We start from the raw sequence: 51,556 nt of genomic DNA on the forward strand, positions 1-51,556 counted from the left end.
ATGAAGCTCAAGGTTCACGACGAGCTCAAGAAGCACTTCCGCCCCGAGTTCCTCAACCGTATCGACGACATCATCGTCTTCCACCAGCTCTCGCAGAACGAGATCATCCAGATGGTGGACCTGATGATCGGTCGCGTCGAGGCGCAGCTGAAGAACAAGGACATGGACATCGAGCTGACCGAGCAGGCCAAGTCGCTGCTCGCGAAGCGCGGCTTCGATCCCGTCCTGGGTGCGCGACCGCTGCGTCGCACCATCCAGCGCGAGATCGAGGACCAGCTGTCGGAGAAGATCCTCTTCAACGAACTGGGCCCGGGCCAGATCGTCCTGGTCGACGTCGAGGGCTGGGACGGCGAGGGCGCCGGCGAGAACGCGAAGTTCACGTTCCACGGATCCCCGAAGCCGGTCAAGGTTCCGGACTCGCCTGCCGAGGCGCTGGCCGGGGCCGGTGACTCCACCCCCTCCGACGGCGGTTCGGCCGAGTAGGTTCACGTAAAGCGACGCCCCGCGAGCGAAAGCTCGCGGGGCGTCGTCGTGTCACGACGCCTGAGTCCGTATCTCGGTTCCGGTGTGGGCAGAGCTCGTCGACACCGTGACGTGGGCGGCGCGCCGGGTGCGGTCCGGTCCGAACAGCGCCGATTCCTGCCGCGCCCACCGGTCCCAGTGCGGGCGGAACATCTCGCCGTCCCGTTCCAGTGCCCGACGCATCCGCTCGTCCGGGTGGGCGTCGACGAAAACCCGGACCGCGAAGTACTCCCGGGCGACGCCGCACGTCGACCCGGCGCCCTCGACGACGAGGTACCGGTGACGGCGGACGGCACGCCACTCCACGTACTCGCCGCGGTGCCAGTCGTACCGGCGGTACCGCGGGATCCGGCCGTGCCGGGCCGGGGAGAGGACTTGTCGGACCAACCGCGGAACCGCGGCGGCGAGGCCGTCCCAGCCGGGGTACAGGTCGTCCATGCGAACTGTCGGGGCGTCGTCCAGCGCCGCGGCGACCCGCGCGGCCAGCGTCGACTTGCCGCCGCCGGAGGGTCCGTCGATGCCGATCAGGATCGGTCCTCGTCCGCGGTGCCGGAGATGGCGCCTGTGCGCGGCGTGCGCGAGCGCGACGATTCGGGCCGTGCTCTCGGCGAGCGCCGGGAGGTCGGTGTCGACGGTCATGGGCAGCACGCTATGCCAGATCCGGGGCTCGCCGGCGCAGCATCGGCATTTCGGGCCACGCACCGGTCGGGATGGTGTGGACTGGCCGGATGACATCCGCAGCGGCGGGGACTCGTCCCGCTCGGGCCCCACTCGTCCTGGCGGCGCTGATCCTCGTCGCCGCTGTGGCGAACCTGAACCTGGCGGTCGCGAATGTCGCGTTGCCGGACATCGGCAAGGCGTTCGACGCGAGCCAGACGCAGCTCAACCTGATTGCCGTCGGCTACTCGGTAGGACTTGCAGGTTCGGTGCTCTACCTCGGAGCACTCGGCGACCGGTACGGGCGCAAGATGATGCTGGTACTGGGGATGGCGCTGTCCGTGCCGGCATCCGTCATCGCCTCGACGGCGCCGACCGTCGAGGTGTTGATCGTCGCCCGACTGCTCGGTGGCGTCGCGGCCGGCATTGCCTTCCCGACCACTCTCGCGTTGATCACCGCGCTCTGGTCGGGGCCGGGACGGACGAAGGCGATCGCGTTGTGGTCCGCGATCGGTGGCGGTATCTCGTCGCTCGGCCCGCTCGTGTCCGGGGCCCTGCTGAAGTCGTTCGAGTGGGGCTCGGTGTTCCTGGTGACGGTCCCGTTGGCGCTGGTGGCGCTGGGCGCGGCGGTGGTGTTCGTGCCGAGCCACGTCAACGAGTCCTCCGACCCGGTCGATCATCTCGGCGGCATCGTCTCGGTGATCCTGGTGGCGGCGCTGGTGCTGGGAATCAACTTCGCCCCCGTCGCCGGAATGCGTACGACGGCACTGTCGATGTTGTCGGTGGCTCTGGCCGCCGGGGTGGCCTTCGCCGTCCGGCAGCTACGCGCGAGGTTCCCTCTCTTCGACCTGCGGGTGGCTCGCCGCCGCATCTTCTGGGTCGCGGCGGTCGCGGGCATAGTCGTCTTCGGAACGCTCATGGGGACCTTGTTCATCGGACAGCAGTTCATGCAGAACGTGCTCGGGTACTCGACATTGGCGGCAGGATCGGCCGGTCTGCCCGCCGCAGCCGTCATGGTGGTGGTCGCCCCGCAGTCCGCGAAGCTCGTCGAGTCGCACGGTGCCAGATTCACGTTGCTGCTGGGGTACGCGGCGATCGTCCTGGGACTGCTGGTGGCGCTGTTGTTGTGGAAGGAGGACGCGCAGTACTGGAAGATCGCGCTCGGCTACATGTTCCTCGGAGCGGGTGTGGGTCTGGCTGGTACGCCCGCCTCGCATTCGCTGACCGGGTCGGTGCCGGTGTGGCGGGCGGGAATGGCGTCGGGCACCGCGGACCTGCAGCGCGACCTGGGCGGAGCCATCGTGCAGTCGGTGCTCGGCGCGCTGCTCACCGCCGGGTACGCGGCGTCCTTCGCCGCCGCGATCGCCGCCGCCCCGCAGTCCGGTGACGTCGGTGACCAGACCCAGGCGGCGCTCGAGAAGTCCTTCGCCGGCGCCGAGAACGTGGCGGAGCGGTACCCGCAGTACGCGGACGCGATCACCGCTGCCGCCCGCGCAGCGTTCCTCGACGGGGACTCCCGGGCATACGTCGCGGCCATCGTGATCGTCCTGGTCGGCGCAGCGCTGGTCTTCTTCGCCTACCCGCGCCGCGACGGGGAGCGGGAACTGCTCGAGCGCTATCGCGAGATCGACCGGGCGGCAGCCGAGCGCGCCGAGTCGCGGTCCTGAGCTCCGTCAGTCCCCGGCGCCCGTCGCCACCCGGGGCGACGACGGCCGCATCAACAGTGCCGCGGCCAGGAAACACAGCGCCCCGATCAGCGTGCCGAGGTTCGCGGCCGTCGCGCTCTCCGGCCGATGCGTTCCGGGAACGAGCAGGGCGCCCGCCGCGGACACCCCGAAGGCGACCGAGCCGATCGCGCCGAGCCACGTGCTGCCCCAGTTCCGCGCGTGCGGATCCCACAGCCCGTCGACGTCCGTGGTGGCGACGACGGCGAGCGCTGAGGCCACGAGGAAACACAGCGAACCGAACACGTCCGGCTGCCAGACGAATTCGCGGTGCTCGGGCACGGTCAGGCTGTGTACGAGGGCGGCGCCGGTGCTGACGTTGAACAGCAGGGTGCCGACGAACTGCACGAAGGCCGACCACCAGTCGTACCGGTCCACCCGTGATGTCGAGGCGGTGGGAACCAGGCGTCCGCTCAGCCGGAGTTGGATGAAGGCGGCAACGGTGAAGAACAGAGAGCCCACGAAGTACGTGAGGTTGTCGGCCTCGCTGCCCACCCTCGTCGCGTAGCCCGGGAGCGCGCCCACTGCGAACAGGATCGAGCCGATCGCGAAGCCGAGCGATTCGCGGCGTAGCCCGACCTTCTCCAGCTGTCCCATGCAAGTACACGATAGGGGGTAGTTTGCGAGGAGGACGTGGACCTACCGACGAGAGGGGATCTGCACATGCCCACACGCACCGCACGTACCGCCTGGAACGGGACACTCGAAAAGGGTTCGGGTCAAGTGGAACTCACCAGTTCGGGAGTCGGCACGTTCGAAGTGTCGTTTCCGAAGCGGGCAGCGGACGATGCCGGGGGTACGACCAGTCCCGAGGAACTGATCGCGGCGGCGCACTCGTCCTGCTATGCGATGCAGTTGTCGGCGTTGATCGGGGAGGCGGGCGGTACCCCGCAGAGCCTGGACATCCGCGCCGACGTCTCGCTCGGGCCGGACGACCCCGGATTCAAACTGACCGGCATCGTACTCACGGTGCGCGCAGAGGTCGACGGCCTGGACGCTGCGGGGTTCGCCCGCGTCGCCCAGGCCGCCAAGGAGTCCTGCCCGGTGAGCAAGGCTCTGACCGGCGTCGCCATCACGCTGGACGCCGCGCTCGAGTAGCCCCCTGGTTGTGAGCGCTCGAACGTACTGGGGCGGAAAGGTTCCCGATTCTCAGGTGCGTTCGAGCCTCGCCCGGATCTGTTCCATCTTCGCGCGTAGTTCGTCCTGGCTGACGATGCCGCGATCGAGGAAGGTATGCGCGGTGGTGATGGCCGACCGCGAGTGCACCGGGAACTGGCTGTAGATGGTTTCGCCGAGTTCGTCCTCGGTGTGGCGGCGTTCGAGGTTGTCCCACGATCCGCGCCACGACAGGCACTCGCAGGTGGCCTGCATCGCCGACTCCCAGGGATCGGGCTTGCGGTCGGTGTCGTCGAGGTCGCCGGCTCGTTCGTTCCCCGGTTGCAGTGTTCGCAGAATGACCTCGTAGCCCTGTGTCGCGGTCATCGGCCGCCTCCTGCCGACGGTGCCTTCGATGCGTCCCAGTCCGCCGTGGGCAGTGCCACGCCGATCATCGTGTCGCGGGTGACGATCTTCTGGAGTTGTTCCTCCGTCCAGCCCTCCGTGCCCTCCGGTCGCATCGGCATCACCATGAACCGGGACTTCTGATTGGAGTCGTGCACGCGCACTTCGACATTCGACGGGAAGTGCAGGCCGAACTCGGCGAGTACCTCGCGGGGACGGCGGACCATGCGACGCCGGTAGTTCGGCGTCCGGTACCAGTCCGGCGACATGCCGAGCACGGGCCGCGGATAGCACGAGCACAGGGTGCACACGATCACGTTGTGCACCTCGGGGGTGTTCTCGAGAACGTAGAAGAACGTGTAGTCGCTCGGTGTGCCGCTGCCGGTCGGGTCACGCCAGTCGATACCCACCTCCTTGCACGTCTCGGTGCCGTTCTCGAGCAGTCGCTTCTTGAACTCGGGGTCGGTCCAGGCCTTGGCTACCAGCTTGGATCCGCCTGAAGGCCCGATGGATTCGGCCCACTCGGAGAATCGGCGGTGGTCCTCGGCCGAGAAGAGTCCCTTCTCGATGGCGAGCTCGCGCAGGGCGAGCTCGAGGACCTCGAACTCACTGATCTCCTCGGAGGCCTGGATGGGCTTGTGTGGATCGCTCACTTCTCCTCCTCACTCGTTCGTCCCGGCAGGCCGGAGCCAGCCTTCTGCGCACTCGGTCTCGAGTGTGTCGACGGGGAACCCGGTGTAGCGGGGCCACAGATCGGTCTGCTTGAAGCGGACGACGTAGAAGGGTTCCTTGCGTCCGGTCTCGAGCTTGTCGAACGCCTCGTCCTCCGGTATCACCCACTCGGGGCGGTGTTCGACGACGGTCCCTTCCTGATTGCGCACGAACGCCTGTGTGCGGGTGTGGAACAGGCTCGTCTGGTCCTTCACGACCACGCGGTCGCCCACCTTGAACTTGGGGGTCATTTCCGTTCCTCCTGAAGCCGGGCGCGCACTTGGTCGACGCGGTCGCAGAGTTCGTCGAGGGGGATGAGGCCCTTGTCGACCATCACCTTGGCCGCCACGGTGAGCCATCGGGCGTAGTACGGATAGCCGAAGTACTGCGTCTCGCCGAGATCGACCTCGGCCCGCCGACGCATCTCCGCATTCCACGAGCCCCGCCAGGCCAGGCACTCGCAGGTGACGTAGGTGTTCAACTCCCACGCCTCTTCGCCCTTCTCCAGGTACGGGACCGAGAGCGCGGGCTGCCCGCCGACGTCGTGGAGGACGTGCCGCAGGACGTCGTACCGTGCGTTGGAGATCGTGTACGGCGAATCCTGGACGTCGTGCTCCGCTGGTGCGATCTTGGCCAGACCATCGGTGAGCGTCTGGAATCGGGCTTGGTTTTCGGTGGTCATGGAGGTCTCCCTTCCATGTGGGTTCGGGGTGCTTGTGCGGTCGTTTTCGAAACCTCGCCAGTGCCCCTCCTACGGTCGCGCTGTGCCGGTCGTCGTCGCGTCGTACACGGCAGTGGGAACCGGCCCGTGAGTCGCCCTGCGCTGTGCGCGTTCGGTGAGGAATGCGAAGGTGAGGCCGAGGCACAGCCACAATGTCGCCTGGGTCGCCAGCGACGAGATTCGGAACTCCCACAGCAAAGTTGCGGGGAAGTCGTCTCCCACCTCGTTCACACTCGGCAGCAGGAGGTAGCCGACCGTCACGATCACCAGGAACGTGAGGATCGAGGCGCCGATCCGGATCGTCCAGTACCTCTGGGAGACAAGGATCTTCGCCGTGTACACCGCCGCGCTGACTGCGAGCAGTCCGAGCGCGAGCGCTGCCAACCACAGCCAGGTTCGCTGGTCGATCGTCTCCGGGTCGCCTACCGCGGGTGGGTTCGCCGGGTACTTGAAGAACGGCACCGCCTCGACCGCGAGCCAACCTCCTGCGGCCAGACCGAGTGCCAGCAGCGGACCCGCCACGGTGGTGAACCGTCTCGCGTAGTGGGCGACGACTCCGAAGATAGCGCCGATCGCGATACCGGCGAGAGTGGTCGCCAGGAACAATCCCGCGCGCTGGCCGTCCCGTGAGACGAGCGCTTCGTCACCGTGCGAGTGTGCCGCCGTCCCGGCTTCGTGGTCGTGTGATCCTGCGGCGTCGGCGGCGGGAACCGACTCCTCGATGGCGATCGCCGCGGCGACGTGTGGTTCGCCGAGTGCGAAGGCCACGGCACCGGTCAGCACGCCGGCGATCAGTCCCGCGAGCAGGCCGCGAAGCAGCAGACTTCGCAGCGATCCTGCTAGTGGCATGGGAGCCCCAGGAGGTGCCGGCCGTCGTGCATCAGTTCGTGCATGTACATTCCGCTGCGCGAGATCGCGCCCTGATCGAATCCGACCAGGTAGAGGGTGAGCAGGGCGAGGAGCACGACGCCGACCGCGACGAGCGCGATTCCGAGCGATTCGATTGCCCTGTCGGGACTGTGGACGAGAGTCATGTTTCCTCCTGGGGTGCGCCCCGGAGCGGGTGGGAGAGAGGGGCGGATCCGGCACCGAGGCCCAACCGTGCGAGCGGCCCGGCGGATCAGGATCCGAAGGCGGCGTGCAGTCTTGCCCGACGACGAGCCGACGGGGGTCGAGTGGCCTGCTCTTCGGCGTCGGATCGAGGGCAGTTCCGACGCTACACGCGACGGTTCCACGGCTGCACGCGGTTGTGCTGATCGCACAACCGCGGGGACGGACCGGACACCGTGAGAGTGGCGGGGCTCGGCGACCCCTCGACGCCGAACCCCGCCGAGCACGGGACCTGCCGACAACTACTGCAGCAGAATCGATTCACCGCCCGAGAAGACTGAATCGTGTACTTCGAGCACTGCGGGGACGGTTCCGGCGGGCACGTCGAACACGATCGTGGCGTCCACGGAGTTGCCGGGATTGATCTGTTCGAACGGCACACCCTGGTCGAGGGTGAAGGTCGCCATGTCGTCGACCGAATACTGCCGTCCCTGTGCGTCGACCATCTTCTGTGCCGAGGTGGTGAAGCTCTGCTCCCGATCGCCGATGTTGCGGACGGTCATCCGTACGAGGACGAACTGCCCCTGCGCCTTCTCGGTGAGGTACTCGTTCGTCCCGACCGTGGGAACTCCGGCTTCCACCCCGTGCACGACGAACTCGAACTTGCCGTCGCGGACAGGGGTTCCGATCCGGGCATCCGACGGTCGTTCGACGGCGGCGCCGGCCTCGCGGGCTTCCCGAGTGGGGCCGTCGCCCGATCCTCCGGTGGCCGCGACGATCGCGATGATCGCGACGACCGCGACGCCGAGCGAGGTCAGTACCTTGTGTCGGCCGAACCAGTTCTTCTTCGCGGGTGGGGGAGGCGTGTAGCCGGGCTGCTGCGGATGCGGGAACTGCTGCGGAGCGCTCACCGAGCTTCCTTTCGATGTTCGTGGCGCGCAGTCGGGTGGCGGCGCGCGTCGTGCTGTGACGAGCACATCGCAGTGGCGCCGTCGGCGTCTTCCTCCTCACGGACCGATCGTCTCCTCATTTCGTACTGTTCGCGCCTGCGACGATCCGACCTTCGTCGGATGCCGCGGTGTCGGTCGAATTGCGTACCGTCCTCCTCGTGAATCCCGAGAGAGCCGTGCGGATCCGGCGTCGAGTGTGGACCGTGCTCGCGGTGTCGTTCAGTGCGTTCTGCTCGCTCATGACCGTCGGGCTCGCGTCGATGTCGGCGAACACGCCGGCGTGGAACCACGGGGTGGGACTCGTCCTCAACCTCGTCGCCGCGGCGGCACTGGTGTGGCGGCACGAGCGTCCCTGGCTGGTGCTGGCGATCGCGCTGGTCGGCCCGATCGTGTTCGAGACCGATGCCACCGCCGCTCTCGTCGCGCTCTTCGCAGTAGCCGGGGTTGCACGCGGATACCGGTTGGCCGGTGCGGCGGTCGCGGTCTGGGTGGCGTGCGCGGTGTCCCTGCTGTACGACGCGCATCGCCTGCGTGAGTACTCGGTTCTCACGATGGCCTCGGAGAAGCCCGAGGACGGCAGCCCGATGCCCCAGTACGTCGTCGCGGCGTGGATCCCGCTGCTGGTCGCGGCGATCGTCGTCGCCCTGGTTCTGGCGTCGGCGACCGTGGTTCGTACGCGAAGCGCGCTGGTGGAGGCGGAACAGGTGCGAGACGCGGCGACCGAACGCAGCGACGTGATGCGCGACGAGATGATCCGGGCCGAGGAACGGACCCGGATCGCTCGGGACATGCACGACACGCTGGCCGCCGGTCTGAGCCGCATCTCGCTGTTCGCGGGAGCCCTGCAGGTCAATGCTGCCGACGATCCGGAGAAGGTCGTCAACTCGGCGGCACAGATCCGAGCCACCGCCCACGAGTCGCTCGACGATCTCAAGAGCATCGTGGGGGTCCTGCGCGGCACCGGTGGTCCCCAGCAGTCGGCCCGGCACCAGGGAATCGACGCGGTGCCCCAGTTGGTGCAGGCGGCCCGTGCCGCCGGCATGCACTGCACACTGGCCACCGACCTCGCACCGGGTGACGTGGGTGTGTTGTCGGGGCACGTCTGTTTCCGCGTGGTGCAGGAGTCGTTGACCAATGCCCAGAAGCACGCGTCCGACCAGATCGTCGCGATCTCCCTCGAAGGTGCACCCGAGCGCGGGATCCGGATCCTGGTCCGGAACGCGTTGAGCAACAGTGTCACCGAAGTCGGAGTCGGATCGAGGACCGGGTTGCGCGGGCTGGCGGAGCAGGCGCGGGAGATCGGGGGGTCCTTCGAGGCCGGGCGTATCGAATCGGAGTTCGTGGTGAGTTGCTGGGTTCCCTGGACTGCTTGATCGGCCGGAAATGTCGGTGTCGGCCGCTAATCTGTCCACACTATGGAAGACCTTGGGGGAATTACGGTTCTGATCGTCGACGACGATCCGTTCGTTCGACGGGGGGTAGCGGACATTCTCGAGCCTGCACAGGACATCGTGGTGGTGGGGTGTGTGAGTGACGGCGACGAGGTGCCTGCCGCGGTGGCGTCGCTGCAGCCGCACGTCGTGCTGATGGATCTGAAGATGCGCCGGACAGGCGGTCTCGAGGCGACGCGCAGCCTGATGGAGCTGGAGTCGCCGCCGAAGGTGATCGCGATGACCGCGATGGACGTGGACGACCTCGTCGTGCAGGCCGTCGCGGCCGGTGCGCACAGCTTCCTGAGCAAGGACGAGGCCCCGCTCACCTTCCATCAGTCGGTTCGTGTGGTGGCGTCGGGAAACACGCTTTTCAGCCCGGAGGCCCTGCGGCGCATAGTGTCCGAGAGCGAAGGGACGGCTGGTTCGACGCCGGTGGTACGCCCCGATCTGAGCAGGCTCACCGAGCGGGAGCGGGAAGTCCTGACCGTGCTCGCCGAAGGTGAATCGAACGCGGACATCGGCCGCCGGCTGTTCCTCGGCGAGACCACGGTGAAGTCGCACGTATCGGCGATCTTCGAGAAGCTCGGTGTGCGCAATCGTGTCGAGGCCGCCCTGCAGGCCTACCGAGCAGGCCTGGTCGTCTGACCTGGACACTTGCCCTACTTCGTGGGATTCGTCTGATTTCCGCAGGTCGTGCCCTATCCGATGGTCTGCGACTCGCGCAAGTAACCCGACCGTGATAAATCTAGTGACCTAGATCACACATCCAGTGGAGTGACGGCTGTCGGGGACGTCGGATCGCGAGACCAGGGAGGGCACATGGGGAGCCTGAAGATTCACCCTCAGATCCGCATCGACGAATACACCAAGTCCGGTGTCTGGACTCAGGACACCGTCCAGCAGTTACTGGCCGAAAGGGTGCGAGAGCGAGGCAGTCAGCTCGCGGTCGTCGACCCGGTGGACAAGTCCGAGTACGTGGACGGGGTCCCCGGCCGGGTCACCTGGGCCGAGTTGGACGCCGAGGTCGATCGGCTCGCGGCGATGCTGTTGCGCGCCGAGGTCCGTGCCGGTGAGGTCGTCGGTGTCCAGCTGCCCAACACCGTCGAGCAGATCGCCGTCGTGCTGGCCGTCTGGCGGATCGGGGCGATCGTCTCGCTGCTCGCCGTTCACTCGACCGAACCCGAGATCGTCGAGGTGTGCAACGAATCGTGTGTGAGCGCCTTCGTCACCGCGGCTCGGATCGGCTCCAATCACGTTGCCGAACGGGTGATCTCGGTGCGAACGCAGATCCCGACGCTGCGGACCGTTCTCTCGTACGGCGTCGGCGTGCCGGACGGTGTCGTCCGGATAGGCCACGGCGTCGCCACCGCCGCGGACATCGCAGAGGTTGCGGCGCACGTCGCGGCCGACAGTCCCGCGGCGGACGACTGCATCGCGATCTGCTGGACGTCCGGCACCGAGGGCCGGCCCAAGGGCGTTCCGCACGCGCACTGCGAGTCCCTCGCCCACGCGCGTGGTGTCGTCGAGGCGGCGGGCCTCACCGCCGACGACGTGATCCTCAACCCGTTCCCGATGATGACGTCGGCGGGAATCATCGGGACGATGCTGCCCTGGCTGTCCACGGGATGTGTTCTGGTGCAGCATCAGCCGTTCCGTTTGGACGTGTTCGTGCGGCAGATCGCCGAGGAGAAGGTCACGTACACGGCCGGACGCCCGTCGATGCTGGCCGCCGTCGACGTCATGGAGGGGCCGTCCGTAGACCTGTCTACCCTCACCCGGATCGGGGTGGGCGCGGGGCCGCTGGACCCGCAGACCGTGCAGCGCTGGCGGGAGCGGTACGGCGTGGAACTGGTGAACTTCTTCGGCACCATCGAAGGTGTCACGCTGCGGTCCGACCCCGACGCCCGCTCGGACGATCGGCCGCACGCGATGCTGTACCCGCGTTCCGGTCACGGGCGGGGCACCGTGCTCAAGCTGGTCGATCAGCAGACCGGTGCCGAGATCGTCGATCCCGGTGTGCTCGGCGAACTACGCGTCAAGGGGCCGACGGTGTTCTCCGGGTATCTCAACCCGGCGCGCGACCGCGACCCGTTCGATGCGGACGGTTTCCTGATGACCGGCGATCTGTTCGTGATCGACGGCCCCGACGACGCCTATCTGCGCTTCGTCGACCGGGCGTCGGACATCATCCGGCGGGGCGGCGTGCGGATCGGGTCGGTCGATCTCGAGACGATGATCGCCGAGCATCCGGCCGTGTCGGAGGCTGCGGTGATCGGCTGCCCCGACGGTCGGCTGGGTGAGCAGGTGGTCGCCGTCGTGGCGTGCCGGCCCGGCGCCGCCATCAGTCTCGAGGAGATCGGGCAGTTCCTGGTGGATCGCGGTATCGATCCCGGGGAGACGCCGCAGCGCCTGGTGATCGCAAAGGGGTCCGCGGGGTTGCCCCGCAGCAGCACCGGCAAGGTGCTCAAGCGCGTCCTGAGGGAGGAACTGGCGCGGCGCTGACCGGTCCGGCGGCGGGCGCGGAACAAGTCGCGTCCGCCGTGTGTTCGAATGCGTCGTGACCATCGAGAGCAATATCGGCGCCGAGCCCGCCGAGAACGAGCCCGCTGCGCCGACCGCCCTGATCGAGGTGTGGTCGGACGTCGCCTGCCCCTGGTGCTACATCGGTAAGCGCCGCTTCACGGCGGCCCTCGACCGGTTCGAGGATCGGGATCGGGTCTCGGTGGTGTGGAGGTCGTACCAACTCGCGCCGGACACCCCGGTCGGCGCGCGCCGCGGCGAACTCGAGGCGCTCGTCGAGCTCAAGGGGATGCCCGCCGACCAGGTGCGTCAGATGTTCCAGCACGTCGCCGCGACGGCGGCGGCCGACGGGCTGGTCATGGACTTCGACACCGTGATCGCCGCCAACACGTTCGACGCGCACCGCTTGCTGCATCTCGCGGGGGAGCGCCGGGATGCGCTGCTGGAGGCGCTGTTCCGGGCCCACTTCACCGACGGGAAGGTGATCGACGACCGGAACGTGCTGGCCGACCTCGCGGCGAGCGTCGGGATGGACGCCGCCGAGGCGGCGGCCGCACTCGCCGGCGACGCCGGCGCCGACCTGGTGCGGGCCGACCTCACGGCGGCCGGGCAACTCGGGGTCTCAGGGGTGCCGTTCTTCGTCGCGAACCGCCGACTCGCGGTGTCGGGGGCGCAGCCGCAGGACGTGTTCACGGAGTTGCTGCGGCGGGCCGTCGCGGACGCCGACGCCGAAGGTGCGGACAGCGGTGCAGCCCCCGGCGGGAATGCCGAGGGCTGCGCCGACGATTCGTGCGCGGTCTGAGCTAGCGGACCGCCCGCCGGGCCCCGCGTTCGGTGAGGAAAGCGAAAGCCAGGCCGAGTGCCAGCCACAGTGTGGCCTGGGTGGCGAGGGACGAGATGCGGAACTGCCACAGCAGGGTGGCGGGGAAGTCCTCGCCGACCTCGTTGATTCCGGGTAGGGCGAGGTAGCCGATCGTGACCACCGCGAGGAACGCGGCAACCTGTCCGATGACACGGGTCGTCACCAGGTCCTGATCCCGCAGCGCACGCCCCGCGTAGACGGCCGCCGCAACGGCGAGCAAGCCGAGGAGCACCGAGGCGAGCCACAGCAGGGTCCGCTCGTTGATGGTGTCCGGGTCGCCGACCGCCGGCGGGTTGGCGGGGTACTTGAAGAACGGCACGGCTTCGATTGCCAGCCAACCGAATCCAGCCACCGCGATGGCGAGGGGGGTGCCCGCCATCGCGGTGAACCGGCGTGCGTAGTGCACGACTACCGCGAAGATCGCGCCCAGCGCCAGGCCGGCGAGCGTCGTCGCGAGGAACAGGCCGAAACGTTGCCCGGTACGGCTGACGAGGGCGTCGTCGCCGTGGGAGTGTCCCTCCGGCTCAGCGGCTTCCGCACTGTGATCGTGCGGAGCGGTCTCGCCCACGTGGTGGTCCGGTTCGGCCGGTGCGGCGGATTCCTCGATCTCGATCGCGGCCTGCACGTGCGGCTCACCGAGCGCGAATGCGACGACACCGCCCAGCAGACCGGCGATCAGGCCGGCCAGTAGTCCGCGCAGAAGTAGGGTCCTGAGGCTTTCGGTGACGGGCGTCAGCGTGTTCAGTGGCACGGCAGGCCCAGCAGGTGTCGGCCGTCGTGCATCAATTCGTGCATGTACATGCCGCTGCGGGAGATTGCGCCCTGGTCGAACCCGACCAGGTAGAGCGCGAGCATGGCGAGCAGCACTACTGCCGCCGCGATGAGTGCGACAGCGGCCGAATCGGCCGACTTGTCGGGTGAATAGGCGATTGCCATCGGTGCCTCCTGGGGATTACGCGTCCCGCTAGGTCCATGCGATGGCCGGGGTGTCTGGCTTTCGAGGGCAGACCCTCGATCACAGTGGCGCGACCGCTCCGGAATGGCACCGGATTACCGTCGATCCATCGCTCTGTCGAGCGAACTCTGGCATCCCGAAGTCACGGTGTCAATCGGATGATCGACACCGTGACCGATTTGTCCGTTACCGGCTCGGTTCGTCGTCGAACCGGATGCGGTGGATCAGGATTCGGGCTTCGCCGCCACGTCGAGGACCACCTCGAACTCGAGCAGCGAGGCGCCGGTCGCGACGGGCTTCGCGCGCTCACCGGCGTGCGCCTCGCGGGCGGGCCCGCTCGCCCACGCCTGGAAGGCCTCGTCCGATTCCCACTGCGTCACCACGAAGTAGCGGCCCTCGCCCTTGACCGGACGCAGCAGCTGGAACCCGAGGAATCCGGGGGAGTTCTCCACGGCGTGCGCGCGGTTCGCGAACCGCTTCTCCAGTTCGGGTCCGGCACCCTCGGGTACCTCGATTGCATTGATCTTCACGACTGCCATGCTCGCGAGGGTACTCCGGGCCCACGCGGGTTCTCCCCGAGTCGCCGGCGGTTCGGCTACCGTCGGATCCGTGTTGCACGACGAGGGTGGGGCGGGGCGGCCCATACTGCTCCTGCACGGGCTCATGGGTAGTGCCAGGACGTGGTCGCGGCACGTGTCGTGGTTGCGCGAACACGGCCACGTCTACACGTTCGACGCGGCCGGGCACGGGCGGCCGATCAACGGGGAGCCGACGACGGAGCTGTTCGTGGCCGACCTCGCCGCTGCTGTCGCCGGACTGGACGAGCCGCTCACCGTGATCGGGCACTCGATGGGGGCGCTGCACGCGTGGTGCTTCGCCGCGGCGCACCCCGATCGCGTACGCGCGTTGGTGCTCGAGGACATGGCGCCGGACTTCCGCGGACGCACCGCACAGGACTGGGCCGCAATGGTTTCCGCGTGGCCACAGCCGTTCCCCACCGAGGACTCCGTGCTCGAGTACTTCGGCGAGGTTGCGGGCCGCTACTTCCTCGATTCGTTCGAGCGGCGCCCGGACGGCTGGTATCTGCACGGTGACGTCGAGACGTTCCGCGACATCTCGGAGGAGTGGGGCACCCGCGATTTCTGGGCGCAGTGGGACGCCGTCCGCGCGCCCGCGCTGCTCATCGAGGGCGAGTTCACGATCACTCCCGAGGGGCAGATGCGTCGCATGCTCGACGGCCACGACGCCCGGTACGTGTGGGTGGCGCAGGCCGGCCACCTCGTCCACGACGACCAGCCCGAGCGGTATCGGACCGCGGTGGAGGAGTTCCTGACGTCGCTGCGCTGACGGCGGTCAGCGACTGCCCTCGCCGGCCAGCGCGAACATCCCGTCCTCGGTCTGCTCGATCAAGCCGTCCACCAGCAGCGAGTCCAGCGCGCGGTCGCGTTGTCCGGGATCGCTGAGCCACACCAGGTCCAGCTGGGCGCGTTCGACCGGGTGCGCGCTGCCGCGCAGTACGTCCATCAGCTTTCCGCGGACCTGGCGGTCGGTGCCCGCGAACTTCTGCACCTTGCGGGGTTCTCCGGTGTACGCGGGGCGCCCGGCCTCCACCCACGCACAGCGCGGCAGCGGGCAGTTCGCGCAGTCCGGGGTGCGGGCGGTGCAGATCGTCGCTCCCAGCTCCATCAACGCCGCGGAGAACCGTGCCGCCCGTTCGCGGGTGCGGGGCAACAGCGCGTCGACGTCGGCCATGTCGCGCTTGGCCGACGGGTTGCCCTGATCCGCCCGGCCGTGCACCGCACGCGCCACGACGCGTCGAACGTTGGTGTCCACCACGGGAACCCGCTGTCCGTACGCGAAGCAGGCAACCGCGCGGGCGGTGTAGTCGCCGATGCCGGGCAGGCTCAGCAGCACGTCGACGTCGGCCGGGACCACGTCGTCGTGCTCACCTGCCAGCACGCCCGCGCACTCGTGCAGGCGCAGTGCCCGCCGCGGGTACCCGAGCTTGCCCCACGCGCGTAGGACGTCGGCCTGGCTCGAGGCCGCCATGAGCGAGGGCACCGGCCAGCGGCGCACCCACTCCTCCCAGATCGGGGCGACGCGGACCACCGGCGTCTGCTGCAGCATGATCTCGCTCATCAGGATGTGCCAGGCGGTGACGCCGTCCCGGCGCCACGGCAGATCCCGCGCCTGTTCGTCGTACCACTGCAGCAGCGCCACGCCGTCGACCGACCCGGAAGACACCGAAGACCCCGAAGACACCGAATCCCTCATCCTTCTCCGTTCACCACTCCGGGCTTTCGTCATCGGTCCAATCGAGACGGCAGGCGGCGGAGGGTGCACAATTGCCCCATGCCCAATTCCAACCCGATCTCCGCTTGGAAAGCCCTCAAGCAGGGTAACGAGCGTTTCGTCAGTGGTACCCCGCTGCATCCGAGCCAGGGTATTGCCGACCGTGCGAAGTTGGTCGACGCCCAGCACCCGACCGCAGTGATCTTCGGCTGCGGTGACTCCCGAGTCGCCGCCGAGATCATCTTCGACCAGGGCCTCGGCGACACGTTCGTCGTCCGCACGGCCGGTCACGTGATCGACAGTGCCGTCCTCGGATCCATCGAGTACGCCGTCGCGGTCCTCAATGTCCCGCTGATCGTCGTGTTCGGCCACGACAGCTGCGGCGCCGTCAAGGCCACACTCGACGCCCTCGACAACGGTGCCATTCCGGCCGGCTTCATCCGTGACGTCGTCGAGCGCGTCTCGCCGTCGATCCTGATGGGGCGCCGCGAGGGCCTGAGCACCGTCGACGACCTCGAGGGCCGTCACGTCGTGGAGACCGGCTCGCTGCTGATGCAGCGGTCGCGGATCATCTCCGAGGCCGTCGAGGCCGGTAAGTGCGCCATCGTCGGCGTCACCTACAAGCTCGCCGAGGGCGACATCAAACTGCAGAGCGTCGTCGGCGACGTCGGCGAGTCCGTCGACTGACACCTCCGTCACAGCGGCCCCGGAGCGATATCGGCTCCGGGGCCGCCGGTGTGCGCGGAGCCGGGGCGGCACTTCTTTAATGCATGGTCCGGCAGCTTCGGGGGAGCGACACGCCGAGGCTGCTCAGGCGGGTACCGGCCGGGGCCAATTACGGTTGAGTCGTGCTTGAACCGAACGGACCGTTGCCCCCGGAGATCTACTGGCGCCGGCGGGCGCTCGCCATCGGCGCCGCCGTCGTGGTGCTCGCGCTGATCGTCTGGATCGTCCTGTCCATCGGCGGCGGTGACGACGACTCCGAGTCGACCGCCGCCGCGGCCACGTCCGAGCTGACGGAATCGAGCGAGGCGCCGACGACGTCGCAGGCCGAGGATCCGTCGGGAACCTCGGGTGCCGACTCGTCGTCCACGACGACGGCGAGCAGCACCACGTCGGCCAACCCGTCCAAGGACTGCGCCGACCAGTCGCTCGCGCTCAAGGTGACCCCGGACCAGCCGCAGTACAAGGCGGGTGACGAGCCGGGCTTCACGATCGCCATCACGAACATCGGCACCAACGCGTGCGAGCGCGACCTCGGGTCGGGCCTGCAGCAGGTGCTCGTGTACTCGCTCGACGGCGCGAACCGTCTGTGGTCCAACGTCGACTGCTTCCCGTCGTCGGAGCCGGAGGTCCGGACGCTGGAGCCGGGCGGCCAGGCACGCTTCACCGTCAAGTGGTCGGCGAAGACGTCGGCGCCGGGCTGCACGGCGCCGCGCGAGCCGGTGGCCCCCGGCGGATACACCGTGGTCGGGCAGCTGGGCTCCCTCAAGAGCAACCCGGAGCCGTTCAACATCGCATGAGCCGACGGCGCCGGCCCGACGGACCGGCCTAGTCGTACGGCCCGTTGATCGACGCCTCCGCGAGTCGCGACAGGCCCTCCCGGATGTGCCGGGCCCACAGGCCGCCGATGCCGTCCACCGACTGCAGGTCCGCGGCAGTTGCGGCCAGCAGCCCCTGCAGCGTCCCGAACGAGCAGACCAGCCGGTGGATCTGCATGAACTGCAGCCGCGGAACCCTGGTGAGCACGCGATAGCCGCGCGGACTCATCGGCGCATCGAGGGCCTCGATCGTCCCCGGATACCCGAACGCGCGGGCGAGCGTCGTGAGGTCGAGCAGGTCCACGTCGGTGAGTTTGTCGAGCGCGGCGAGGGTGCTCTCCACCGCTGTCGCCGAGGCCGGCTCGCTGCCGGCCAGGTAGTCGCGGACCATGAGCTGCCGGACGGCGTCGTTGTCGCCGACGAGTTCCTCCAGCTGCAGTGCCAGCTGCCGGCCGTCGGTCCCCAGTTCGAGGACGTCCTGCTCGATCTCGACCGAGACCCGGCGCACCATCTCGAGTCGCTGCACCACGGTCAGGGCGTCGCGCAGGGTCACGAAGTCCTCGATCTCGACCACCGACAGCTGCCTGGTGACCTCGTCGAGGCGGGACTTGTAGCGCTCGAGGGTGGCGACGGCCTGGTTGGCACGCGAGAGAATCGTCTCCGACGCGTTGATGACATGCCTGATCCCGCCGACGTACACACTGACGATGCTCATCGACTGGCTCACCGACACCACCGGATATCCGGTCTGGATCGCGGTCCGTTCGGCCGCACGGTGCCGGGTCCCGGATTCGACGGTCGGAATGCGATGGTCCGGCACCAGCTGCACATTGGCGCGCAGGATGCGGGTGCCGTCGGTGGACAGCACGACGGCGCCGTCCATCTTCGACAGCTCGCGCAGCCGGGTGGGCACGAAGTCGACGTCGAGTTCGAAGCCGCCGTCGCACAGTTCCTCGACCTGGTCGTCGTAACCGAGCACGATCAGCGCGCCGGTGCGTCCACGCAGGATCCGCTCGAGGCCGTCGCGGAGGGCGGTTCCGGGCGCGAGCCGGGCGATGGTCTCCCGGGTGTCGCGTGCAACCGTCGACGCGGGCACATCGTTCATCGCGGATCCCCCCAGGTGCGGTCGACGTCACATCTTGCCGTGCCGCATACGGGCCGCGGTCGGGCCGCATCTACATTACCTAGTTGTGAGCAGTACTTGGACCTTGCCCGATGACCTCGTTCTTCCGGAGGTGCCGGACTGGTACCCCGCTCCCGGGGAACCGCTCCCGCAGCACTGGTCCAAGTGTTTCGGCTGCGGCGACGACCAGCCCGCCGGTATGGCCATGACCTTCCAGGCCGGCGAGGACCTGACCGTCACCGGTCGGCTCGAGGTGGCCAACCGCTATCAGGGCGGACCGGGTGTGATCCACGGCGGCATCCTGTCGACCGCGTTCGACGAGGTCCAGGGCATGGCGTGCATGGTGCTCGGCGGCCCGGTCGTCACCGCGCACCTGGAGATCGACTTCGCCCGGCCCATCCCGCTCAGCTCGGTGCTCGAGTTCCGTGCGCGAATCGAGGGCACCGTCCGGCGCAAGGCCTACACGACCTCCGAGGCGTTCATCGTCGAGGGACCGGGCACCGACCCGAACACCCCGGTCGCGACCTCGCGCGGGCTGTTCCTGACGGTCAACCCGGAGCATTTCGCGCCCACCGCGGCGTTCGTCGACGGTCAGCCGACGTCGCCGTTCGGCACCTCCGCGGTCTGACGCTCAGCGAAGACTCAACGCCCGCAAGGCATCTCCGACGTTCGCGACCTCGATCGCCCGGATGCCCTTCGGTAGTTCGCCGGAGTCGACCGGAACCACCGCGCGCGTGAAGCCCAGGCGCGCGGCCTCGGCGACCCGGCGGCCGACGCCGCTCACCCGGCGGACCTCGCCGGCCAGGCCGACCTCGCCCAGCACGACGGTGCCGGCCGGGATCGGACGGTCCTTGCTGCCCGACGCCACCGCGATCGCGAGCGCGAGATCGCACGACGGGTCCGTCATCCGCATGCCGCCGACGGTCGCGGCGTAGACCTCCTTGTCGGAGAGCTTGATCGAGTGCCGGCGCTCGAGCACGGCCAGCACCATCGACACGCGCGCCGAGTCGAGTCCGCTCACCGCCCGCCGCGGCGACGGGTTGTGGGTGGGCGCCACGAGTGCCTGCACCTCGCCGAGCAGTGGACGCTTGCCGTCCATCGTGACGGTCACGGCGGTGCCGGGCACCTCGTCCAGTCGGTGGTGCAGGAACAGGCCGGACGGGTCGCTCACGCCGACGATGCCGTCCTCGCGCAGTTCGAAGCAGCCCACCTCGTCGGCGGCGCCGAACCGGTTCTTGATGCCGCGGATCATGCGGAGGGTGGAGTGCTTGTCGCCCTCGAAGTGCAGCACGACATCGACCAGGTGCTCGAGCGACCGCGGGCCGGCCACCGCGCCGTCCTTGGTGACGTGGCCGATGAGCAGCACCGGCACGCCGCTGGCTTTCGCGAGTGACGTCAGCGCACTCGTGATGGCCCGCACCTGCGTGACACCGCCGACGACACCGTCGACGTCCGCCGCGAGCATGGTCTGCACCGAGTCGACGATGAGCAGCGTGGGGCGGACCTGCTCGACGTGACCGAGAACCGTCGCCAGATCGGACTCCGCGGCGAGGTAGACCCGCTCGTGCACCGCGCCGGTGCGGTCCGCGCGCAGGCGCACCTGTCCCGCCGACTCCTCGCCGGTGACGTACAGCGCGCGGTCGTCGGCGCTGCGGGTGGCCCACCGGTGGACCACCTCGAGCAGCAGCGTCGACTTGCCCACGCCGGGTTCACCGGCGAGCAGCACCACCGATCCGGGGACGACTCCGCCGCCGAGGACCCGGTCGAGTTCGTCCACGCCGGTCGCCTTGGCACGCGTGGTCTTGCCGTCGATCTGGGTGATGGGCGTCGCAGGTGTGGACGGGAGCAGTGCCGCCGCGCCCGCGCGGGCCAGCGAGGCTCCGGGGCGGGACGTCACCGCTGCCAGGACCGGGGCCTCGTCCATGGACCCCCAGGTGCCGCACTCGGGGCAGCGGCCGACCCACTTGGCAACCGTGTGCTGACACGACGAACACCTGAAGCTGGATTTGGGTTTGGCCACCCGGGAATCCTAGTGGCTGCCACAGACAGGAAGGCCCGGGCGACACTGTCGCCCGGGCCTTCCTTCACGTGCTGTGGGTCAGTGCCCCTCGGACACGACGGGGGACTTCTCCGACTCGTGGCGCTCGGTCTTCGGGCCGGCGTCGACCGGGACCTGCACGACGATGTCGCCGGCGTTCTCGAACGTGAAGATGACCGGGAAGGTCAGGCCCGGACGGACGCCCTCGCGGATGTCCTGGAGGGTGACGTCGATCAGGCTGACGTGCTCGGGCGCCTCCTCGGGAACCGAGACGTCCGGGTTGCCGGCGCCGAGCGCGAACTGCGGCTTGATCTCGAGCGTGCCGTCCTTCTCGTCGATCTTCACCGAGCCGGCGTAGTCCGTCTTGATGGACTTCAGGCGGTCCGACTTCGACTCGCTGAGGTTGACAGCGGTGAACGCGAGCTCGGCGTCGCCGCCGGGCTCGATGCTGAACTCCTCGGAGTTCGGGTACACGACGTGCACGTTGCGCAGCGCGACGTCACCGCTGGTGGCCTGGTTGCCGTTGATGGCAGCGACCTGGGTCGCGGTCTGCGAGATCTGACCCGCTCCGCACGCGGACAGCATGAGCGTCGCGCCGGCGGCGAGAGCGACGGCGGCCATGACTCGGCGAGTCGGCGACGCAGTGAGAGCAGTCACGGGTTGTCCTCCATGGGTCAGGTTCACAATCCACTAGGCAGAGTAGTAGTCACCCTCGAGGCGCCGCACTCTGGGTACTCGTTACGAGGTCGTGTCGGGCGCGCAACGGTTGGCGGAGTACAGGATCGGGCGTCCGCGGGGGTGCTCCGGAGGGGTCTCCGAGGGGGGTCGAAATGCACGGTTGGGGCACTCTGTCAACCCCTAAGATCAGGTAACGACGCCCCTGACCTGCGCCGTTGATGGGACGATCGTTTGGTCACGTGTTAAACTCGAAAGATCGAAAGGGGCACGGGACAGATGATTTTCAAGGTCGGAGACACCGTCGTATACCCCCATCACGGAGCGGCGTTGATCGAGGCGATCGAAACCCGCACCATCAAGGGTGAGCAGAAGGAATACCTCGTTCTGAAGGTCGCGCAGGGTGATCTCACCGTCCGCGTTCCCGCGGAGAACGCCGAGTACGTCGGCGTGCGTGACGTGGTCGGTCAGGAGGGTCTCGACAAGGTGTTCCAGGTGCTTCGTGCGCCGCACACCGAGGAGCCGACGAACTGGTCTCGCCGTTACAAGGCGAACCTGGAGAAGCTGGCCTCGGGTGATGTGAACAAGGTCGCCGAGGTCGTGCGTGATCTGTGGCGGCGTGAGCAGGATCGCGGCCTGTCGGCCGGCGAGAAGCGGATGCTGGCCAAGGCGCGTCAGATCCTCGTGGGTGAGCTGGCCCTGGCGGAAGGTACGGACGACGCCAAGGCGGAGATCATCCTCGACGAGGTCCTGGCCGCAGCATCCTGACAGTGAGTGACAACGGGGGGCCGGTCGTAGCGCTGGTCCCTGCAGCCGGACGTGGTGTTCGGCTGGGTGAGCCCGTGCCGAAGGCGTTCGTCGAACTCGGTGGGCGCAGCATGCTGCGCCGCGCCGTCGACGGACTCCTCGGTTCGGGCGTCGTCGACACCGTCGTGGTGATCGTTCCCGACGAACTCGTCGAGGCGGCTCGGGCAGACCTGCCCGCGGGAGTGCTCGTCGTCGTCGGTGGTGAGGAGCGCGCGGATTCGGTCCGTGCGGGTCTCGCCGCGGCGCCCGAAGCCGGTTTGGTGCTGGTGCACGACGCCGCGCGGGCACTGACGCCGCCGTCGTTGATCGCCCGCGTCGTGGCGGAACTGCAGGCCGGTCGCACTGCGGTCGTGCCGGTCCTGCCGGTGAGCGACACCATCAAGACCGTCGACGTGCTCGGCACCGTCACGGGCACACCGCCGCGTTCGGAACTGCGAGCGGTCCAGACCCCGCAGGGCTTCGACGCCGACCTGTTGCGTCGGGCGTACGAGGACGTGAACGGGGACGCGACCGACGACGCCGGCCTGGTCGAGCGGCTCGGCGAGCCGGTCCGGACCATCGTCGGCGAGCCCGAGGCATTCAAGATCACCACCCCGTGGGATCTCGCGCTGGCCCGGGTACTGCTCGGGCAGGCCGGACCCGAGTAAGGAGCCCGAGAGCGTGCGAGTCGGAATCGGTACGGACGTCCATCCCGTGGAGAAGGGCCGTCCGTGCTGGATGGCCGGTCTGTTGTTCGACGACGTCGACGGCTGCGCCGGGCACTCGGACGGTGACGTCGCCGCCCACGCGCTGTGTGACGCACTCCTCTCGGCGGCCGGTCTGGGCGATCTCGGTTCGGTGTTCGGCACCGGCCGACCCGAGTGGGACGGGGTTTCCGGTGTGCGGATGCTCACCGAGGTCCGACGTCTGCTCGGTGACGCCGGCTACACCGTCGGCAACGCATCCGTGCAGGTCATCGGCAATCGGCCGAAGATCGGTCCGCGCCGCGAGGAGGCCCAGCGGGTGCTCGGTGACGTCCTCGGTGCACCGGTCTCGGTATCGGCGACCACCACCGACGGACTGGGGCTCACCGGTCGCGGCGAGGGCATCGCCGCGGTGGCGACCGCGCTGATCATCCCCGCTGCTAGCGCCCGGTAGAATCGCTCGTCGTGACCCTGCGCCTATACGACACCGTGACACGGGCTCCGCGTGACTTCGTCCCGCTGACCCCCGGACATGCCTCGGTGTACCTGTGTGGCGCCACCGTCCAGGGCGAACCTCACATCGGCCACGTCCGCAGTGGCGTCGCGTTCGACGTGCTGCGCCGCTGGCTGCTCGCGCACGACTACGACGTCGCGTTCGTGCGAAATGTCACCGATATCGACGACAAGATCCTGAACAAGGCCGCCGAGGCGGGCCGCCCGTGGTGGGAGTGGGCCGCGACGTTCGAGCGTTCGTTCGACTGGGCCTACCGGCAGCTGGGTGTGCTGCCGCCGTCGGTGGAGCCGCGGGCGACCGGGCACGTCACCCAGATGGTCGAGATGATGCAGCGGCTCATCGACAACGGCCACGCGTACGCGTCGGGCGGCGACGTCTACTTCGACGTCCGGAGCTTCCCCGAGTACGGGCGGTTGTCCGGGCACAAGCTCGACGACGTCCACCAGGGCGAGAGCGCCGGTGCGGGCAAACGGGATCCGCGGGACTTCACGCTCTGGAAGGCCGCCAAGCCGGGCGAGCCGTCGTGGCCCACACCGTGGGGTCCGGGCCGGCCCGGATGGCACCTCGAATGCTCGGCGATGGCGGTGTTCTACCTCGGCCAGGCGTTCGACATCCACTGCGGCGGACTGGATCTGGTGTTCCCGCATCACGAGAACGAGATCGCGCAGGCCAAGTGCGCCGGTGACGACTTCGCGCAGTACTGGCTGCACAACGGCTGGGTCACCAAGTCGGGCGAGAAGATGTCGAAGTCGCTCGGCAACGTGCTTTCGGTGCCGAACGTACTCAAACTCGTTCGCCCGCAGGAACTTCGGTACTACCTCGGCAGCGCCCACTACCGGTCGATGCTCGAGTACTCCGAGGAGGCGCTGCAGGAGGCCGCCGCCGGGTACCGGCGTTGCGAGTCGTTCGTGCAGCGGACGGCCGAGCGGGCCGGCGAGGTCCAGGTCGGCAAGTGGACCGAGGAGTTCGCGGCGGCGCTCGACGACGACCTGAACGTGCCTGCGGCCCTTGCCGAGATCCACGGCCGGGTACGCGAGGGCAACATCGCGCTCGAGTCCGGTGACGCGGCCGGCGCGCGGGCGCTCGCCGGCCAGGTCCGGGCGATGCTCGGGATCCTGGGCGTCGATCCGCTCGACGAGCAGTGGACCGCTGCGTCGGACGACGCGGCGGCGATGGGTGCACTCGACGTGCTCGTGCAGGCCGAACTCGACCGGCGCCAGCAGGCGCGGGCCGACAAGAACTGGGCGGTGGCCGACGAGGTCCGCGACCGGTTGGCTGCGGCGGGCATCGCCGTGACCGACACTCCGAGCGGACCCGAGTGGTCGCTCGAGCAAGCTTCTTCCAACGAATCGGGTAAGTGATGGCTGGTAATTCGAGCAGGCGCGGTGCGATCCGCAAGGGTGGCACCAAGAAGGGCCAGGTCGTCGGATCCGGCGGCAAGCGCAGCAAGGGCCTCGAGGGTCGCGGTGCGACGCCGCCCGCCGAGGCGCGCACCAAGCATCCCGCGGCCAAGAAGGCGCGGGCGGCCGCGCGCGCGGCGGACCAGCGGCAGATGCAGCGGGCGGCGGCGATCCGTCGGGCCGACGACTCGCCGGAGATGGTGCTCGGACGCAACCCCGTCGTCGAGTGCCTGCGTGCGGGTGTGCCGGCGACGGCGCTGTACGTCGCGGTGGGCGCCGAGACCGACGACCGGCTCAAGGAGTCGGTGCAGCGGGCGGCGGACGCGGGAATCTCGATCCTCGAGGTGCCGCGCACCGACCTCGACCGTATGAGCGCCAACGGCATGCACCAGGGCATCGCGCTCCAGGTGCCCCCGTACCGGTACGCGCATCCGGACGACCTCCTCACCGCGGCGCGGTCCCGGCAGGAGCCGGCACTGCTGGTGGCGCTCGACAACATCACCGATCCGCGCAATCTCGGTGCCGTCGTGCGCTCGGTGGCCGCGTTCGGTGGCCACGGTGTCGTGATCCCGCAGCGCCGCAGCGCCAGTGTCACCGCCGTCGCGTGGCGCACCAGCGCCGGTGCCGCCGCACGGCTGCCCGTCGCGCGTGCCACGAATCTCACCCGCACCCTCAAGGATTGGCAGAGCAAGGGCGTCCAGGTCGTCGGCCTCGACGCGGGCGGCGACACGAGCCTCGACAACTACGAGGGCACCGGTCCGGTCGTCATCGTCGTCGGCTCGGAGGGCAAGGGCCTGTCCCGCCTGGTCCGCGAGACCTGCGACTCGATCCTCAGCATCCCGATGGCCGGCGAGGTGGAGTCGCTCAACGCGTCCGTCGCGGCGGGCGTCGTGCTGTCCGAGATCGCGCGCCAGCGCCGGAGCTGAGCGTCAGAGCACCTTCCGGAACCTGATCCGACATCCCGGCCGCAGCTGCGCTGCGGCCGGGATGTCGTCTTCGAGGACCACCGCGATCACCGGGTAGCCGCCGGTCACCGGATGATCGGCCAGGAACAGCACCGGCATTCCGTTCGGTGGCACCTGCAGGGCTCCGGAAACCATGCCCTCGCTGGGCAGTTCGCCGGTGCGGGCGCGGTGCAGCGGGCCCGCACCGTCCAACCGAGCCCCCACCCGGTCGGTGTCGGTCGTGACGGTCCACAGTCGTTGCACCAGTGCGGAACGCGAGGCCGGCGTGAACCAGTCGGCGCGGGGCCCCATCCGGACCCGGAGTTCGACGGGGTCTGCGGCGGGGGCCGGCGGCGGGATGAAGTCCTCGGCGGGTAGTTCGCGGTGCGCGTCGCCCACGGGCAGGCGGTCCTCGGCGCGAACCGGTGCCGGACCGATCCCGGAGAGCGTGTCGGTGGCCCGGCTGCCGAGCACCGGCGGGACGTCGATGCCGCCGCGCACCGCGAGATAGGTGCGCAGGCCGGCCGGCGCGATGCCCAGCGCGATGTCGTCGCCGTCCCGAAGGTGGAGGCGCGAGAAGAGCGGTCGGGGTACGCCGTTCACTGTCAGCGGCGTCGGTGCGCCGGTGACCGCTACGGTCGCGTTTCCGTGCAGCCGTGCTCGCAGACCGCCGAGCGTCACCTCGAGGGTGGCGGCGTCGGGACCGTTTCCGACGAGGCGGTTGGCGGCATCGTGAGCGACGACGTCGGCCGCGCCGGATGCCCCCACTCCCAGGGCTGCGTGTCCGGGCCGGCCGCGGTCCTGGACGGTGGTGCGTGCGCCGGCGCGCAGGACTTCGAGCCATGCCATGCGTCGATTGTCGCGCATTTCGGGCGGTGGTCACTACGATCGATCGATGCTGACAGCTGCGCTGTACGGTCTCGGAACGGCTCTGCCGTTGTTGTTCGGGGCGTGGATCGGGTTGCGCTACAACCTGCCCAGGCCGCTGCTCGCAGCGTTGATGGCTTTCGGTGCCGGCACGATGGTTGCGGCGGTGTCGTCGGAGCTGTTCGCGCCGGCGTTCGCGATCGAGGGAGTGTGGGTCGCGGGCACGGCGCTGCTCGCGGGTGCGCTCGTGTACGTCGTCGCGGATCATCTGGTCGAGAACAAGCTCGGGCCGGCCGCGTTGGGTTGGGCGCTGATGCTGGGGTCGCTGCTCGACGGGATCCCGGAGAACACCGCGCTGGGCGTCTCGCTCATGGAGGGCGGGGGAGTGGTGCTGCTCGTGGCGGTTGCGGTCGGCAACGTCCCCGAATCGGTTGCGGGCGCGGCGTCGATGCGTAAGCAACCCGGGTTCGATTCGCGTCGGGCGTTCGGGGTCTGGGCGATCACCGCGGCGGTCCTGGTGTTGGTGGTGGTCGGCGCGAACGCCGTCTCCGACAACATCTCCGACGGCGACATCGCCGTCATCCAGGCCTTCGCGGGCGGCGCGACCATTGCGGTGCTCGCCGACTCGCTGATGCCCGAGGCCTATCGGGAGGGCGGCTGGTGGGTGGGGGTCTCCACCGCCCTGGGCTTCCTCGTCGCCTTCGCCCTCGGCGCCTGACCCGCGTTTTGCGCACATGTCGCGACAATCCCCGCCCCACCCCGCGTTTTGCGCACTTGTCGCGAGAATCGCGGGGCGTGGGGCGCGCTAAGTGCGCAAAACGCGGTAGCCGGGAGGGTGCGGCCGGGAGGGGTGGAGCGGAGGGGCGGGATACGGGGGCGGATCAGACGGCGCGGAAGGTGACGGCCGCTCCCGGCTGCAGGAGGGCCGGCGGATCGCGGTCGACGTCCCACATCGGTTCGGCGGTGCTGCCGATCAGTTGCCAGCCGCCGGGGGAGCTGCGCGGGTAGATCCCGGAGAACTCCCCGGCCAGCCCGACGGCGCCGGCCGGGACCGTGGTGCGGGGTGACGACCGGCGGGGCACGTGCAGGCGGGAATCCTGGCCGGCCAGATATCCGAAGCCGGGGCTGAACCCGACGAACGTGACCGTCCACGTCTGCCCGCTGTGGGCGGCGATCACGCCGTCGGCTCCGAGACCGGTGAGCGTGCCGACCTCGTCGAGATCCGGGCCGTCGTAGCGGACCGGGATCTCGACGGGCGCGGTGGGCGGCAGCGTGTCGGCGGTGATCGGGTCGGTCGAGCGCACCCACGCCGCGACGTGGTCGGGGCGGACTCCGCGGAACCGCACGAGCACGGTGCGTGCGGCGGGCACCAGATCGGTGACCGCCGGGTGCGGGTCGGCGGTCATGCCGCGGAAGTGGGCGAGCGTCGCGTCGAGTCCGTCGAACTCGACCAGCAGCGCCCGATCGCCCATGTCCAGGATGCGCATCAGACGAACGGTTTCACGTGAATCTTCTCGGCGTCGAGCAGCTTTCGGATCGCCGCGGCCATCGCGACCGCGGCGGGGGTGTCGCCGTGGACGCAGATCGTCTCCGCCGGGACGACGATCGGGGTGCCGTCGATCGCCTCGATCGTGCCCGTCGTGACCAACTGCAGAACCCGCTTCGCGACGACGTCGGGGTCGTGCACGACGGCGCCCGGTTCGGTGCGGGGGACGAGCGTGCCCTCGGGGGTGTAGGCGCGGTCGGCGAAGGCCTCGGTGACGACACGGAGTCCGGCGCTCTCCGCCTCCTCGAGGAACGCGGACCCGGGCAGGCCGAGCACCGGCAACGACGGGTTCACGGCCCGCACGGCGTCGACGACGGCCCGCGCCTGATCACGGTGGTGGACGATCGCGTTGTACAGCGCGCCGTGGGGTTTGACGTACGTGACGGCCGATCCCGCGGTGCGGGCGAGGGCGTCGAGGGCTCCGATCTGGTAGATCACATCGGCCGTGAGGTCCGCGGCGGAGACGTCGATGAAGCGGCGACCGAACCCGGCCAGATCGCGATAGCCGACCTGGGCGCCGATCCGGACGTCGCGGGCCGTCGCGTCCCGGCACGTGCGCAGCAGCGTCGCGGGGTCGCCGGCATGGAATCCGCCGGCGACGTTCGCGCTCGTCACGAGGTCGAGCATCGCCGCGTCGTCGCCGAGGGTCCACGCGCCGAAGCTCTCGCCGAGGTCGCTGTTGAGATCGATCATCGCCACGCCTCGATCCTAGTTCCGCGCGATGCGGTACCGGCCGCCCGCGACGGGTTACCGGGCGGTGGGCCGCACCGTGAGGATCTGCGACGACGTTCCGATCGGGCCGCGCACGCCGCTGACGGTGCTGTGGGTCAGTCCGATCCCGGAGGCGCCGAAGCTGACGGACGTGTCGAACCCGACCCACTCGCCGTCCGGTTCGGCGAACAGGTGCAGGGTGAGGTCGAGGTTGGGGAACGCCACCTCGGCGGGGCTGACCCGAGTGGCCATGCCGTTGGCGATGTCGAGCACGCCGGCCGTTCGGGCGACGGCGCTGACCGGCTCGTCTGCGACCAGCGGGATCGGGGTGCGCACCCAGAACGACGCGCGTCCGGGTTCGACGTGGTCGCGGCGCACGTCGACGGACTCGATGAACCCACCCGGCCAGACGGTGGTCGCGTCCCACGTCGGCATGGCGTCGGGTGCGGCGATGGACGGGAAGGGGGTGCCGTCGAACGGTGCGGTCTCGAAGGACTGCATCAGCCAGGCCCGCGCCACCACGGCGGGCCGGCAGTCGTGGCTGAGTGTGGCCTCGACCAGTTCGATCGTGCGCCCGGCGCGCAGTGTCCGGACGGCCGTGTCCACGACGCCGATCGGGAGGGTGCCGAGGATGTCGTAGGACAGGCGGCCGATGGCCGGACGGTCGTCACGGCGCCGGTCGCGGTCGGTTTCGATTGCGTGCGCCAGTAGTCCGAGCGCGGGTGCGATGTGCTGTTCCTCGGTGTTCCACGCGCCACCGGTGTGGTTGCTCGCGCGGAAGCTCGTCTCGGAAAGCCGTTCGAAGTAGTGGATCGTTCTCTCCTGCGCACTAGTGCCTGCCGACGATTCGATTCCGAATCTAGGGCGACGACCCCATATTCGGGCACCCCCGATCGGGGGTGAACGGGTGTCTACGGCGCGCTGCAGCCGTTGCCGTCGTGCACGACCACCACCAGGACGGCCCGCGTCGGCGACACCGATCGGACGCGGTGGGGGGTGTTGGCGTCGAAGTACAGGCTGTCGCCCGCGTCGAGGGTGATGACCTGATTGGGAATGCTCACCTCGACGGTGCCCTCCTTGACGAAGACGAACTCCTCGCCGGGGTGTTCCATGTAGTCGGAGCGGGGCTGCGTCGTGGGATGAACGATGAACGGCTGCATGGCCTTACCGATCATCCGGGTGGCGATCGCGTCGTAGACGGCGCTGTCGTCGTCGGCATCGACCTGCGCGCGCTCGGCGTGCCGCTCGATCGCCATCACGCTGTTGTCGGGGGTGTCGGAGAACAGTTGGCTGACGTCGGCGTCCAGGGCGCGGGCGATCTTGAGCGCCACCGCGATCGAGGGTGTGCTGATTCCCCGCTCGACCTTCGACAGGTAGCTCTTGGTCAACCCGGTGTCCTCGGCCAGTGCCTCCAGCGTCAGGCCTGCCCGCCGTCGATGCGACCTCAGTAGCGCCGCCATCCGTCGAACCTCTCTCTCGCTCCGCGCACGGCGTGGACCGACGTCCTCGCGCGCCCTCCCACCCTAACGATCGATCTACTCTGTTGCACAATAGGACACCTTGTGTCATATAGTGCTCGATGTGTCACTCACGCGTTTCGGTTGAAGGGAGCCACGAGGATGGCGACGACGATGAAGCTCGGTAAGGCCGAGTTGATGAAGACCGCCGAGAAGGCGATGCTCACCGAGGTGTCGACGGCGCAGTGGACGGATCGGCAGAAGATCGCCCTCACGTGCCGTGCGCTGTTCGACGCCGGTCACGACTCCGGGCTCGCGGGTCAGATCTCGGCGCGCGGTCCGCGGCCGGGAACCTTTCTGACGCAGCGGCTGGGGCTCGGGTTCGACGAGATCACCGAGGGCAATCTGCTGCTCGTCGACGAGGACCTGCAGGTTCTCGAAGGGAGTGGAATGGCGAACCCGGCCAACAGGTTCCACAGCTGGATCTACCGGGCGCGGCCGGACGTGAACTGCATAGTCCACACGCATCCGCTGCACGCGGCGGCGTTGTCGATGCTCGAGATCCCGCTGCAGATCTCGCAGATGGACACCGCGCCGCTCTACGACGACTGCGCGTTCCTGCCCGACTGGCCGGGGGTGCCCGTCGGCAACGAGGAGGGCGAGATCATCTCCGCCGCACTGGGAGACAAGCGGGCGATCCTGCTCGCGCACCACGGACAGCTGGTGGTGGGGGCGACGATCGAGGAGGCCTGCTCGTCGGCACACCTGATCGAACGCGCGGCCCGGCTGCAGTTGCTCGCCATGGCGGCGGGCGAGATCAAGCCGCTCCCGCCGCGGCTGGCGAAGGAAGCGCACGACTGGACGCTGACCCCGCGGCGCAGTGAGGCGAACTTCGGCTACTACGCCCGCCGGGCGCTGCGCTCGCACCCGGACGCGATCGACCACGACCTCTCGAATCCGACCGCCGAACCCGATTGGACTGCACGGTGACCCACATCAGCGGAATCGTCGCGTATCCCGTGACCCCGTTCGACCTCCGCGACCCCGCCCGGATCGACGTCGACGTCCTGCAGCTGCTGCTCGACCGCATGATCGAGGCGGGAGTCGACGCGATCGCTCCCCTCGGAAGCACCGGCGAGAGTGCTTATCTCGACCGAAACGAGTGGATCACGGTCGCGGCCGAGACCATCCGGCACATCGACGGCCGGGTGCCGACCGTCGTCGGAGTGTCCGACCTGACGACCGCCGGCACGGTCCGTCGCGCCCAGATCGCCGAGCGGCTCGGGGCGACGGCAGTGATGGCGCTGCCGATCTCGTACTGGCGCCTGACCGAGGCCGAGCTCCGGCAGCACTTCACCACCCTCGCCGACGCCGTCGGCATCCCGGTGATGGTCTACAACAACCCGGCCACCACGGGTATCGACATGTCCGCGGAGTTCCTGTTCGACCTCGTCTCGACGGTCGAGAACATCACGATGGTGAAGGAATCCAGCGGGGACATCGCCCGTATGCACCGGCTCGCCGACCTCAGCGGCGGCACGCTCCCGTTCTTCAACGGCAGCAATCCGCTTGCGCAGAAGGCATTTCGGGCAGGGGCCGTCGGGTGGTGCACGGCGGCGCCGTGTCTGATCCCCGACCGCATCGTCGAGTTCCGTCGCGCGGTCACTGCCGGTCGGGACGACGAGGCCGCCGAGATCTTCCGCCGGATCCGCCCCTTCCTCGACATGATCGTCAGCCGCGGACTCCCGACCACCATCAAGTCCGGTCTCCGCAGCATCGGTGTCGAGGCCGGTGTTCCGCGCCTGCCGCAACTTCCCCTCGGGGAACCCGAATCCACTCGTCTCAGGGACCTGATCGCCGCCGCCACCCGGTAGCGGGACGGTCCACCCACATCGCACGACTCTCGACCACCGACAGGAGCACGACCATGGCAACCACGACGAAGATCCGGTTCCTCCTTCCCGCCGACGAGGCCCGCTGGCGGGTGCTGTTCCGCGCGTACCGCGAGTTCTACGAACTGCCCGAATCGGAGGAGGTCGTCTCCCGCGCCTGGGGTTGGTTCATGGATCCCCGGCACGAGTGCAAGGCCCTCGTCGCGGAGGTGGACGGCGAGATCCTCGGGTTCGCGCACCACCGCCGCTTCTCGTCGCCGTACACCGGAACCACCGGCCTGTTCCTCGACGACCTGTTCACCGATCCCGCGGCCCGGGGCCGGGGTGTGGGAAGGGCCCTGATCGGCCGGCTCACCGAGATGGCCGCCGCGGAGGGCCACGCGCTGGTGCAGTGGGTGACCGCCGAGGACAACCACCAGGCTCAGGCGCTCTACGACACTCTCGCGAAGCGCACGAACTGGGTCACCTACGAGGCGCTTCCCGCCGCGACGTAGTACTACCTCCAGAACGTGAAAGCGCTACCACCCGCGGGTGGTAGCGCTTTCACGTGGGGGCTCGACTCAGGCGTGCAGGTGCTCGCCGGCCGGGACGACCACGCGTCCCGCCGACCGCCGCCGCGACGCGCCGATTGCCCGGCACACCAGGTAGATAACGAACGAGATCGTGGTGACGAACGTCGAGACCGGAACACCCGGCGCAAGCGAGAGCAGGATGCCGCCGACGGCGGCCAGCTCGGCGAACAGCACGGCCAGCACCGTCGCCTTGAGCGGGTTCGCGGTGACGTGCCCGGCGGCGGCGGCCGGGGTGATCAGCAGCGCCATGACGAGCAGCGCGCCGACGATCTGCACACCCAGCGCCGCGGTGATGCCGACGAGCACCGCGAACACGATCGACAGGGCGCGCACCGGAACCCCGCGGGCGGCGGCGACCTCGGGGTCGGTGCTGGCGAACAGCAGCGGCCGGTAGATCACCGCCAGCGTGCCGAGCACGACGACCGCGCAACCGAACAGCAGTGCCAGACCCGAGTTGCCGGGGGCAACGATCTGTCCCACCAGCAGGGAGAAACTGGTGCCGGTGCGGCCGTCGTACGCCCACAGGAACAGCACCGACAGACCCAGACCGAACGCCATGATCACGCCGATCACCGAATCGCGTTCGCGTGCCTTGGTTCCCAGCAGGCCGAAGAGGACGGCCGCGACGACGGACCCGACGACGGCACCGATGCCGACACCGACGCCGATGAGCAGCGCGGCCGACGCGCCGGTCAGCGACAGCTCCGACGTCCCGTGCACCGCGAACGACATCTGCCGACTCACGATCAGCGGGCCGATCACGCCGGCCAGCAGGCCGAGAATCGCGCCCGCGATCAGCGCCTGCTGGACGAAGTCGTAGCGCAGCAGGTCCGCGGTCGCGGAGAAGTCGAGCAGGTGCGACATCGCGTCGGTGAACTTGTTGCTCATGCGTGGTCCTCGGTGTGGTGGACGCCCTCGCCGGGGCGCGGGCCGCCGCCGCTGCCGAGCGCGTCGATGGCGTCGCCGGTGCCCACGACGACGAGACGGCCGCGCACGTGCAGCACCTCGACGTCGGTGCGGTACAGCTCGGACAGCACCGCGGAGGTCATGACCTCTTCGGGTGTCCCGATCCGGAACTTGCCGTCGACCAGGTAGAGGACGCGGTCGACGAGCGGCAAAATCGGGTTGATCTCGTGCGTGACGAACAGAACCGCGGTGTCGTGGTCACGGCGTCGACGGTCGATCAGTTCGGACACCCGGTGCTGGTTGGCCAGGTCGAGACTGAGCAGCGGCTCGTCGCACAGCAACACCTTGGGGTCACCGACGAGGGCCTGCGCGATGCGCAGCCGCTGCTGTTCGCCGCCCGACATCGAGCCGATGGGGGCGTCGGCGTACGCCTGCGCACCCACCTGCGCGATGGCGGAGTCGACGATCGCGCGCCGTCCGGCGCGGCCGAACAGGCCGGTGCCCCAGCGGTGTCCATCGACGCCGAGACCGACCAGGTCGCGTCCGCGCAGCGGCAGACCCTCGTCGAGGGACTTCTGCTGCGGCACGTATCCGACGTGGGCGTTGCCCGCCCGCGCCGGGGTACCGGCGATGCGGACGGTGCCGCACGTCGGGGCCAACTGTCCGAGCAGGACCTTGAGCAGCGACGTCTTTCCGGAGCCGTTGGGACCGAGCACGGCGATGAACTCGCCCTGCTCCACGGTGAGGTTCAGGTCGGACCACAGCGTGCGCTCACCGAACGACAGGCAGGCGTCGCGTAGTTCGACGGCGGGGGTACTGCTCACGACGCACCGTTCAGGGCGTCGGCGAGCGACTGCGCCGTAGCGGTCTGCCACTGCACGAAGTCCATGCCTTCGGGGAGCGTCTCGGTCACCTCGACGACCGGGATGCCCGCGTTCTCGGCGTTCTCGCGGATGTTCTCGGTCACCTTGTCCACGGTCTGCGAGTTGTAGACCAGGACACGTACCTTCTTGTCCGCCAGCAACTGTCGCGTCTCGGCGATCGACGCCGGCGACGGGTCGGTGCCGTTCTCGACGGCGCTGGTGAACGCCGCGGGGGTGACGTCCTTCAGCGACGCGGCCTGCAGCAGGTAGTGCGCGATCGGCTCGGTCTGCGCGATCGGCGCGTCGCGGTGGGCGGCGGCGATGCCGGCCGTCGTCTCGGACACCTGGCGCAGCCGGTCGCGGAACGCCGCGGCGTTGCGGTTGTAGACGTCGGCGCCCTCGGGGTCGAGCTTGCCGAGTTCCACGGCGATCGCGTCGGCGGTGGCGTCGACGGTGGGCATGTCGTACCAGACGTGTTCGTTGACCGACCCGTGCGAGTGGCCCGCATGCTCCTCGGCGGACTCGGTGGCGTGGGTGCCGGTGCGCTCCTCGTACAGATCGAAAGCGTCGACGGCCGGTTTGTCACCGGCGGACTTCAGGACGTCCTCGACGAACTGGTCGTAACCGCCGCCGTTGAGGACCACCAGGGACGCATCGGTGATCTTCGCGGCGTCGGCCGGGCTGGCCTCGTAGGAGTGCGGGTCGGCCGACGGTTCGGTGACGATCGAGGTGACCTCGAGTCGGTCGCCGGCGACGGCCTGCGCGACGCTGCCCCAGACGTTGGTGGACGCGACGACGCGGATTTCGCCGTCGGAGTCGGGGGAGGTGCCGCACGCGGTGAGTGTCAGGGCTGCGAGGGCGGCGCCCAACGCCGCCGCTGTGGTTCGAGTGGAACGGAACCTTCGGGGCATGCGCACTTCTTCTCTCCTGATCACGACTCGGAAGATCGTCGGCCCGGGACCGGGCCCAAACGTTATTGGTAATCGTTTCCGTTTCACTTTAGCGGAAACCGTGCAGGTCGTATCGGTCCGGGGCGGGTTCCAGTTCGCCCTGACGCGTCCGAACCGCTACCGTCCCGTTATGCCAAGGTCTCGACAGCCACGTCGCCAAGCCACTCTGGCGTCGCTCGCCGCCGAGCTGAAGGTCTCGCGGACGACCGTCTCCAACGCGTACAACCGTCCCGACCAGCTGTCGGCCGAACTCCGCGAACGTGTGCTGCAGGCGGCGAAGCGCCGAGGCTATCCCGGGCCCGACCCGGTCGCCCGCTCGTTGCGCACCCGCCGCGCCGGTGCCGTGGGCCTGTTGCTGACCGAGGCGCTCAGTTACTCCTTCCGTGATCCCGCCGCGATGAGTTTCCTCGCGGGCCTCGCCGAATCCTGCGAAGCCGCCGGCCAGGGCCTGTTGCTCGTTCCGGCCGGGCCCGGGCGCGACGACGTCGACGCCGCCGCGGTGGTGCAGCAGGCCGGTGTCGACGGTTTCGTCGTGTACTCCGTGGCCGACGACGACCCCTACCTGGCCGCGGTGCGGGAGCGGCACCTGCCGACCGTCATCTGCGACCAGCCCCGGGAAATGTCGGGCGCGTCGCTCGTCGGGATCGACGACCGGGGCGCCATGCGGAAGGTCGCCGACTACCTCATCACGCTCGGACACGTGGAGATCGGCGTGCTGTGCATGCGGCTCGGTCGGGATCGCGCGGACGGCGTCGTGCAGGGGGAACGTCTGCACGCCCCCAACTTCCACGTCCAGCGCGAGCGGATCGCCGGCGTCCGGGACGCGATGTCCGACGCCGGTCTGGACCCGTCGTCGCTCACGGTCGTCGAACGCTTCGAGCACACCGCGCAGTCCGGGCACTCCGCGGCCGCGCAGGCCTTCGCGGTCAACCCGAAGATCACGGCACTCGTGTGCACCACCGACGTGCTCGCGCTCGGTGCGCTGGACTGGGCACGCTGCGAGGGCCTCGACGTTCCGGGCCGAGTGTCGATCACCGGCTTCGACGGGATCGAGGAGGCACTACGCGAAGGCCTGACCACGGTGCGTCAACCGCAGGAGGACAAGGGCCGCCGCGCCGGCGCGCTGCTGATGTCCGGGTCGGACTCGGGCGTCACGACCGTCGAGATGCTCGAGACCGAACTGGTGCGCGGGCACACCGCGGCCTCCCCGCCCGAGCCCTAGCGGACCTTCGCGTCCGCACTCAGCAACTGTGCGCACCGCAGCAGGCCCAGGTGGCTGTACGCCTGCGGATGGTTGCCCAACGAGCGCTCGGCCACCGGGTCGTACTCCTCGGCCAGCAGGCCGGTCGGGCCCGCCGCGTTCACCAATTGCTTGAACAACGCCTCCGCGTCGGAGCGCTGCCCGATCAGCAGGTACGCCTCCACCAGCCAGGCGGCGCACAGATGGAAGCCGCCCTCGATGCCCGGCAGTCCGTCGTCGTGGTGGTACCGGTACACGGTCGACCCGCTGCGCAACTCCCGCTCCGTCGCCAGCACCGTCGCCGCGAACCGCTCGTCCTGCGGGTCGATCAGCCCGGACAGGCCGATGTGCAGGGTCGCGGCGTCCAGGTCGCTGCCGTCGTAGGCGGCGGTGTACGACTCGACGTCGGCGTTCCACCCCTTCTCGATGACTTCCTCGGCGATCTCGTCGCGCAGCGCCGGCCACGTCTCGCCCGCCCGGCGGCCGAACTTCTCGGCGAGGGTGAGCGCGCGATCGACGGTGAGCCAACCCATCACCTTCGAGTACACGTGGTGCCGGGGATTGTCACGGATCTCCCAGATGCCGTGGTCCGGTTCGCTCCAGCGACGCTCCACGGCCTCGACCATGGCGGAGACCAGTTCCCAGTCGCGGTCGGTGACCGCATCCGATCCGGCCATGCCCTTCTTCTGCCGGGCCAGGGCTAGATCGGAGATCAGGTCGACGATCGGACCGAACACATCCAGCTGGACCTGCTGGTTCGCGGCGTTGCCGACGCGCACCGGACGGGAACCCGCGTATCCGGGGAGTGAGTCGATGACCGCCTCGGGCGGTAGGCCGGTTCCGTACAGCGTGTAGAGGGGGTGCAACCGCTCCGGGCCGTGGAGCGTCTCGAGCACCCCGTGCACCCATTCGAGGTAGTTCTCGGCCTCCTCCAGCGATCCGAGGCTGACGAGGGCCGACGCGGTGAGTGCTGCGTCGCGCAGCCAGCAGTAGCGATAGTCCCAGTTACGAACGCCCCCGATCTCCTCGGGCAGCGATGTCGTGGCAGCTGCGAGGATCGATCCGCTCGGTGCGTGCACCAGTCCGCGTAGCGTCAGGGCCGACCGCTTCATCAGGTCCGGTTTGAGGGGCGGCAGATCGAGCGTGTGCGCCCAGTCTCGCCAGTATGACTCGGCGATCTCCCGGCGCTCGGGCTCCGACAGTAGGGATGGGCTCAGATCCTCTGTACCGCAACGCAGTTCGAGAACAATCGGGCCCTGCGACGGGTCCACGACCGCGTGTGCGGTCTGCTGGGTGCCGTCGCTGGTGATGTCCCAGTGCACGCCGGGGGAACGCAGCACCATCGGCTCGCTCGTGCCCGAGACCCGCAGCCCGTCGGTGTCGGGTTCGAGTTGTACCTGAACCTGACCGAACTCCGGGCGGGGTGCGAAGCTGACGACCGCTTTCGCGCGCCCGGTGATGACGCGGGTCAGGTCGGTGCGGCTCGGCTGGACGTCGTGCGGCAGGTAATCGGTGACCGTGAGGCTGGCCCAGCGGGTCTGTACCGTCATGGTGCCGTCGAGGTACTGCTGGCTCAGCGGCAGCGCCTCTCGCTGTGGGCCGACGCTGAAGTGGCCGGCCTCGGTGCCTCCGAGTAGGTGTGCGAACACCGCCGCCGAATCCGGTTCGGGATGGCACAGCCAGGTCATGTTCGCGTCGGGCGTGATGAGAGCGACCGAGCGAGGGCTGGCGAGCATCGTCAGGCGTTCGATCGGTGGAGCGTCGGCTCCCGAGAGCCACGTGCGCCGTTCCTCGAGCAGGAACGCCAGCGCGGCCGCGACGTCTTCGGTGGATTCGACGCGGTACTGGGCGCGGGTCTCGCCCTCGCCCACCTTGATGCCCAGATCGGGACCCTGGAGGCGCCCGAACGCCTTCTCGTCGGTGACGTCGTCGCCGAAGAAGACCGCAGCTGTCGCGGCCTCCTGGTGGCGCAGGATGTCGAGCGCGTTGCCCTTGTCGGTCGCGACGACCGCGAGCTCGATGACGGCTTTGCCCTCGGTCACCTGCACGCCGGTCCACAGGGCCGCCTCGGCGTGCACAGCGGCGAGTGCCTTCGCACCCACCTCGGGACTGGCGTTGCGCACGTGCAGCGCGGCGCTGGCCGGCTTGGTCTCCACGGTGACGCCGGGATGCAGGTCCGCGATCCGCGACAGCTCCGCCGTGACCTCGCCCAGTAGCTTGCGGGCATTCGCGTCGATCGCGTGCACGAAGCCCACGTCGAACTCCGAGCCGTGGCTGCCGACGAGCTGCACCTCGGCGGGCAGGCGGGACAGCGTCGCCAGGTCCTTGAGTGCGCGTCCGGAGATGACGGCGGCCGTCGTGGCGGCCAGGCCGGCCAGCGCGCGCAGGGCCCGCACCGACTCCGCGTGGGGATAGGCCTTCTCGGGGTCGCTGACGATCGGCGCCATCGTGCCGTCGTAGTCGGACGCGACGAGCAGGCGAGGGGTCCGGGCCACGGTGGACAGGGCCCGGCGAAGTTCGATCGGCAGATCCAGAGCGCTCACAGCTTCAAACCTAAGCGATTGCGGACGGGCTGGCGCGCTGCGTTCGGGTTGCGGCCGTCGGATCCGGTCAGAACGGGGTCTTCGACCCGTCACCGAGGAGCAGCTCGACGGTCAGTTCGAGGCGCTTGGCGACATCGGTTGCCGACGAGCGACGAGTGAGCCACGCCACGAGATTCGACAGCCATACATCGCTGATGACACGGGCGACGGCAAGCTGTTCCTCGGTGGGCTCACCGTCGGTGATGGCCCGCGCGAACAACGTGTCCATGAGCTTGCCGACCTGATCGACCTCCGCCGCCGCGGACGCGTCCGCGAACATGAAGGCGCGCGTCATGGCCTCGGTGAGGAGGGGATCGCGCTGCATCGCCTTGGTGATCTGGCCCAGGATGAGCTGCATCCGCTCGAGCGGGCTGTGGCCCGGGGGGATCTTGCCCTTGGACTCGATGCGCTCGAACTCGCGCGCCAGGGCCGACACCAGCAGGTGCACCTTGGAGGGGAAGTAGCGGTAGAGGGTGCCGACGGCGACGTCGGCGCGCTCGGCCACCGCACGCATCTGCACGGCCTCGTAGCCGCCTTTGGATGCGAGGGTGAGGGTCGCGTCGAGGATCCGCTTGCGACGCTCACGCTGAGCGTTGGAGCTGAGATCGTCTTCGCTGAGGGTCGAGACCGTACCCCCGGTGGAGCGGGATCGAGATGAGGTGGTCATCGACAGTTTCCTTCACGCCTTGACTCTTGACGGCCGAGCATATTAGAACACGTTCTAAATGAATATGTCATCCACGAAAGGTGGGTAGCCGTTGTGACAATCGCCACGAGTGACGAACAGAAGGCCGTCCAGGAGTCGATTCAGGCGTGGGCGCGCTCGGCGGCCCCGATAGCCATTTTACGCGAGGGACCTGCGGACTTCTGGCGCCAGACCTGGCCGTCGGTGGCGCAGCTGGGGCTCTTCGCCGTGGGTGTTCCCGAGTCGGTCGGCGGGGTCGGCGGACAGGTCGTCGATCTGGCCGCGATGTTGGAGCAGTCGGCCGTCGAACTCGTCGGCGGTCCCGTTCTACCCACCGCGCTCGCGGGCCTCGTGCTCGGGCGCTGCGACGGTGCCGCGGCGAAGGCGTGGGCAGGGCAGATCGCCGAGGGTGAACTGCCGGTATCGGTGGTGCTCGACGCCCCGGCGCTCGAGGCGACGCCCGACGCGGACGGCGGTCTCGTGCTCGCCGGCGACGCGGGCAACGCCCTCGGCGGTGAGCCGGGCGTCGCCGTGCTCGTCCCCGCACGCTCCGGTGCCGACGTCGTATGGTGCCTCGTGGACGGTGCGGCGACAGGCCTGACGGTCGAGTCGCTCGACATCCTCGACAAGAGTCGCGCCGTCGCCCGGATCCGGTTCGACGGCGTCGCGGTGACGCCCGATCGGATCGTCACCGGCGTCGCGCCGGACCTCGTACGCGACCTCGCGGCCACACTGGTCGCTGCGGAGGCGGCCGGGGTGGCGGGCTGGAGCCTGCGGACCGCGGTCGAATACGCCAAGATCCGCGAGCAGTTCGGCAAGCCGATCGGCTCGTTCCAGGCGATCAAGCACCTGTGTGCCGAGATGCTGTGCCGCGTCGAACAGGCGCGTGCCGTCGCGTGGGATGCGGCCGTCGCGGCAGAGGACGCGCTGCCGGACCCCGACACCGGTCGTTCGGGCACCTCCGAGCTGCCCGTCGCGGCTGCGGTGGCGGCGGCCGTCGCGCTGGACGCGGCCGTCCAGAACGCCAAGGACTGCATCCAGATCCTCGGCGGTATCGGCTTCACCTGGGAGCACGACGCGCATTTCTACCTGCGCCGCGCGGTCTCCAACAAGCAGTTCCTGGGCGGCAGCAACGTCTGGCGCGCACGGGTGACCGAGCTGACCCGCGCCGGAGCACGCCGCCACCTGACGATCGATCTGTCCGACCTCGAGTCGGAGCGGGCCGCGATCCGCGACGAGGTGGCCGCGCTCGCCGCGGTACCCGAGTCGGAGCGGCGTGTCGCGGTCGCCGAGTCGGGGTACGCCGCGCCGCACTGGCCGCGTCCGTACGGCCGCGGGGCGAGCGCCGCCGAGCAGATCCTGATCGCGGAGGAGATGGCGGCGGCCGGCGTCGAGCGTCCCGATCTCGTCATCGGCTGGTGGGCGGTCCCGACCGTTCTCGAGCACGGCAGTCCGGAGCAGATCGAACGGTTCGCGCTCCCGACGCTGCGCGGGGAGATCACGTGGTGCCAGCTGTTCTCCGAGCCCGGCGCGGGCTCGGACCTGGCGTCGCTGCGGACGGTCGCGGAGAAGGTAGACGGCGGCTGGAAGCTCAACGGCCAGAAGGTGTGGACGTCGCTCGCCCGCGAGGCGGACTGGGGCATCTGCCTGGCCCGCACCGACAAGGATGCGCCCAAGCACAAGGGCATCACGTACTTCGTGCTCGACATGAAGACCCCGGGCATCAGGATCTCGCCACTGCGCGAGATCACCGGCGACGCGCTGTTCAACGAGGTGTTCCTCGACGACGTGTTCATCCCGGACGACTGCGTCGTCGGCGAGGTGAACGGCGGCTGGAAGCTGGCCCGCACGACACTTGCGAACGAGCGGGTCGCGATGAGCGGCGGGTCGTCGCTCGGCAAGGCCGTCGAGGATCTGCTCGCGCTGGCGGGCGAGCCCGACGCGGTGACTGCAGACCACCTGGGCGCGTTGATCTCCGAGGCGCTCGTCGGCTCGCTGCTCGAGCTGCGCACGACGCTGCGTCAGCTCGACGGCCAGGACCCCGGTCCGGCGTCGAGCGTGCGCAAGCTCGTCGGTGTCCGCAACCGTCAGGGGGTCGCGGAGTTCGCCGTCGAGCTCGCGGGAGAGGCCGGCTGGGTCGAGGGCCCGCTCACGCGCGAGTTCCTCAACACCCGCTGCCTGTCCATCGCGGGTGGCACCACGCAGATCCTGCTCACCGTCGCGGCCGAGCAGTTGCTGGGTCTGCCCCGCGGCTGACGAAGGATCGACGCTGCGAACGACACCCGCCCGGCCGCTCCGGGCGGGTGTCGTCGTATCGGCCGGGTCCGCGGTGGTGGCGTGTCGACTCGGTCACACCGACCCGTCCGCGAGCGGGTCGACTCCGAACAGGAGTTGTCGGGCAGCGGCGGCGGACCGGCGGGGTGGCTCGTCGGCCCAGAGATGGTCGCCCACGGGGCGGTGGCGGAGGTGAACATGTTCTCGATCGTGTAGGACTTTCTCCGTTACCCTGCAGGTGATACAACTGGAACACGTTCTAAATCGTAGGCGGGATCGGCAACGTGGATTTCTCTCTGGATCAGACACAAGAAACGGTGGCGGAGATCGTCGTGGGCCTGCTGGCCCGCGAGCACACCGATCCCGCCGACACCGGCGGCTTCAGCCCCGAGTTGTGGCAGGCGCTCGCGAAAGCGGACCTGCTCTCCCTCGCGGTGCCCGAGCGGCTCGGCGGCGACGGCCTCGGCGTGCTCGAGGTCGCGACGATGCTCACCGAGATCGGACGCGGAGCGGCGCCGGTTCCGGCGCTGGCGACCCTGGGGTTCGGCGTGCTGCCGGTGCTCGCGCTCGGCTCGGCCCAGCAGCAGGACGCGCTGCTCGACGGCATCGCGGGCGGACGCGTGCTGACCGCAGCACTGGCCGAGCAGGGTGCCGCGTTCCCGTCGGTGCCCTCGACGACGGCCGTCGCGGACGGTGACGACGTCGTCGTGACGGGCCACAAGATCGCGGTGCCGTTCGCCGACATCGCGCACCGCATCCTGGTGCCCACCGACGCCGGCGTGGTGCTCGTGGCGCCGGACGCGCCGGGCGTCACGCTCACCCCGAGTGCCACGTCGTCCGGCGGACCGGAGTTCTCGCTCCGGCTCGACGCGGTCCGTGTCCCGGCCGGGGACGTTCTCCGTGACGGCATCGACGGTGTCGCGACGCTGAACCGGATCGCGCTCGCGAGCATCGGTGCGTACGCCGACGGCCTCCTCGCCGGCGCCACCGCCCTGGCCGCCGACCACCTCACCACGCGTGAGCAGTTCGGCAAACCGCTCGCCGCGTTCCAAGCCGTGGCGCAGCAGATCGCCGACGTCTATGTGACGTCGCGGACGCTGCACGTCTCGGCGCTCGCGTCGGCTTGGCGGGTCGCCGAAGGGCTCGACGCCGCAGACGATCTCGACGTACTGGCGTACTGGATCGCCTCGGAGATCCCGGCTGCGATGCGCACGCTGCACCACCTGCACGGAGGCATCGGCGTGGACGTCACGTACCCGATGCACCGCTACTTCTCCATCGCCAAAGACCTGGCGCGCCTCGTCGGCGGCGCGTCGTACCGACTCGACCTCGTGGGGGCCCGGTGTTCATCGATCTGACGCCCGAACAGCGCGAGCTGCAGGCAGAACTGCGTCGCTACTTCTCCGGACTGATCTCGCCGGCCGAGGCCGAGATCATGCTCACCGAACGACACGGCCCCACCTACCGTGAGGTCATCCGCCGGATGGGCAAGGACGGCTGGCTCGGAGTCGGCTGGCCGGTCGAGTTCGGGGGCCGCGGCTTCGGTGAGATCGAACAGCAGATCTTCGTCAACGAGGCTGTGCGCGCGGATGTCCCGCTGCCGTCCGTGACACTGCAGACGGTCGGTCCGACGCTGATGACGTACGGGACCGAAGAGCAGAAGCGAAAGTTTCTGCCCGCCATCCTCGCCGGTGAGGTGCACTTCGCGATCGGCTACTCCGAGCCCGACGCCGGCACCGACCTCGCGGCGCTGCGCACCACGGCCGTTCGCGACGGCGACGACTACATCGTCAACGGCCAGAAGATCTTCACCACCGGTGGTCACGACGCCGACTACATCTGGCTCGCCGTCCGCACCGGCGAGGCCGAATCGCGTCACCGCGGCATCTCCATCCTCATCGTGGACACCAAGGATCCGGGGTTCTCGTGGACCCCGATCATCACCGCGGACGGCGCGCACCACGTCAACGCCACGTACTACGCCGACGTCCGGGTTCCGGCGAGCATGCTGGTCGGCGAGGAGAACAAGGGTTGGAGGTTGCTGACCACCCAGCTCAATCACGAGCGCGTCATGCTCGGACCGGCCGGGCGTGTGGCGGGTCTCTACGAGAAGGTGTACGACTGGGCCGCGAAGCGGGAACTGCTGGACCTGCCCGACGTTCGTCGCGGACTCGGCGAGATCCACGCCACCTACCGCCTCAACGAATTGCTCAACTGGCAGGTCGCGGCAGCCACGGGTGACGTCGACATCGCGGATGCGTCGGCCACCAAGGTCTTTGCGACCGAGCGCATCCAGCGGGTGGGCCGGATCGTGGACGAGATCGTCGGCGCGCACGGCGATCCGGGCGATCCGGAGACGGCGGCGCTCATGCGCTGGCTCGACGTCCAGGTCAAGCGCAACGTCGTGATCACCTTCGGGGGTGGTGTCAACGAGGTCATGCGCGAACTGATCGCGGTGGCCGGACTGGGATTGCCGAAGGTGCCGCGATGACCGAGAACGACGTGACCGCACAGATTCTCGCCGGTGCCGAACAGATCAAGGCGGGCGGCGCGAGCAAGCCCCGCGCGGGCCGTGACCCGATCAACATGCCGATGATCCGCAACTGGCTCGAGGCGATCGGCGACGAGAACCCGATTTACGTGGACGAGGACGCCGCCGTCGCCGCCGGCCACGGCGGGATCGTCGCGCCCCCCGCGATGGCGCAGGTATGGACCATGCGCGGTCTCGGTGCGGTGCGCGAGGAGGACGATCCGCTGGGGCGGATGACGCAGATCCTCGACGACGCCGGCTACACGTCGGTGGTCGCCACCAACTGCGACCAGATCTACCACCGCTACCTGCGTCCCGGCGAGGAGGTGACGATCGAGTCGACGCTCGAGGAGGTCGTCGGCCCCAAGCGGACCGGACTCGGTGAGGGCTGGTTCTTCACGACACGCAACTTCTGGAAGGTCGCTCGCGAAGACGGCACCGGGGAAATCGTCGCCGAGATGATGTTCCGCATCCTCAAGTTCATGCCACCGGCCAAGGACGTTCCTGCATCCGAAAGTGCCTCGGTTCCCGAGGATCTCGATCCGACGCGGATGATGCGGCCCACGCCGTCGCGCGACACCCAGTTCTTCTGGGACGGGGTGGCCGCGCACGAACTGCGGATCCAGCAGCGGCCGGACGGTTCACTGCAACATCCGCCGGTGCCCGCGCTCTGGAAGGACAAGGCCGAGACCACCGACTACGTCGTCGCGTCCGGCCGCGGCACGGTGTTCAGCTTCGTCGTCCACCACGCCCCCAAGGTGCCCGGCCGGTCGCTGCCGTTCGTGGTGGCGCTCGTCGAACTCGAGGAGGGCGTGCGCATGCTCGGCGAACTGCGCGACGTCGACCCGTCCGAGGTCGTGGTCGGCATGCCGGTACAGGCACAGTTCCTGGACTTCCCGGGCGATGACGAGACCGGTAACGAGCCATGGACGCTGTACGCGTGGCGTCCGGTGAAGGAGTCGTGAGATGACCAGCGCCCTCGACATCTCGGTCGGCGATCAGCTGCCGGGCCTCTCGATCCACGGCGATCCCACGTTCATCGTCTCGACGGCGTTGGCCACCAGGGACTTCCAGGACGTGCACCACGACCGGGACAAGGCCCAGCAGCGCGGGTCGAAGGACATCTTCGTCAACATCCTCACCGATACCGGCCTGGTGCAGCGGTTCGTCACCGACTGGGCGGGCCCGCGAGCCCGCCTCACCTCGATCAAGTTGCGCCTCGGTGTGCCGTGGTACGCGTACGACACGCTCCACCTTTCCGGTGAGGTCGTCGCGGCGGAGGACGGTCTGGTCACGGTCAAGGTGGTCGGCAAGGACAGCCTCGGCGATCACATCACGTCGACGGTCACACTCGTGATGAACGACGACTCGGACGGAGGACGGGCATGAGCGGGTTGTCCGGGAAGGCCGCGATCGTCGGCATCGGGGCCACCGACTTCTCGAAGGATTCGGGCCGCAGCGAGCTGCGCCTGGCTGCCGAGGCGGTGCGGGCCGCGCTCGACGACGCGGGCCTGAAGCCGTCCGACGTCGACGGTCTGACGTCGTTCACGATGGACACCAACACCGAAGCAGCCGTTGCTCGTTCGGTGGGTATCCCGAACCTGAAGTTCTTCAGTCGCATCCACTACGGTGGCGGCGCGGCGTGCGCCACCATCCAGCAGGCCGCGATGGCGGTCGCGACGGGCGTCGCGGACGTCGTGGTGGCGTACCGTGCATTCAACGAGCGCTCGGGTGCGCGCTTCGGCCAGGTCAACACCGGGCTGGTGCAGCAGGTGAACTCGTCGGGCACCGACAACGCGTTCTCCTACCCGCACGGTCTGGGGACCCCCGCGTCGTTCGTGGCGATGGTCGCGCAGCGCTACATGCATGTGTACGGCGCCACGAGTGAGGATTTCGGCCGCGTCGCGGTCGCCGACCGCAAGCACGCAGCGGTCAATCCCGACGCCTTCTTCTACGGCAAGCCGATCACGCTCGAGGATCACCAGAACTCGCGATTCATCGCCGAACCGCTGCATCTGCTGGATTGTTGCCAGGAGACCGACGGCGGCATCGCCATCGTCGTCACCTCGCCGGAGCGGGCCGCGGATCTGCCGAACAAGCCGGCCGTGATCGCGGCGGCGGCGCAGGGCAGTGGGCCGGACCAGTACATCATGACGAGCTACTACCGTGACGGCCTGACGGGTCTGCCCGAGATGGGCCTGGTCGGCGATCAACTGTGGGAGCAGTCGGGACTGCGACCGTCGGACATGCAAACCGCGGTGCTCTACGACCACTTCACGCCGTACGTGCTGATGCAGCTCGAGGAACTCGGTTTCTGCGGCCGCGGCGAGGCGCGCGACTTCATCGCCGACGGTGCGATCGAACTGGGGGGCCGGCTGCCGATCAACACGCACGGCGGTCAACTCGGCGAGGCGTACATCCACGGTATGAACGGCATCGCCGAGGGCGTCCGTCAGATCCGGGGTACCTCCGTCAATCAGGTGCCGGGTGTCGAGAACGTCCTCGTCACCGCCGGAACCGGCGTTCCCACTTCGGGACTGGTGCTGACCGCGTAGGACACGAGAGTTTCCCGCACGCTGGGACGCCGGTATTGCGGGCGTCCACGCGCTGCTGAAAGGTGGCGTCGCGAGGAGTCGGCTCAGCCCGGGCCGGCGGCCGTGTGACTGCCGCCGAGTCGAGCCGGCTGCGTGACGAGAGAGGAACTGTGACGTGGCAGTGGATCGCCGACCTGATTTGCACCCGGACGTGGAGTCCATGCTTGCTGTGCTCGAGGCAGGATTTCCGGACGTCACCAAGTTCCCGGCGGCGGAGCTTCGTGAGGTGATCGCTTCTCGCCGGGCACCGTTGGCGTACCAGCCCGACATGGCGACCGTCCGCGACGTCACCATCGACGGACCGGGCGGGGACCTGAAGCTGCGTGTCTACGTACCGCATTCGGAGTCGAACGACCCGCTGCCGGTCATCGTCTTCGCGCACGGTGGCGGGTTCGTGTTCTGCGACCTCGATTCCCACGACGAGTTCTGCCGGTCGATGGCGGACGCCGTGGACGCCGTGATCGTCTCGGTCGACTACCGGCTGGCGCCGGAGCATCGGGCGCCCGCCGCGATGGAAGACGTCTACGCCGCCCTGGTGTGGACTGCGGACAACGCCGGCGAGTACGGGGGCGACCCCACCCGGATCGCTCTCGCGGGCGACAGCGCGGGTGGAAATCTGGCCGCCACGGTGGCGCTGGCCGCGCGGGACCGGGGAGCGCCCCGGATCGCGGCACAGATCCTCGTCTATCCGGTCATCGACGACGACTTCACGACCGAGTCGTACACGAAATACGGAGTGGGCTACTACAACACGACCGATGCGATGCGTTGGTACTGGGATCAGTACGCGCCCGAGGACCGGTCGAGCGAGTACGTGGTTCCCACCCGGGCGGCGACGCTCGCGGGGCTGCCCCCCGCACTGGTCGTGACGGCCGAACTCGATCCCCCGTGTTCGTCCGGCGAACACTACGCGCAACGGCTGGCGGCGGACGGGGTGCCGGTTGTCGCGCACCGATTCGACGGCCTCTTCCACGGCTTTCTCACCTTCCCCAAGCTGTCGCTCACCGGTCCGGCACGGCTCGAGCTGTGGCAGATGATCCGGGACGTCCTGAAGGTGGGCGATCCGTCCGCCCGGTGAGGCCCCGCAGTCGCTGCAACGGCCCCCGACCGTCGGGTTCGGGGGCCGTTCCTGCGGGTGTCCGTATGGGCGGGTGTCCGGATGCGGATGGAGACTGGCGATCAGTGCTCGGCGAGATGACTGCGGAGCGTGTCACCGGCGTACTTCTTGCGGAGCAGTCCGCGGTCCTGGAGGCGTGGGACCACATCGTCGACGAATTCGTCGAGCCCGGTCGGTAGATCGGCGGGCAGCACGATGAACCCGTCCGCGGCGCCCGACCGGAACCAGCGCTCGAGGTCGTCGGCGACGGTGTCGGGGGAGCCGACCAGGGTGCGGTGTCCGATGCTCAGGCCGACGCGCTGTGCCAACTGCCGGACGGTCAGCCCCTCGCGCAGCGCGATCTCGGTGAAGAGCTTCGGCCGCGACACGCTCGCGTTGGCGGGCAGAGACTCTCGTAGATCGGGGAAGGGCCTGTCTAGGTCGAATCGGGACAGGTCGATGCCGCCGAACGACTGGTTCAGGAATTTCAGTGTGGTCCCGTCGTCGATGTGGGATCCGAGTTCGATCGCCAGCTCACGGGCCTCGGCGTCGGTTCTGCCGACGATGGGCGTCACCCCCGGAAGGATCTTCACGGCGTCGGTGGTCCGGCCTGCGGCCGACACCAGGCTCCGCATCCGGTCGGCGAATTCCCTCGCCTCGGACAGTTCGTGCTGGGTGGTGAACACGAGGTCGGCGACACGCGCGCCCAGTCGCATGCCGGTGGGGGACGATCCCGCTTGCGCCAGCGGGAGCCGGCCCTGCGGGGACCGAGGGATGGTCAGTGGGCCCGCGACCTCGAAGAACTTGCCCCGATGATCGATGCGGCGAACCTTGCTCGGGTCCGCCCACACGCCGGACGCCCGATCGCCGACAATGGCGTCCTCGTCCCAACCTTCCCAGAGGGCCCGGACCACGTCGACGAACTCTTCCCCGCGAGCGTAGCGATCCTCGTGGTCCGGGAGCTTGGCGGAGCCGTAGTTCTCGGCGGCGGCGGGAATCGCGGTGGTGACGATGTTCCAGCCGGCCCGCCCGTTGCTCAGATGGTCGAGAGTGGCGAACTGGCGCGCGACGGTGAACGGATCGTTGTACGTGGTTGAACTGGTGCCGATCAGACCGATCTTCTCCGTGACGGCCGACAGCGCCGCGAGCACGGCGATCGGATCGGGTCGGTCGGTGGCGTCGGCGGCGATCGCGGGGGACAGGTTCAGCGCATCGGCGACGAAGAAGGCGTCGAAGCAGCCCCGTTCGGCCGACCGGGCCACCGCAGCCCAGTGGTCGAGCGTGTGCATGTTCGCGGGATCTGTTCGTCTCGAACGCCATACGGACTGTCCGACGCCGACGCCTTGCGCGAATACGGCGAGATGCATCTGTCTGGTCATGGGACGTGTCGCTCTCCGCGATGCGGCTCGGTCGGCCTCCGGTCATCGCTTGGTCGGGGTGGTTCGCTCGGACCGTCGAGCAGCGCGAGTTCGTCGGCAGACAACTCGAAGGTTGCCGCTGCAACGGAATCGACGACGGATTCCGCCCGCGAGGCACCGGGGATGGGGATCACCACCGGCGATCGGTGAAGCTGCCATGCGAGTGCGACGCGGTGGGGGCTGACGCCGCGGGCTCGTGCGATCGCTTCGAACGGAGAGCCCGCTCCGCCAAGGCTCTTCGCTTGTCTCATACCCCCGAAGGGGCCCCAGGACAGAAAGGCGAGACCTAGGTCCTCGCAGGCTCGTATCTCGACCTCGGCGGATCTGGCGCTGGGGGAGTATTCGTTCTGTACCGCCACCAGAGCGTCACCCAGGATCTGCTGCGCGATATCGATCCGGCGGACGTCGGCGTTGGAGATACCGACCCGCGCCACCAAACCCTCGTCGTGGAGGTCACGGAGCGCGAGCATCGACTCCTCGTACGGAATCTGAGGATCCGGTCGGTGGTGTTGGTAGAGGGGGAGCGGGTCGAGTCCGAGTCGTCGGATCGACGCGATGCAGGCCTTGCGCAGATGCTCGCGGCGACCGTCCGTCCACCAGGTGTCGGTCTCGGCGAACCGCAGGTGGCCCCCTTTCGTGGCCACGACGACGTCGTCGAGCGGGCCCGGCCATCGCCGTAGCGCATCGGCGAGTGCCAACTCGTTGACGCCGTCGCCGCCGCGCGCGGGCCCGTACACGTCGGCGGTGTCGAACAATCGGACGCCGACGTCGAGTGCGGTGTGCACCGCCCGCCGACCGCGCTCGACGTCGTACCCCGGAACCTGCGTGATGGTCATGGAACCGAACCCGATCGCAGGCAGGAGAAGGTCGCCGAGCCGACGGACCGGAAGGCGGGTGGTGATCATTTGCCGACCGCCGTCCACCCACCGTCGACGGGCAGGCACACGCCGGTCACGAAGCTCGCGTCGAGCGCGAGGTACTCGATCGATCGCGCCATCTCCTCGGGCTCGCACATGCGATCCAGCGGCGTGCGTTTCACAGTGGCGGACACGTCGTAGCCCTGATCGATCATCTCCTGGACCATCGGCGTCAGGGTGTGCCCGGGCGCGACGCTGTTGACGCGAAGAAGGGGTGCCCACTCGATCGCGAGATTCTTGCTCAGTTGCTGGACAGCGGCTTTCGCCGGGCCGTAGTCGGCCTGCCGTTCCCAGCCGCCGAACGCCGTCGTCGACGAGATCGTCACGACCGACCCGGGCCTGCGGGCCTCGACCAGCGGGCGTGCGAACGCCGAGGCGACCAGTAGCGTTCCCATGACGTGGACGTCGAAGACTCGTCGCACACGTTCGGGATCCATCTCGAGCGCGGGAACGTAGGCCCCGCGGATTCCGTGGCAGGTCACGAGAACGTCGGGCCGCGGCGCCCGAGTGCTCGCGCGGAGCATCGCCGACTCCACAGCGGTGCCGTCGGTCGCGTCAACCGTGTAGTAGTCGACGCCCTCCACGCGTGCGGCAGGTACGTCGAGATCGAACACGCTGACTCGCAGTCCCCGCGCGAGGAACCGGTCGACGACGGCCGCCCCGATCCCGCTCGACCCGCCCGTCACCACGGCATGCCGGGCATCCATCACAAGCCTTCCTGCGGAGCGGCGAACCGCGATGCGAACGCGTGGATGCTGGCGACGACGTGGTCGAGTTCATCGTCGCTCATGCCGTGGCTCATGCCGAGCGACATGCCGCGCTCGAACACCTCGT

Annotated in this window: 58 protein-coding genes and 1 pseudogene (1 of these 59 running past the window's edge); 29 read left to right on the top strand and 30 right to left on the bottom strand. The window is 69.0% G+C overall.

The window, feature by feature from the left end:
• On the top strand, nucleotides 1–483 hold the end of the coding sequence (locus A6I89_RS22655; RefSeq protein ID WP_022593969.1) for an ATP-dependent Clp protease ATP-binding subunit. It extends 2,073 nt beyond the left edge of the window; only the last 483 of its 2,556 coding nucleotides appear in the window; its start codon lies beyond the left edge, outside the window; the stop codon is at nucleotides 481–483.
• A 51-nt stretch (nucleotides 484–534) separates the two neighbouring features.
• Here the strand turns inward: A6I89_RS22655 and A6I89_RS22660 are convergent, their stop codons facing one another.
• The gene (locus A6I89_RS22660; protein WP_022593971.1) at nucleotides 535–1,161 is read right to left on the bottom strand and encodes a nucleoside/nucleotide kinase family protein; all 627 of its coding nucleotides are present in this window, start codon (nucleotides 1,159–1,161) and stop codon (nucleotides 535–537) included.
• A gap of 89 nt (nucleotides 1,162–1,250) precedes the next feature.
• On the opposite strand from A6I89_RS22660, the gene A6I89_RS22665 reads away from it, so the two are divergent.
• Entirely contained in the window at nucleotides 1,251–2,846 is a 1,596-nt protein-coding gene (locus A6I89_RS22665; protein ID WP_022593973.1) for an MFS transporter, read from the top strand.
• Between the two features lie 6 nt (nucleotides 2,847–2,852).
• Here the strand turns inward: A6I89_RS22665 and A6I89_RS22670 are convergent, their stop codons facing one another.
• Nucleotides 2,853–3,500: a hypothetical protein gene (locus tag A6I89_RS22670; protein WP_022593975.1), complete on the bottom strand. Its 648-nt coding sequence runs from the start codon at nucleotides 3,498–3,500 to the stop codon at nucleotides 2,853–2,855.
• 66 nt (nucleotides 3,501–3,566) lie between these two features.
• Here A6I89_RS22670 and A6I89_RS22675 point away from each other — a divergent pair, with 66 nt between their 5' ends.
• Nucleotides 3,567–4,001 carry an OsmC family protein gene (locus A6I89_RS22675; protein ID WP_013414795.1) on the top strand — a complete coding sequence of 145 codons (435 nt, stop codon included), beginning with the start codon at nucleotides 3,567–3,569 and terminating at the stop codon, nucleotides 3,999–4,001.
• Nucleotides 4,002–4,052: 51 nt separating this feature from the next.
• Here the strand turns inward: A6I89_RS22675 and A6I89_RS22680 are convergent, their stop codons facing one another.
• From A6I89_RS22680 to A6I89_RS22710, 7 genes are all read right to left on the bottom strand, one after another.
• On the bottom strand, nucleotides 4,053–4,385 hold the full coding sequence (locus A6I89_RS22680) for an SH3-like domain-containing protein (RefSeq protein ID WP_005515712.1): 333 nt from the start codon (nucleotides 4,383–4,385) through the stop codon (nucleotides 4,053–4,055).
• On the bottom strand, nucleotides 4,382–5,056 hold the full coding sequence (gene scnC, locus A6I89_RS22685; protein ID WP_013414796.1) for a thiocyanate hydrolase subunit gamma: 675 nt from the start codon (nucleotides 5,054–5,056) through the stop codon (nucleotides 4,382–4,384). Before scnC ends, A6I89_RS22680 begins: the two co-directional genes overlap by 4 nt.
• Before the next feature lie 9 nt (nucleotides 5,057–5,065).
• Nucleotides 5,066–5,365: an SH3-like domain-containing protein gene (locus A6I89_RS25045; protein ID WP_005515709.1), complete on the bottom strand. Its 300-nt coding sequence runs from the start codon at nucleotides 5,363–5,365 to the stop codon at nucleotides 5,066–5,068.
• Nucleotides 5,362–5,796: an SH3-like domain-containing protein gene (locus A6I89_RS25050; protein ID WP_005515707.1), complete on the bottom strand. Its 435-nt coding sequence runs from the start codon at nucleotides 5,794–5,796 to the stop codon at nucleotides 5,362–5,364. The genes A6I89_RS25045 and A6I89_RS25050 overlap by 4 nt, the downstream gene beginning before the upstream one ends.
• Nucleotides 5,797–5,865: 69 nt before the next feature.
• A complete protein-coding gene (locus tag A6I89_RS22700; protein WP_022593977.1) occupies nucleotides 5,866–6,684 on the bottom strand; it encodes a CbtA family protein in 819 nt (272 codons plus the stop codon).
• Nucleotides 6,675–6,869 carry a CbtB domain-containing protein gene (locus A6I89_RS22705; RefSeq protein WP_005515704.1) on the bottom strand — a complete coding sequence of 65 codons (195 nt, stop codon included), beginning with the start codon at nucleotides 6,867–6,869 and terminating at the stop codon, nucleotides 6,675–6,677. The genes A6I89_RS22700 and A6I89_RS22705 overlap by 10 nt, the downstream gene beginning before the upstream one ends.
• 318 nt (nucleotides 6,870–7,187) lie before the next feature.
• Nucleotides 7,188–7,796 (bottom strand): DUF4352 domain-containing protein, encoded by a 609-nt coding sequence (locus A6I89_RS22710; protein WP_022593979.1) that lies wholly within the window; start codon nucleotides 7,794–7,796, stop codon nucleotides 7,188–7,190.
• 167 nt (nucleotides 7,797–7,963) lie between these two features.
• On the opposite strand from A6I89_RS22710, the gene A6I89_RS22715 reads away from it, so the two are divergent.
• The 4 genes from A6I89_RS22715 to A6I89_RS22730 all read left to right on the top strand — a co-directional run bounded on the left by A6I89_RS22715 (nucleotide 7,964) and on the right by A6I89_RS22730 (nucleotide 12,590).
• Nucleotides 7,964–9,208: a sensor histidine kinase gene (locus A6I89_RS22715; RefSeq protein WP_022593981.1), complete on the top strand. Its 1,245-nt coding sequence runs from the start codon at nucleotides 7,964–7,966 to the stop codon at nucleotides 9,206–9,208.
• Nucleotides 9,209–9,250: 42 nt separating this feature from the next.
• Nucleotides 9,251–9,913 (top strand): response regulator, encoded by a 663-nt coding sequence (locus A6I89_RS22720; RefSeq protein ID WP_005515691.1) that lies wholly within the window; start codon nucleotides 9,251–9,253, stop codon nucleotides 9,911–9,913.
• A gap of 174 nt (nucleotides 9,914–10,087) precedes the next feature.
• Entirely contained in the window at nucleotides 10,088–11,770 is a 1,683-nt protein-coding gene (locus A6I89_RS22725; protein WP_022593984.1) for a class I adenylate-forming enzyme family protein, read from the top strand.
• Between the two features lie 61 nt (nucleotides 11,771–11,831).
• Nucleotides 11,832–12,590 carry a DsbA family oxidoreductase gene (locus A6I89_RS22730; protein WP_232244916.1) on the top strand — a complete coding sequence of 253 codons (759 nt, stop codon included), beginning with the start codon at nucleotides 11,832–11,834 and terminating at the stop codon, nucleotides 12,588–12,590.
• Nucleotide 12,591: 1 nt separating this feature from the next.
• On the opposite strand, the gene A6I89_RS22735 is transcribed toward A6I89_RS22730, so the two are convergent.
• From A6I89_RS22735 to mhuD, 3 genes are all read right to left on the bottom strand, one after another.
• Complete coding sequence (locus A6I89_RS22735; protein WP_005515688.1) at nucleotides 12,592–13,401, bottom strand: CbtA family protein; 810 nt, start codon at nucleotides 13,399–13,401, stop codon at nucleotides 12,592–12,594.
• Complete coding sequence (locus tag A6I89_RS22740) at nucleotides 13,392–13,586, bottom strand: CbtB domain-containing protein (RefSeq protein ID WP_005515687.1); 195 nt, start codon at nucleotides 13,584–13,586, stop codon at nucleotides 13,392–13,394. The genes A6I89_RS22735 and A6I89_RS22740 overlap by 10 nt, the downstream gene beginning before the upstream one ends.
• Before the next feature lie 243 nt (nucleotides 13,587–13,829).
• Nucleotides 13,830–14,144 (bottom strand): mycobilin-forming heme oxygenase MhuD, encoded by a 315-nt coding sequence (gene mhuD, locus A6I89_RS22745; RefSeq protein WP_005515686.1) that lies wholly within the window; start codon nucleotides 14,142–14,144, stop codon nucleotides 13,830–13,832.
• 70 nt (nucleotides 14,145–14,214) lie between these two features.
• Here mhuD and A6I89_RS22750 point away from each other — a divergent pair, with 70 nt between their 5' ends.
• Nucleotides 14,215–14,952, top strand: coding sequence for an alpha/beta fold hydrolase (locus A6I89_RS22750; protein ID WP_044990471.1), 738 nt, complete (start codon nucleotides 14,215–14,217; stop codon nucleotides 14,950–14,952).
• 6 nt (nucleotides 14,953–14,958) lie between these two features.
• Here the strand turns inward: A6I89_RS22750 and A6I89_RS22755 are convergent, their stop codons facing one another.
• On the bottom strand, nucleotides 14,959–15,879 hold the full coding sequence (locus A6I89_RS22755; RefSeq protein WP_044990439.1) for an HhH-GPD family protein: 921 nt from the start codon (nucleotides 15,877–15,879) through the stop codon (nucleotides 14,959–14,961).
• 78 nt (nucleotides 15,880–15,957) lie between these two features.
• Between A6I89_RS22755 and A6I89_RS22760 the strand changes: the two genes are divergently transcribed.
• Both A6I89_RS22760 and A6I89_RS22765 read left to right on the top strand, forming a co-directional pair.
• Nucleotides 15,958–16,584: a carbonic anhydrase gene (locus A6I89_RS22760; protein ID WP_005515682.1), complete on the top strand. Its 627-nt coding sequence runs from the start codon at nucleotides 15,958–15,960 to the stop codon at nucleotides 16,582–16,584.
• A gap of 161 nt (nucleotides 16,585–16,745) precedes the next feature.
• Nucleotides 16,746–17,420, top strand: coding sequence for a hypothetical protein (locus tag A6I89_RS22765; RefSeq protein WP_037084638.1), 675 nt, complete (start codon nucleotides 16,746–16,748; stop codon nucleotides 17,418–17,420).
• A gap of 28 nt (nucleotides 17,421–17,448) precedes the next feature.
• Here A6I89_RS22765 and disA read toward each other — a convergent pair whose 3' ends face one another.
• Nucleotides 17,449–18,543, bottom strand: a complete 1,095-nt coding sequence (gene disA / locus A6I89_RS22770; RefSeq protein ID WP_005515680.1) for a DNA integrity scanning diadenylate cyclase DisA — start codon at nucleotides 18,541–18,543, stop codon at nucleotides 17,449–17,451.
• A gap of 85 nt (nucleotides 18,544–18,628) precedes the next feature.
• Here disA and A6I89_RS22775 point away from each other — a divergent pair, with 85 nt between their 5' ends.
• Nucleotides 18,629–19,189 (top strand): PaaI family thioesterase, encoded by a 561-nt coding sequence (locus A6I89_RS22775; protein WP_037084636.1) that lies wholly within the window; start codon nucleotides 18,629–18,631, stop codon nucleotides 19,187–19,189.
• A gap of 3 nt (nucleotides 19,190–19,192) precedes the next feature.
• Here A6I89_RS22775 and radA read toward each other — a convergent pair whose 3' ends face one another.
• Nucleotides 19,193–20,581: a DNA repair protein RadA gene (gene radA, locus A6I89_RS22780; RefSeq protein ID WP_041673837.1), complete on the bottom strand. Its 1,389-nt coding sequence runs from the start codon at nucleotides 20,579–20,581 to the stop codon at nucleotides 19,193–19,195.
• A gap of 78 nt (nucleotides 20,582–20,659) precedes the next feature.
• A complete protein-coding gene (locus A6I89_RS22785; RefSeq protein ID WP_044990441.1) occupies nucleotides 20,660–21,256 on the bottom strand; it encodes a copper chaperone PCu(A)C domain-containing protein in 597 nt (198 codons plus the stop codon).
• Nucleotides 21,257–21,553: 297 nt separating this feature from the next.
• Here A6I89_RS22785 and carD point away from each other — a divergent pair, with 297 nt between their 5' ends.
• From carD to rlmB, 5 genes are read left to right on the top strand one after another with little or no spacing between them, the layout of a single operon-like run.
• Complete coding sequence (gene carD / locus A6I89_RS22790) at nucleotides 21,554–22,042, top strand: RNA polymerase-binding transcription factor CarD (protein ID WP_005515676.1); 489 nt, start codon at nucleotides 21,554–21,556, stop codon at nucleotides 22,040–22,042.
• A gap of 2 nt (nucleotides 22,043–22,044) precedes the next feature.
• Nucleotides 22,045–22,728 carry a 2-C-methyl-D-erythritol 4-phosphate cytidylyltransferase gene (ispD, locus tag A6I89_RS22795; RefSeq protein WP_013414808.1) on the top strand — a complete coding sequence of 228 codons (684 nt, stop codon included), beginning with the start codon at nucleotides 22,045–22,047 and terminating at the stop codon, nucleotides 22,726–22,728.
• Nucleotides 22,729–22,741: 13 nt separating this feature from the next.
• Nucleotides 22,742–23,218, top strand: coding sequence for a 2-C-methyl-D-erythritol 2,4-cyclodiphosphate synthase (gene ispF / locus A6I89_RS22800; protein WP_013414809.1), 477 nt, complete (start codon nucleotides 22,742–22,744; stop codon nucleotides 23,216–23,218).
• Nucleotides 23,219–23,229: 11 nt separating this feature from the next.
• Entirely contained in the window at nucleotides 23,230–24,639 is a 1,410-nt protein-coding gene (gene cysS, locus A6I89_RS22805) for a cysteine--tRNA ligase (RefSeq protein ID WP_022593990.1), read from the top strand.
• Nucleotides 24,639–25,604 carry a 23S rRNA (guanosine(2251)-2'-O)-methyltransferase RlmB gene (rlmB, locus tag A6I89_RS22810; RefSeq protein WP_005515672.1) on the top strand — a complete coding sequence of 322 codons (966 nt, stop codon included), beginning with the start codon at nucleotides 24,639–24,641 and terminating at the stop codon, nucleotides 25,602–25,604. Before cysS ends, rlmB begins: the two co-directional genes overlap by 1 nt.
• A gap of 3 nt (nucleotides 25,605–25,607) precedes the next feature.
• Here rlmB and A6I89_RS22815 read toward each other — a convergent pair whose 3' ends face one another.
• Nucleotides 25,608–26,471, bottom strand: a complete 864-nt coding sequence (locus A6I89_RS22815; protein ID WP_044990473.1) for a 5-oxoprolinase subunit C family protein — start codon at nucleotides 26,469–26,471, stop codon at nucleotides 25,608–25,610.
• A 46-nt stretch (nucleotides 26,472–26,517) separates the two neighbouring features.
• On the opposite strand from A6I89_RS22815, the gene A6I89_RS22820 reads away from it, so the two are divergent.
• Nucleotides 26,518–27,207: a ZIP family metal transporter gene (locus A6I89_RS22820; RefSeq protein WP_013414812.1), complete on the top strand. Its 690-nt coding sequence runs from the start codon at nucleotides 26,518–26,520 to the stop codon at nucleotides 27,205–27,207.
• Nucleotides 27,208–27,370: 163 nt separating this feature from the next.
• On the opposite strand, the gene A6I89_RS22825 is transcribed toward A6I89_RS22820, so the two are convergent.
• The 4 genes from A6I89_RS22825 to A6I89_RS22840 form a co-directional block, all read right to left on the bottom strand.
• Complete coding sequence (locus A6I89_RS22825) at nucleotides 27,371–27,976, bottom strand: 5-oxoprolinase subunit B family protein (RefSeq protein ID WP_013414813.1); 606 nt, start codon at nucleotides 27,974–27,976, stop codon at nucleotides 27,371–27,373.
• Nucleotides 27,976–28,734, bottom strand: a complete 759-nt coding sequence (locus A6I89_RS22830; RefSeq protein WP_005515667.1) for a LamB/YcsF family protein — start codon at nucleotides 28,732–28,734, stop codon at nucleotides 27,976–27,978. The genes A6I89_RS22825 and A6I89_RS22830 overlap by 1 nt, the downstream gene beginning before the upstream one ends.
• A 48-nt stretch (nucleotides 28,735–28,782) precedes the next feature.
• The gene (locus A6I89_RS22835) at nucleotides 28,783–29,559 is read right to left on the bottom strand and encodes a thioesterase family protein (RefSeq protein WP_044990442.1); all 777 of its coding nucleotides are present in this window, start codon (nucleotides 29,557–29,559) and stop codon (nucleotides 28,783–28,785) included.
• A 98-nt stretch (nucleotides 29,560–29,657) separates the two neighbouring features.
• Nucleotides 29,658–30,206: a helix-turn-helix domain-containing protein gene (locus tag A6I89_RS22840; RefSeq protein ID WP_005515665.1), complete on the bottom strand. Its 549-nt coding sequence runs from the start codon at nucleotides 30,204–30,206 to the stop codon at nucleotides 29,658–29,660.
• A gap of 159 nt (nucleotides 30,207–30,365) precedes the next feature.
• Between A6I89_RS22840 and A6I89_RS22845 the strand changes: the two genes are divergently transcribed.
• From A6I89_RS22845 to A6I89_RS22855, 3 genes are read left to right on the top strand one after another with little or no spacing between them, the layout of a single operon-like run.
• A complete protein-coding gene (locus tag A6I89_RS22845; RefSeq protein WP_005515664.1) occupies nucleotides 30,366–31,193 on the top strand; it encodes an aldolase in 828 nt (275 codons plus the stop codon).
• Nucleotides 31,190–32,077, top strand: a complete 888-nt coding sequence (locus A6I89_RS22850) for a dihydrodipicolinate synthase family protein (RefSeq protein ID WP_013414817.1) — start codon at nucleotides 31,190–31,192, stop codon at nucleotides 32,075–32,077. The genes A6I89_RS22845 and A6I89_RS22850 overlap by 4 nt, the downstream gene beginning before the upstream one ends.
• Before the next feature lie 53 nt (nucleotides 32,078–32,130).
• Nucleotides 32,131–32,589, top strand: coding sequence for a GNAT family N-acetyltransferase (locus A6I89_RS22855; RefSeq protein ID WP_022593997.1), 459 nt, complete (start codon nucleotides 32,131–32,133; stop codon nucleotides 32,587–32,589).
• A gap of 66 nt (nucleotides 32,590–32,655) precedes the next feature.
• On the opposite strand, the gene A6I89_RS22860 is transcribed toward A6I89_RS22855, so the two are convergent.
• Genes A6I89_RS22860 through A6I89_RS22870 form a run of 3 tightly spaced genes read right to left on the bottom strand, consistent with a single transcriptional unit; the run spans nucleotide 32,656 to nucleotide 35,347 of the window.
• Nucleotides 32,656–33,555 carry a metal ABC transporter permease gene (locus A6I89_RS22860; RefSeq protein WP_022593999.1) on the bottom strand — a complete coding sequence of 300 codons (900 nt, stop codon included), beginning with the start codon at nucleotides 33,553–33,555 and terminating at the stop codon, nucleotides 32,656–32,658.
• Nucleotides 33,552–34,397, bottom strand: coding sequence for a metal ABC transporter ATP-binding protein (locus tag A6I89_RS22865; protein ID WP_022594001.1), 846 nt, complete (start codon nucleotides 34,395–34,397; stop codon nucleotides 33,552–33,554). Before A6I89_RS22865 ends, A6I89_RS22860 begins: the two co-directional genes overlap by 4 nt.
• Nucleotides 34,394–35,347 (bottom strand): metal ABC transporter solute-binding protein, Zn/Mn family, encoded by a 954-nt coding sequence (locus A6I89_RS22870; protein ID WP_044990444.1) that lies wholly within the window; start codon nucleotides 35,345–35,347, stop codon nucleotides 34,394–34,396. The genes A6I89_RS22865 and A6I89_RS22870 overlap by 4 nt, the downstream gene beginning before the upstream one ends.
• A 169-nt stretch (nucleotides 35,348–35,516) precedes the next feature.
• On the opposite strand from A6I89_RS22870, the gene A6I89_RS22875 reads away from it, so the two are divergent.
• Nucleotides 35,517–36,608, top strand: a complete 1,092-nt coding sequence (locus tag A6I89_RS22875) for a LacI family DNA-binding transcriptional regulator (RefSeq protein ID WP_013414821.1) — start codon at nucleotides 35,517–35,519, stop codon at nucleotides 36,606–36,608.
• Here the strand turns inward: A6I89_RS22875 and otsB are convergent.
• Both otsB and kstR read right to left on the bottom strand, forming a co-directional pair.
• Nucleotides 36,605–39,169, bottom strand: a complete 2,565-nt coding sequence (gene otsB, locus A6I89_RS22880) for a trehalose-phosphatase (RefSeq protein ID WP_022594006.1) — start codon at nucleotides 39,167–39,169, stop codon at nucleotides 36,605–36,607. The genes A6I89_RS22875 and otsB overlap by 4 nt on opposite strands.
• A gap of 67 nt (nucleotides 39,170–39,236) precedes the next feature.
• Nucleotides 39,237–39,875 carry a cholesterol catabolism transcriptional regulator KstR gene (gene kstR, locus A6I89_RS22885; protein WP_005515654.1) on the bottom strand — a complete coding sequence of 213 codons (639 nt, stop codon included), beginning with the start codon at nucleotides 39,873–39,875 and terminating at the stop codon, nucleotides 39,237–39,239.
• A 93-nt stretch (nucleotides 39,876–39,968) separates the two neighbouring features.
• On the opposite strand from kstR, the gene A6I89_RS22890 reads away from it, so the two are divergent.
• The 8 genes from A6I89_RS22890 (at nucleotide 39,969) to A6I89_RS22920 (ending at nucleotide 48,369) form a co-directional block, all read left to right on the top strand.
• A complete protein-coding gene (locus A6I89_RS22890; protein WP_022594007.1) occupies nucleotides 39,969–42,149 on the top strand; it encodes an acyl-CoA dehydrogenase family protein in 2,181 nt (726 codons plus the stop codon).
• Between the two features lie 81 nt (nucleotides 42,150–42,230).
• Nucleotides 42,231–42,383 (top strand): hypothetical protein, encoded by a 153-nt coding sequence (locus A6I89_RS24735; RefSeq protein WP_157349022.1) that lies wholly within the window; start codon nucleotides 42,231–42,233, stop codon nucleotides 42,381–42,383.
• A 68-nt stretch (nucleotides 42,384–42,451) separates the two neighbouring features.
• Nucleotides 42,452–43,525 (top strand): acyl-CoA dehydrogenase family protein, encoded by a 1,074-nt coding sequence (locus tag A6I89_RS22895; protein WP_044990446.1) that lies wholly within the window; start codon nucleotides 42,452–42,454, stop codon nucleotides 43,523–43,525.
• Nucleotides 43,510–44,658: an acyl-CoA dehydrogenase family protein gene (locus A6I89_RS22900; RefSeq protein ID WP_022594012.1), complete on the top strand. Its 1,149-nt coding sequence runs from the start codon at nucleotides 43,510–43,512 to the stop codon at nucleotides 44,656–44,658. Before A6I89_RS22895 ends, A6I89_RS22900 begins: the two co-directional genes overlap by 16 nt.
• Entirely contained in the window at nucleotides 44,655–45,662 is a 1,008-nt protein-coding gene (locus A6I89_RS22905) for a bifunctional MaoC family dehydratase N-terminal/OB-fold nucleic acid binding domain-containing protein (RefSeq protein ID WP_022594014.1), read from the top strand. Before A6I89_RS22900 ends, A6I89_RS22905 begins: the two co-directional genes overlap by 4 nt.
• A 1-nt stretch (nucleotide 45,663) precedes the next feature.
• On the top strand, nucleotides 45,664–46,086 hold the full coding sequence (locus A6I89_RS22910; RefSeq protein ID WP_022594017.1) for a MaoC family dehydratase: 423 nt from the start codon (nucleotides 45,664–45,666) through the stop codon (nucleotides 46,084–46,086).
• Nucleotides 46,083–47,252: a lipid-transfer protein gene (locus tag A6I89_RS22915; protein ID WP_005515647.1), complete on the top strand. Its 1,170-nt coding sequence runs from the start codon at nucleotides 46,083–46,085 to the stop codon at nucleotides 47,250–47,252. The genes A6I89_RS22910 and A6I89_RS22915 overlap by 4 nt, the downstream gene beginning before the upstream one ends.
• Before the next feature lie 199 nt (nucleotides 47,253–47,451).
• Nucleotides 47,452–48,369 (top strand): alpha/beta hydrolase, encoded by a 918-nt coding sequence (locus A6I89_RS22920; RefSeq protein WP_044990474.1) that lies wholly within the window; start codon nucleotides 47,452–47,454, stop codon nucleotides 48,367–48,369.
• 101 nt (nucleotides 48,370–48,470) lie between these two features.
• On the opposite strand, the gene A6I89_RS22925 is transcribed toward A6I89_RS22920, so the two are convergent.
• From A6I89_RS22925 to A6I89_RS24485, 4 genes and pseudogenes are all read right to left on the bottom strand, one after another.
• Nucleotides 48,471–49,766 (bottom strand): LLM class flavin-dependent oxidoreductase, encoded by a 1,296-nt coding sequence (locus A6I89_RS22925; protein ID WP_044990448.1) that lies wholly within the window; start codon nucleotides 49,764–49,766, stop codon nucleotides 48,471–48,473.
• The gene (locus A6I89_RS22930; protein ID WP_013414829.1) at nucleotides 49,763–50,710 is read right to left on the bottom strand and encodes an aldo/keto reductase; all 948 of its coding nucleotides are present in this window, start codon (nucleotides 50,708–50,710) and stop codon (nucleotides 49,763–49,765) included. Before A6I89_RS22930 ends, A6I89_RS22925 begins: the two co-directional genes overlap by 4 nt.
• A complete protein-coding gene (locus tag A6I89_RS22935) occupies nucleotides 50,707–51,429 on the bottom strand; it encodes an SDR family NAD(P)-dependent oxidoreductase (protein WP_022594023.1) in 723 nt (240 codons plus the stop codon). The genes A6I89_RS22930 and A6I89_RS22935 overlap by 4 nt, the downstream gene beginning before the upstream one ends.
• Nucleotides 51,429–51,556 (bottom strand): annotated as a pseudogene (locus A6I89_RS24485) (DegT/DnrJ/EryC1/StrS family aminotransferase); the annotation flags it as partial. The pseudogene A6I89_RS24485 and the gene A6I89_RS22935, both read right to left, overlap by 1 nt.

The organism is Prescottella equi (genome assembly GCF_002094305.1).
Taxonomy (GTDB): Bacteria; Actinomycetota; Actinomycetes; order Mycobacteriales; family Mycobacteriaceae; genus Prescottella; species Prescottella equi.

Bases quoted from the DNA above. Each gene is read 5' to 3' on its own strand.
- A6I89_RS22905 (WP_022594014.1), top strand. From the start codon at position 44,655: ATGACCGAGAACGACGTGACCGCACAGATTCTCGCCGGTGCCGAACAG.
- A6I89_RS22845 (WP_005515664.1), top strand. From the start codon at position 30,366: ATGGCGACGACGATGAAGCTCGGTAAGGCCGAGTTGATGAAGACCGCC.
- A6I89_RS22840 (WP_005515665.1), bottom strand. From the start codon at position 30,206: ATGGCGGCGCTACTGAGGTCGCATCGACGGCGGGCAGGCCTGACGCTG.
- A6I89_RS22920 (WP_044990474.1), top strand. From the start codon at position 47,452: ATGCTTGCTGTGCTCGAGGCAGGATTTCCGGACGTCACCAAGTTCCCG.
- A6I89_RS22665 (WP_022593973.1), top strand. From the start codon at position 1,251: ATGACATCCGCAGCGGCGGGGACTCGTCCCGCTCGGGCCCCACTCGTC.
- A6I89_RS22915 (WP_005515647.1), top strand. From the start codon at position 46,083: ATGAGCGGGTTGTCCGGGAAGGCCGCGATCGTCGGCATCGGGGCCACC.
- A6I89_RS22935 (WP_022594023.1), bottom strand. From the start codon at position 51,429: ATGGATGCCCGGCATGCCGTGGTGACGGGCGGGTCGAGCGGGATCGGG.
- A6I89_RS22855 (WP_022593997.1), top strand. From the start codon at position 32,131: ATGGCAACCACGACGAAGATCCGGTTCCTCCTTCCCGCCGACGAGGCC.
- A6I89_RS25045 (WP_005515709.1), bottom strand. From the start codon at position 5,365: ATGACCCCCAAGTTCAAGGTGGGCGACCGCGTGGTCGTGAAGGACCAG.
- A6I89_RS22670 (WP_022593975.1), bottom strand. From the start codon at position 3,500: ATGGGACAGCTGGAGAAGGTCGGGCTACGCCGCGAATCGCTCGGCTTC.
- A6I89_RS22930 (WP_013414829.1), bottom strand. From the start codon at position 50,710: ATGATCACCACCCGCCTTCCGGTCCGTCGGCTCGGCGACCTTCTCCTG.
- A6I89_RS25050 (WP_005515707.1), bottom strand. From the start codon at position 5,796: ATGACCACCGAAAACCAAGCCCGATTCCAGACGCTCACCGATGGTCTG.
- A6I89_RS22820 (WP_013414812.1), top strand. From the start codon at position 26,518: ATGCTGACAGCTGCGCTGTACGGTCTCGGAACGGCTCTGCCGTTGTTG.
- A6I89_RS22680 (WP_005515712.1), bottom strand. From the start codon at position 4,385: ATGACCGCGACACAGGGCTACGAGGTCATTCTGCGAACACTGCAACCG.
- mhuD (WP_005515686.1), bottom strand. From the start codon at position 14,144: ATGGCAGTCGTGAAGATCAATGCAATCGAGGTACCCGAGGGTGCCGGA.
- A6I89_RS22910 (WP_022594017.1), top strand. From the start codon at position 45,664: ATGACCAGCGCCCTCGACATCTCGGTCGGCGATCAGCTGCCGGGCCTC.
- A6I89_RS22705 (WP_005515704.1), bottom strand. From the start codon at position 6,869: ATGACTCTCGTCCACAGTCCCGACAGGGCAATCGAATCGCTCGGAATC.
- A6I89_RS22815 (WP_044990473.1), bottom strand. From the start codon at position 26,471: ATGGCATGGCTCGAAGTCCTGCGCGCCGGCGCACGCACCACCGTCCAG.
- A6I89_RS22720 (WP_005515691.1), top strand. From the start codon at position 9,251: ATGGAAGACCTTGGGGGAATTACGGTTCTGATCGTCGACGACGATCCG.
- A6I89_RS22675 (WP_013414795.1), top strand. From the start codon at position 3,567: ATGCCCACACGCACCGCACGTACCGCCTGGAACGGGACACTCGAAAAG.
- A6I89_RS22870 (WP_044990444.1), bottom strand. From the start codon at position 35,347: ATGCCCCGAAGGTTCCGTTCCACTCGAACCACAGCGGCGGCGTTGGGC.
- rlmB (WP_005515672.1), top strand. From the start codon at position 24,639: ATGGCTGGTAATTCGAGCAGGCGCGGTGCGATCCGCAAGGGTGGCACC.
- A6I89_RS22725 (WP_022593984.1), top strand. From the start codon at position 10,088: ATGGGGAGCCTGAAGATTCACCCTCAGATCCGCATCGACGAATACACC.
- A6I89_RS22660 (WP_022593971.1), bottom strand. From the start codon at position 1,161: ATGACCGTCGACACCGACCTCCCGGCGCTCGCCGAGAGCACGGCCCGA.
- A6I89_RS22860 (WP_022593999.1), bottom strand. From the start codon at position 33,555: ATGAGCAACAAGTTCACCGACGCGATGTCGCACCTGCTCGACTTCTCC.
- A6I89_RS22760 (WP_005515682.1), top strand. From the start codon at position 15,958: ATGCCCAATTCCAACCCGATCTCCGCTTGGAAAGCCCTCAAGCAGGGT.
- A6I89_RS22740 (WP_005515687.1), bottom strand. From the start codon at position 13,586: ATGGCAATCGCCTATTCACCCGACAAGTCGGCCGATTCGGCCGCTGTC.
- A6I89_RS22875 (WP_013414821.1), top strand. From the start codon at position 35,517: ATGCCAAGGTCTCGACAGCCACGTCGCCAAGCCACTCTGGCGTCGCTC.
- disA (WP_005515680.1), bottom strand. From the start codon at position 18,543: ATGAACGATGTGCCCGCGTCGACGGTTGCACGCGACACCCGGGAGACC.
- carD (WP_005515676.1), top strand. From the start codon at position 21,554: ATGATTTTCAAGGTCGGAGACACCGTCGTATACCCCCATCACGGAGCG.
- A6I89_RS22925 (WP_044990448.1), bottom strand. From the start codon at position 49,766: ATGACCAGACAGATGCATCTCGCCGTATTCGCGCAAGGCGTCGGCGTC.
- A6I89_RS22755 (WP_044990439.1), bottom strand. From the start codon at position 15,879: ATGAGGGATTCGGTGTCTTCGGGGTCTTCGGTGTCTTCCGGGTCGGTC.
- A6I89_RS22700 (WP_022593977.1), bottom strand. From the start codon at position 6,684: ATGCCACTAGCAGGATCGCTGCGAAGTCTGCTGCTTCGCGGCCTGCTC.
- A6I89_RS22825 (WP_013414813.1), bottom strand. From the start codon at position 27,976: ATGCGCATCCTGGACATGGGCGATCGGGCGCTGCTGGTCGAGTTCGAC.
- kstR (WP_005515654.1), bottom strand. From the start codon at position 39,875: ATGACCACCTCATCTCGATCCCGCTCCACCGGGGGTACGGTCTCGACC.